Here is a 56751-nt window from a genome sequence, read left to right on the forward strand (position 1 = left end):
CGATGTCGGGTGGCAGGTTGCCCGGGTGGGCGGCGAGCTGCTCGATGGCGGTCAGGTGCAGCAGCAGCGTGGGCATACGCGGTAAGAGCTACCCAGCGCGACGCGTCAATGCAACGTTCACGTGAAGCCGAAGCTTTGAGACCAACAAGGGCGGCGCTACAGTCCGCGCCGTTTTTCCTACCCCCAGGAGTACATCCTCACCATGAACTTCAGCTTCGTCCCGGGTGACGCCGTGCGGGCAGGCGGCGCCATGCTCGTCATTCCCTTGCTCGATGGAGACCTCGGGGACTCCGCGCCCGCCGCGCTGGTGGACGCCGACAAGGCCCTGGACGGCAAGCTGCGCGCCGCCGCGACCCAGGAGGGCTTCAAGGGTAAGGCGGATCAGTCCCTGGTGCTCCACACGCTGGGTCGGCTGCAGGCCGAGCGGGTGATGCTGCTGGGCCTGGGCGCTCGCGCCAGGACGACGCCCGAGGTGCTGCGGCTGGCGGCCGGACGCGCCGCGAAGATGGCCCAGAAGCTCAAGCTGACCGAGCTCACCTTCGTCGTCCCGGAGACGGCTCCCGCTCCGGTGGCCGTGCGCGCCATCGTCGAGGGGCTGATGCTGGGCGTGTACAAGTTCGACCGGTACAAGACGACCGGCGGCAAGGAAGAGAAGAAGGCGCCGGGGCTGGGCGCGGTGCGGCTGGTGCTGCCCCAGGGCGCGAGCCAGGGCGCGGAGCTCGAGGAGGCGGTGGAGTTGGGCCGCGACGTGGCGCAGGCCACCAACTGGGCGCGAGACCTGGTGAACGAGCCGGCCAACGTGGTGCACCCGGACCGGCTGGCCCAGGCGGCCCAGGAGGTAGCGAAGGCGGCGGGCCTGAAGGCCACCATCGGCGGGCGCCGGGAGATCGAGCGGCTGCGGATGGGCATGTTCCTGGGCGTGGCGCAGGGCAGCGCCCACGAGCCGAAGCTGATCCACCTCTCCTACGTGCCGAAGAACCCCAAGGACGCCAGGCGCGCCCCGGTGGCGCTGGTGGGCAAGGCCATCACGTTCGACTCGGGCGGCCTGTCGCTCAAGCCGGCCGACTCGATGGTGGAGATGAAGACGGACATGGCGGGCTCGGCGGCGGTGCTGGCGGCCATGCGCGTCATCGGCGAGCTGCAGCCGCCCTTCCCCGTCCACGCCTTCATCGGCGCGTGCGAGAACATGCCCTCGGGCACCGCGTACCGGCCGGGCGACATCCTCACCTCGCGCCTGGGCAAGACGGTGGAGATCACCAACACGGACGCCGAGGGGCGGCTGGTGCTGGGCGACATCCTCACCTGGGCCGTCGAGCACAAGCCGGCGGCCATCATCGATCTGGCCACGCTGACGGGCGCCTGCGTGATTGCCCTGGGCAACTACATCGTCGGCGCGTTCGGCGATCACGACGCCACGGTGGAGCAGGTGCTGTCGGCGGCGAAGGCGGCGGGCGAGGAGCTGTGGCGCATGCCCGTCACGGAGCTGCAGAAGGACGCGCTGCGCTCGGAGGTGGCGGACATGAAGAACTCGGGCGAGCGCTGGGGCGGCGCCATCAACGCGGCCCTGTTCCTCAAGGAGTTCGTGGGCGACACGCCGTGGGTGCACCTGGACATCGCCGGCCCGTCCACCAGCCCCAAGGAGCGCGGCTACTTCAACAAGGGCGCCACGGGCGTCGGCGTGCGCACGCTCGTCGAGTTCGTGCGGCAGCGCGCGGCCTCGCCCGAGCAGGAGCCGGCGCGGGAGACTGCCGCTGCCGCCAGGCCCGCCAAGGGCAAGGCCCGGAGCAAGACGGCCCGCGCCTGAGAGCCGCTGTACGCCGGATGGGGTGAGGACCTCGCGCCTCACCCCTCCGTGCCAGACTAGCCGCGCTCCGGAATGGGACGCACGGCGCCGAAGAGGGCCTCCACGCTGCGCGTGACGTCCTCCGACGAGGACTCCGCCGGCCACGTGGCGAGCATCATGAAGACCCGGCCAGGGCTGCCCTCCGTCACCGCCACGCGGCCGTACACGTCCTCGCCCACCTGGAAGTTGAAGCCCACCGCGCTGTCGGACAGCGGGAGCGGCTCCGGATCCGAGGCGACGAAGCCCGGCTGCTCGCGCAGGCCCTGGTTCAGCCGCTCGGCGAACTGGGTGGGAGTGGCCACGGCGGGAGCCACCTGGAGCACCACCTGGGCGCCGCTGGTGCGGTGCTTGAGGACGACGGGGATGGCCATCCCCTCGGGAGAGTTCTGCTCCTCCGTCTCGTCGAGCTGCCACTCCGCGGTGGGCCGGACGATCTCGAAGCCCAGATCCTCATCCACGTAGCGGCGCGTCGAGGAGGCGTGGTCCTCCGCGGCCAGGGTGGCCTTCGCGGCCTGCGCCTCCTGAGCCACCCGCGGCCCCTTCACCGAGGAGCGCGAGGCCCCACACGCCGTGCACAGCGCCACCACGCCCAAGCCCAGCCAACCCAACCGACCCATGTCCCCACCCCCAACCCCAAGCCTGATCGCAAACGTGGGCACGGGCCGCGTGTGCGGCCAGTGGGGCTGTCGTGGGAGGTGGGCCTCCTGTCAGGCGGCGGAAACTTCGTCGGCGATCGCCCGGGCGGCGGCCACCGGATCCACCGCGGTGTGCACGGGTCGGCCGACCACGAGCAGATCCCCTCCGGCCCGGATCGCGAAGGCCGGCGTCTCCGCGCGGGCCTGGTCCCCCTTCTCCGCGCCCGCGGGCCGGATGCCCGGGGTGCACAGGAAGGGCGAGGGACCGAGCAGGCGACGCAGGCCCTCCGCCTCGCGAGGCGAGCACACCAGGCCATCCACCCCGGCGTCCACGGCGAGCCGCGCCAGCCGCTGGGCCGCCGCCTCCGGAGTGCCGGTGAGCCCCACCGCCGCCACGTCCTCGGCGGACAGCGAGGTGAGCACCGTCACCGCCAGCACCCTGGGAGGCGCGTGGCCCTGGGCCCTGGCGCCCTCGCGAGCGCCGCGCACCGCGGCCTCGAGCATGGCCTTGCCGCCCGCCGCATGGACGGTGAGCAGCGCCACTCCGAGCGCTCCGGCGCGAGCGGCCGCCAGCTCCACGGTGTTGGGGATGTCGTGCAGCTTCAGATCGAGGAACACCTTGGCGCCGAGCTTCTGGAACGCCGCCACGGCCGCCGGGCCATGCTCGACGAAGAGCGAGAGCCCCACCTTGGCGTAGCCCATGTGCGGCGCCACCCGCGAGTACAAGGAGAGGCCCTGCTCCAGCGGCAGATCCGCGGCGAGGGCGAGCCGCTCACGGGCGGCGGGAGAAGTGCTCACGTCAGTCCTTCCTGGAGGGCGCGGTAGGTCAGCGCCAGCTGGTCCGCGAGATCCTTCGGTAGCACGTTCTGCGCGGAGAAGAGCGCATAGGACACGAACGCGTCGAGCGCCTCCAAGGTCAGCGCGCGAGAGAGCGCCTCGTCTCCGCACGCCACGTTGCGGCGGATCTGCTCCACGTCCACGCGGCCCTCCGCGTCGAGCAGCACGCTGGCATACGCGTCCTCCAGCCCCGCGGGAGGCGACTTGAGGAAGCCCTGGAACATGCCCACGTCGCGGCCCATCTCCTGGACGGCGCGGAACACCAGCGAGAGCAGCAGGTTGTAGCGCTCCTCGGGGCCGAGCATCTCCGAGGCCATCATGTCCATCGTGGCCGAGGGCTCGGCCTTCGGCTGGGGTGGCGGCGCCTCGGGCTCGACGACGAGCGAGCCCCCGCGCACGCGCTCCTCCACCCAGGTGAAGAAGGCGTGGAGGCTGCCCTCGTACGCGGCGCGCAGCTCCTTCAACGTCACGCCCGGCCGGGCCTTGGCGGCCAGCGCCTCCTCTCCCGGCGCGAAGCCGCCCTTGCCCACCCGCAGCCGCAGGTCATCCGGGAACTGGCGGCGCAGCCGGTTGGTCGCCTCGCCGCGCTTGATGCCCTGGATGACGAGATCCTTGGTGCGCTCGGGCAGCTTGACGACGTCGCTCACCGGCGCCTGGGCCTCCAGGAAGAGGAAGCTGCCCTCCATCATCTCGAAGAGGTTCAGCACCACCTCGCGCACCAGGAACGTCATGGCGTTGTAGAGGTTGGCCTCGGAGACCATCTCCTCGGTGGTGAGCACCTGGCCGATGCGCCGCGTGGGCGTCACCAGGCTCACCGCGCGGGTGAGCTGATCCGAGGTGAGCAGCCCGAGCTGCACGAGCGCGGCGCCCAGCCGCTCGTAGCGCTCGGTGGAGGTGGCGAACACCACCTGCCCGTCCCGGAACGTCACCGTGCGGCGCAGCGGCCCGTGCTGGACGATGAGCTGTCCGCTGCGGATGCCCGACAGGACGTAGGAGAAGACATCCTCCATGAAGAGCGAGCCCAGATTGCCGGCGAAGAAGCCGATCAGATCCGGTGGCTCTCTGAGGAGGATCATCCCTTCGGGCGAGTGAAAATGCGCCGCGTAGGGACGGGTCGGCGACATGCCGACGGTGAGCGGCCGCTCGAGCTCGAGAGCGGCCGACTCACCGGTGATGCGAGGAGTGGCTTTGGGGCGTGGAGGTGCCACGCTTCCAGTCTACTTCTTCTTCTTCAGCTCGGAATCGATGATGGTCTTGAATTCCTCGGCGGGCACCGCGCCCGACAGGACGATGCCGTTGATGAAGAAGGCTGGGGTCCCGCTGACCCCCACCTTCTCGCCATCGGCCATGTCCTTCTTGACCAGCTCGGCCTTCTTGCCGGAGTCCAGGCACTCGTTGAAGCGAGCGGTGTCCAGGCCGAGGTCCGCGGCGTGCTTCTTCAGGTCATCCACCGTGAGCGCCTGCTGATTGGCGAACAGCTTGTCGTGGTACTCCCAGAACTTGTTCTGGTCCGCGGCGCACGCGGAGGCCTCGGCGGCCTTGGGCGCCTCCTTGTGGAAGCTCAGCGGGAAGTGGCGGAACACCAGGCGGACCTGGTCGCCGTAGCTCTTCACCACCTCGTCCACGGTGTTCTTGGCGCGGCTGCAGAACGGGCACTGGAAGTCGCTGAACTCCACGATGGTGACCGGAGCGTTCTCCGGGCCCTTCGACGGACCGGTGGCCGCCACCTGCACGCGCTTCTCGGGCAGGGAGATCTGCACGTCCGCCTTGCTCTTCAGGTCGGTGAACAGGGCCTGCGCCTTCTCGCGCCGGGTCTGCTCGGTGAGCATCTTGACGATCTCGGGCTTGACCTGCTCCACCGTCACCTCGGGGGGCAGCTGGCCGGAGGCCTTGGCCTGCTCGAAGATCTTCTTGATCTCGTCGTCGCCCGGCTGGGCGACCTTGTCCTCCACCTCGGCCTTGAGCAGCGCGTCCTCGTTGGCCAGGCCGCGCTTCTTGGCCTCCGCCTGCACGAGCTTCTCGATCACGTAGCCCTCGAGGCCGCGCTTGATCATCTCCTGCTTGCGCTTCTCGAGGTCCATCAGCTGCGGCCCGATGCGGCCAGCGAGCTCACCGTAGGTGACCTTCTGCTCGGCGCCATCCACCTTGTAGGTGGCGACGACCTGCTCCGGAGGCAGATCGCACTGAGCCCCGGAGGCGCCAGCGGCGGTGGTGGTGGGATTGGCCGCGGGCGTCGTCTGCTTGTTGCAGCCGGCGGCGAAAGAGGCCGCCAGGAGCGCGGCAAGGACAATTCGGGAGGGACGCATGGACATGGGTCCGGCGTCTTAATCGAGGTGTCCAGTGCCTCGCAAAAGAAACTTCCGATCAGGCGACCAGCGGCTCCAGGTCCCGTCCGCTCGCCAGCTCGGGCAGGCGCACCTCTGCTCGCTCCACGTCCGCCGGCCGGCCCTGGACGAGCTCGTAGCAGCTCGGGTCCGACAGCACCTTCTGCACCAGCTTGTGGTTGAGCGCGTGCCCCGTCTTGAACACCTTCAGGTGGCCGATGACGGGCCGCCCGAAGAGGGACACGTCCCCGATGGCGTCGAGGATCTTGTGCCGCACGAACTCGTCCGGGAAGCGCAGCCCGTCCGGGTTGAGGATGGAGGACTCGTCCACGACGATGGCGTTGTCCAGCGAGCCGCCGCGCGCCAGCCCCAGCTTCTTGAGCATCTCCACGTCCCGCAGGAAGCCGAAGGTGCGCGCGCGGGAGATCTCCCCGGAGAAGCAGCGGTCGCTCAGCTCGAGCTCGAAGGACTGGCTGGAGATGAGCGGGTGCTTGAAGTCGATGGTGCAGCTGACGCCGAAGCGGCGGGCGGGGACCAGCGAGGCCTCCTTGTCGCCCTCCGTCACGGTGACGGGCTTCTTGATGACCAGGTAGCTGCGCCGCCCCTCCAGCTCGCGCACGCCCACGCTCGTCACCATCTGCACGAAGTGCTCGGCGCTGCCGTCCATGACGGGCACCTCGGGGCCATCCAGCTCCACGCGCACGTTGTCGATGCCCAGCCCCGCCAGCGCCGACAGCAGGTGCTCCACCGTGCCCACCTTCACGCCGTCCTTGCCCAGGGTGGTGGCCAGCGCGGTGTCCACCACGAACTCGGAGCGCGCCGGGATGGCGACCTGCCCCGCCAGGTCCGTGCGGACGAAGACGATGCCGTGATCGGCCGGAGCCGGCCACAGCGTGAGGTTCACCGGAACGCCCGAGTGGAGCCCTACGCCCTTGCAGGAGACGGGCTCTGAGATGGTGCGCTGGTAGTCGGGGAACAAAGGCATTGCGGTGTCGCCTCTCTCACGCTGCTCGCTACGGCCTGTCTTACCGCCCGGGCCCTGGCTACGGGCCCGAAACGTTCACTTCTGGATCTGAAACGCCGCACTGACGAGAGCAAGCCCCATGCCACCCTGCCTGTAACCCCACCCATTCCAACGTGCCGCAGGGATTCCACTCAAACCCCTGAAACTCCAGGGATTTCTCCCATCCTGGCGCAGCGACTGCGTGCTGCGCGCGGCCTTCCCCCTCAACTCACTGGGTCCCTCCGCCCCCGACCGTGACATCCGTGTCCGGAAATCCTCGCCCAGACACCCCGGACTTGTGACCTGGTGGACACCTGCCCGTGATGCAATGCGGCGGGTCCATAGCGCAAGGGACCGGTTGGAGGCAATCGCTCCTCCAGTTGGGAGCCCCAGCACTGGGAGTGATTCGCGAGGGAAGCGCTCAGCGGCTGGCGGGCGCCAGGAAGCGATCCCGGAGGGCCTCGGCTTCTTTGCGATCAAAGGATCGGCCCTGGAGGGCGACGCGGCGGCTGACCGAGGTGAAGGTGTGCTCCAGCGTCGGCGTGAACTGGCGAAGGTCCTCGGCGAGCCGCTGGCGGATGCTGGGGCCCTCGGGCGGCCAGGGCAGCTCCACGAGGAGCGCGGCGAAGCGGTCGAAGGCCTCGTAGTCCGAGTAGCGCAGCAGCTGGTAGCTCACGTCCTGGAAGTAGCTCAGGAAGGACTTGAAGGCCGAGAGGGCCGCCTCCGCGGCGGCCACATCCTCCGAGCGCAGCGCCAGCTCGGTGCCGCGGCACAGCTGGCCGAAGACCCACAGATCCTTGCGCAGGCGCCAGGCCATGGACTCCTGGGCCACCAGCTGCTGGAAGGCCTCCTCGCCGGTGGCGGCTCCGGGCTCGAGCGCCTCCACCAGGGCCACCACCTGGGCGCGGAAGAGCGCGGTGAAGGCGATGGCGGCCTTCATGGGCGCGTCCGGATGGGCCTCCAGATCGACGAGCACCTCGCGGGCGATGCGGTTGGTCTCCTTGGCGATGTCCCGCGCGGCGCGGAGGCTGGCGGCCTTCAGGCGCTTGGGGCCCACCTGGGTGGCCAGCTCGTTGCGAAGGAAGCCCATCAGGCTCACGGCCTCGCTGCGCACCAGGGCGAGCACCACGCGCGCGCGCCGGGGCGTGGAGTCGTCCCCCTCCCGGCCCACATAGGAGAGGTAGCGCAGCAGGCGGAAGAGGCCGAGGAAGGCGACGGTGAAGGGAGCGCGGATGTCCTGCGGCTGGCTGGCGAGCAGCTCGAGGACGCGCACCGAGCGGAGACGGTCGTACTCGATGCGGAACTCGAGCGGCCGGAAGGGGCGGAAGTAGCGGTTGAGGACGATCTCCCGCAGGGCCAGGTTGCCCACGTCGGTGAAGAGGGCCAGGCCGCACACGGGCAGCTTGAGCAGGTGATCGATGAGGTTGCGCAGGGACTCGAAGGCCTCGCGCAGGACGAAGAGGCTCTCCTGGGGGGTCTCCTGGTCGAGCTCCTCCTCGATGAAGGCGCGGCGGACGCGGTCATCGGCGAGCTGGGTCTCCACGTACTTGCGGAAGACGCGCTTGGAGTCCGAGTCCGGATCCAGCAGGCGGCGGCCGATGCGGATGGCGCGGTGGATGGCGTCGCGGACGTCCTCGAGCTCCTCGTGGAAGTCCCGGGTGACGAGGGGGCGCTCCTGGGAGTCCACCACCACGTTGTGGAGGTTGAAGTAGCGCTCCACGCCACGCAGGAGCATCTCGAACTCGAAGAGCTGCTCCTCGCGGCCCTCGATGCTGACGCCGCGCAGCCAGCGCTCGCGCTCGGCGAGGACGCCGACACGGGAGCCCTGCGAGGTGCGTACCAGATCCGCGTAGAAGTCCCGGGCGACGCGGGGCGTCGTCTGGGAAGGCTCCTTCGCGCGTACCTGGCTCATCGTGGGGAGATCCCTATCAGAAGAGGCTGCCCTGAGGTGAGGCGGGAGGGGGGGCCTTCTTGAAATAACCGTAGGCTCGGTGGGTGGCCATGCGGCCTCGGGGGGTGCGCTGGAGGAAGCCTTCTTGGAGCAGGAAGGGCTCGTACACGTCCTCGATGGTGTCGCGCTGCTCGCCCACGCTGGCGGCGATGGTCTCCACGCCCACCGGGCCGCCGCCGAACTTCTCGATGATGGTCAGCAGGATCTTCCGATCCATGGCGTCCAGGCCGCTGGCGTCCACCCCGAGCCGATCCAGCGAGCTACGGGCCAGCTCCTGGGTGATGCGGCCCTCGCCCTCCACCTGGGCGAAGTCTCGCAGCCGGCGCAGCAGGCGGTTGGCGATGCGGGGCGTGCCGCGCGAGCGGGTGGCCATCTCCTTGCTGGCGTCGCGGTCCAGGGGGATGCCGAGGATGCGCGCCGAGCGGTTGAGGATGAGCTCCAGGTGCCTGGGCTCGTAGTACTCCAGGCGCTCCTGGATCTGGAACCTGTCCCGGAGCGGTGAGGTGAGGAGGCCCGTGCGGGTGGTGGCGCCGATGAGGGTGAAGGGCGGCAGATCGATCTTCATCGCTCGGGCGGCGGGGCCCGTGTCGATGGTGATGTCCAGCCGGAAGTCCTCCATGGCGGGGTAGAGATACTCCTCGACGGCGGCGTTGAGGCGGTGGATCTCGTCGATGAAGAGGACGTCGCGCTCGTTGAGGTTGGTGAGCAGGCCGGCCAGGTCGCCCTTGCGCTCGAGCGCGGGGCCGCTGGTGACGTGGATGCCCACGCCGAGCTCGGAGGCGATGATGTGGGCCAGCGACGTCTTGCCCAGGCCGGGAGGCCCGGAGAACAGGCAGTGGTCGAGCGCGTCCTTCCGGTGGCCCGCGGCGCGCACGTAGACCTTGAGCTTCTCGACGACGGCGTCCTGCCCCACGTACTCCTCGAAGGTGCGGGGTCGGAGCGAGGCCTCCAGGCGGACGTCATCCCCCAGGGCCTCCTCGGACAGCGTCTCGGACTTGCGCTTCGTAGCCATTGCAGTGTTCACCCTACCAAGAACGGCGCGTGTGTCGTCGTCCATCTCCCGGGGATAGACTCGCGCGCCACACAGGCTGGCTGGCCAGGGAGCGCACGACGTGAAGGGTCTCGTCTTCGATCTGTCCATCCCCAAGTACGTGCTCGCCAAGGGGATCGGAGGGCTGTACCCGAAGGTGCACTACGGCGCGGGGAGCTGTCTGTCGCTGCGGGAGTTGCCCTCCCCCACTCCGCCGGGCCCCGAGTGGGTCCGCCTGCGGCCGCTGCTGGCGGGCCTGTGCGGCTCGGACATGTCGACCTTCTTCTTCAAGGCCAGTCCCCAGCTGGAGCCTTTCAATAGCTTCCCGGCGGTGCTGGGGCACGAGATCCTCGCCGAGGTGACGGCGCTGGGCCCCGAGACGCGAGTCGTGGAGGTGGGACAGCGCGTGGCGGTGAACCCGCTGCTGCCCTGTCGCCTGCGGGGCATCCAGCCGGCGTGCAAGCCGTGCGCATCGGGCCAGGAGAACGGGTGCGAGCGGACGGCGGACGGCTGCCTGGCGGCAGGGCAGATGCTCGGCTACCAGAAGGACCTGCCGGGAGGAATGGGCACGGAGATGGTGGCCCACCCGTCGCAGCTCCACGTGGTGCCGCAGGTGGTGTCGAACAAGGCCGGAGTGCTGGTGGAGCCGCTGGCGGTGAGCCTGCACGCGGTGCTCAAGGCCGGGCTGAAGGACGAGGACCGGGTGCTGGTGATTGGCGGCGGGCCGGTGGCGTTCGCGGCGCTGTGGGCCATCCGGGCGCTGGGGCACCGCAGCCACGTGACGCTGCTGGCGACGGAGGAGTACCAGCTGAAGCTCGCCCGGCAGCTCGGGGCGGATGAGGCGTTCCGGGTGCGGGATGACGAGACGGAGGCCCAGGAGGTGGCCCGGGTGACGGGGGCGCGGGTGTACAAGCCGGTCATCGGGCCGGTGGCGCTGACGGGGGGCTTCGAGGTGACGATCGACTGCATCGGGAGCGCGGCGTCGGTGCAGGACTCGCTGAGGTACACGCGGGCGCTGGGCCGGGTGGTGCTGGTGGGAGCGGCGGGCATCCTGGAGCGGGTGGACTGGACCACGGTGTGGCGTAATGAACTGACGCTGCTCGGTTCCTACGTGTACGGGCCAGAGAGCTTCCGGGGGGAGCGCAAGCACACGTTCGATCTGGTACTGGAGCTGCTGGCCCGCCGGGAGGGACCGGATCCATCCGTGCTCGTCACCCACACCTTCCCTCTCTCCCGATACCAGGAAGCGATCGAGGCAAACCTGGCTCGTGGGCGCTACCAGTCCGTGAAGACGGCTTTCGACCTGACGGTGACCGCATGACTTCGACCTTTCGACCCCTCCCCTCCCTCGCCGAGGCCCGTGCCGAGCGCGTGCCTGGACTCCGCCTGCAGCAGCTGCGCCGCGCGACGTTGGAAGCGCGCGAGGCCTTCGTGGCAGGCGGGCCAGTGGCCGCGGTGGCCACGTGCGACCTCATCACGTTCCCGTACCCGACGCAGTTCGCGTTCAGCGGGGCGGCGCTGTCTCCGGCGCCGTACGTGATGATGACGAACCGGATGCAGGTGGTTCAGTTCATGGAGGACGGGGAGCGGCGCACGCTGCTCTTCAACCCGAGCGACTACGAACGCGGGTACGCGGCGCCCTTCTACCGGAGCCTGCGCGAGCGCTACGGGAACTTCGTCTCGGACAAGGTGATGTCCACGCGGCACGGCTCGGTGCAGAGCCACCTGGCGGCGCTGGGGCTGACGCCGGAGGACGTGGACTACCTGGCCTTCGACCACCTGCACATCCAGGACGTGCGGGGGTGGCTTGGAGGCGATGGGACGTCGGCGTACTTCCCGAGGGCGAAGCTGCTGGTGCAGCGGGCCGAGTGGGAGGGCGCGAGGAACCTGCATCCGATGCAGGAGGTCTGGTACGTGCCGAACGGCACGGCGGGAGTGCCCGAGGACCGGGTGATTCTGCTGGATGGGGATGTGTGGCTGGGGCCGGGAGCGGCGATCCTGTCCACGCCGGGGCATACCTTGGGGAATATGTCCCTGGCGGTGGCGACGGACCGCGAGGTGTTCGTGGTGAGCGAGAACGGTGTGGCGACGGAGAGCTACACGCCGCTGCAGTCCGGCATCCCAGGCGTGCGGAGCTTCGCCGAGCACATGGGGCTGGAGGTGGTGCTCAACGGCAACACGCGCGAGCACTCGCTGGACCAGTACTCGTCGATGGTGGTGGAGAAGCTGTTCGCCGGGCCGTCGATGGTGGAGGGGGCGTACGTGAACTTCCACCCGTCCTCGCTACTGACGACGTCGATCCTGGCGCCGGGCCTGTCACCCACGGTGGTGCTGCCCGCGCCGAACTTCGGTGACGTGCGCCCGTCCGCTACGGCACGACGGGCTGCATGAGAAGACGAGTGGATACGCCGCTCCTTTGTGCGCCGCATCTCTTCGGTGCCTATGACGCAGACACTTCCCTCACCGCGCGGCCCCGATGACTTGAGCTACCCACTCGCGGCTTTCCTCGGTATTGAGCAACCGGTCGAACTGACCAGAGGACATCGCCGCAACCAGGGCTCGGTCACGGGCAACGACATCCAGAACACTCCTTGGGAATGGCAACCGGATGCGACCGTCCAAACTGAACTCAGGGGCCGCCACCGCTCGCTCCAAGTATGTTGAGAATACCGAGAGGAATGCATCCACGTTGGAGGCGACAGGCAATACTTCATCTCCCTCATAACCATTGATGAAGATGACGGGCTGAATGCCACTTGCATCCGCTAGAGGCGGAACAGTCGCCAGGTAGTATGCCAGGAGCGGAATCTGTCCAAACACGAGCGAGGACGCGTAGGGCTCGTCCCCAAGCATTCGCATCCCCTCGTTGATACGTCGAACCACATTGTCAATATCTCGAAATGGATAGATCTGAAAATCCCCAAGCATGGCTCCGCTCATTTCCGCATAGAGCCTAGACAAGAGGGGATCGAAGGGTTGTCCTAGGAATCCTTCGCCGGGCGCAGGCACGGTTCCTTCTGGAGGAAGAATCTCTACAGGAAGGCCATGCTGCTGGCAGACCGCCTTCAATCTCTCGAGACCGACCCATTCGAATTGCGGCTTCACGGAACCCTCACCAAACGACGAAGGGCCACCCCCCTCGGGCAGCCCCTCAAGACAGCATCGCTCCCGCCCCCTACTGCTGCGTCGAGTTCGCGGGCGGGTTGTAGGTGATCTGCAGCACCTCGCCCGTGCTCACGTTCTGGTCCCCCATGTACTTGACCATGTCCTCGGCGCTCACCTCGATGGGCTGGTTCGCCATCGGGTCCATCACGAGGAACTTGTCCGTCTCCGGGTTGTAGCCCACCACCGACACGAAGTGCCCCCCGTTGAAGACGTCATTGCCCCGGTACAGGGCGTCCATCCCCGCCTCGTCGCCCCACCCCGTGTCCGGGTTGCCCGCCACCACGAACGCCGTGTGGTTGTCCCCATTCATGAAGGCCAACCGCATCTTGTCCACGTCCGCCTCGCGCGAGCCGTTCCACTCGTTCTTCCACACCTCCACCTGTACGCCCGCCTCCTGCATCGCCTGCGTCGTCAGCGCCTTGTAGATGCCTCCCGGCGTCGAGTAGTCGGTGTCCGCCGTCCCCTTGGCCCCGGCCTCGCGCAGGCTCATCGTCGACGCGAACCCATCCGCCTCGCTCACGCCCTGCAGGCTCCAGCCCGGCACTCCCAGGTAGCTCAGCCCCATGTTCGCCGACGCGTAGCCGCAGTTCTGGTTCCCGTCCCCGTCCGTGTCCCCCCACATCTGGTTGATGAAGTGGTTGCCCGCCTCCGCCTGCGCCGCCGCGTAGTCCGGCGGCGTGAACATGTTCGTCCCCTGCTCGTTCAGGATGCGGATGCGGCCCTCCCGATCCATCACCAGGCTGCCGTTCTCGAAGTTCTGCACCGTCGAGCCGTCCAGCCGCATCATCGCCGCCGACGTGGGCAGCCCCAGCTGCTCCCCGTAGAAGCTGGCCGCCTCCGCGAACAGTGGCTGCTGGAGCGTCGCCGTGCCGTTCGGATCGAAGTGCCCGTCCGTCCGCGGCATGCCGTAGCCGGGCCGGGGATGCGGATGCGTCATCATCTCCAGCGTGGCGTTGTCCACGATGCCCGTCACCTCCAGCCCGTTGTCCCGCTGGAACTGCTCGACGGCCGCGCGCGTCTCGTCCCCGTAGAAGCCGTAGGACCGTCCATCCATCTCCATGTAGCCGAGCCGATCCAGGAACCGCTGGACCACCTCCACGCCGTGCGGCGCGCTGTTCTCCGGCCCCACCGGATCCTGCGTCTGCCCCTCCACCCCGATGTTGATGTCCGTCAGCGTCGAGGCCAGCGGCTCCCCCGCCGGTGCCCCGGGGTACGACTGGCCCGGGACTCCTCCTCCCTGCTGCGCTCGCACGTTCGCCGCGAAGGTGTCCGTCGCCTGCCGGACCGTGTTGACCGTGTCCTGCACTGCCTTCACGGGGTCTCCCCCACTGCGGGCCAGCGCGTTGACACCGAAGCCAATGAGCTTGGGAATGATGGTGTTCGACATGACGTCCCCCTGGGGGCACGAAGCGAGCCCCCGCGTAGTGGAACACATCATCCTCGAAATGTTTCAGGGTTCCACTGACCGTATGGGTCGTCCGTAACCGGGGTACCTCCCAGGCCATCACCCCCAGTCTCGGTTGACCGGGAGCCTCCAGGGGAGCCATCCAACCCCCGAGGGCTCACACAAGCCCCCCATCCGGGCCTCCCTGGTGCTATCTGTCCCGCCATGGCTCAGCCCCTCTTCGCCACGGTCCCCAACGAGATCGACTTCCCCGCCGACGAGCGCCGCATCCTTGCCTTCTGGAAGGAGCGCAAGATCTTCGAGCAGACGCTCCAGGGCCGGGACTCCGCCCCCGTCTTCGTCTTCTACGAGGGCCCGCCCACCGCCAACGGCCTGCCCCACAACGGCCACGTCCTCACCCGCGTCATCAAGGACCTGTTCCCCCGCTACAAGACCATGCGCGGGTTCCGCGTCCCCCGGAAGGCCGGCTGGGACACCCACGGCCTGCCCGTCGAGGTGGAAGTCGAGAAGGAGCTCCGCATCCACGGCAAGGCCGAGATCGAGCGCTACGGCGTCGAGCCCTTCACCCAGCGCTGCATCGAGTCCGTCTTCCGCTACACCAACGAGTGGGAGCGCCTCACCGAGCGCATCGGCTTCTGGGTCGACCTCCAGGAGGCCTACGTCACCTACCACCGCAGCTACGTGGAGAGCGTCTGGTGGGCGCTCGCCGAGCTGTTCCGCAAGGGCCTGCTCTACCAGGGCCACAAGATCGTCTGGTGGTGGCCCCAGGGCGGCACCGCGCTCAGCTCCGGCGAAGTCGGCATGGGCTACCGCACCGTCGATGACCCCAGCGCCTATGTCGCCTTCCCCCTGAGGGGCTCGCCCGACACCGCGCTCCTCATCTGGACCACCACGCCCTGGACGCTCCCGTCCAACATGTACGCCGCCGTCAACCCCAACGTCGACTACGTCACCGTCGACGCCGGCGAGCGCAAGCTCATCATCGCCGCCGCCCTGCGCGACGAGCTCGCCAAGAAGCTCAAGAAGGACCTGCCCATCCTCGAGACCCAGAAGGGCAGCCAGCTCGTCGGCCGCCGCTACTTCCCGCCCTTCGACGTCTACTTCCAGCGCGCCGGCTCCACCGAGCTGCCCCTCAAGGCTGGTGGCTCCGACTCGCCCGCCTGGCGCGTCATCGCCGCGGACTTCGTCACCCTCACCAGCGGCACCGGCATCGTCCACATCGCCCCCGCCTTCGGCGAGGACGACTACGAGGCCTTCCGCCACGAGCGCACCCGCTTCACCAGGCCCGACGCCCTGGAGATGTTCTGCGCCATCCGCACGGACGGCACCTTCTCCGAGGACTTCCCCGGCCTCACCGGCAAGTTCGTCAAGGACGCCGACAAGGACATCACCCGCACCCTCAAGGAGCGCGGCCTGATGGTGCTCGTGGAGCAGTACCGCCACGAGTACCCGTTCTGCTGGCGCGCCGATGACGACCCGCTCATCCAGTTCGCTCGCCCCGCCTGGTACATCCGCACCACGTCCGTGAAGGACCAGGCCATCGCCAACAACCGCGCCGTCAACTGGGTCCCCGACCACATCAAGGAGGGCCGCTTCGGCGACTTCCTCGCCAACAACGTGGACTGGGCCCTGTCTCGCGAGCGCTACTGGGGCACCGCCCTGCCCCTGTGGATCCACTCGGAGACCGGTGAGGTGGAGGCCATCCCCTCCCTCCAGGCCCTGCGCGAGAAGCCCGGCAACAACGTCGCCGCCGTCGAGGCCGAGCTCAAGGCCTTCATGGCCAACAAGCCCGGCGCCTCCAGCACCGAGCACCTCATCGTCCACAAGCCCTGGGTCGACAAGATCACCTACGAGAAGCCCGGCACCCCTGGCCGCTTCGCCCGCGTGCCCGAGGTCATCGATGTGTGGTTCGACTCGGGGTGCATGCCCTTCGCGCAGTGGGGCTACCCCCACGCCCCGGGCTCCAAGGAGAAGTTCACCCAGGCCTTCCCCGCCGACTTCATCTCCGAGGCCATCGACCAGACGCGCGGCTGGTTCTACTCGCTGCTGATGATCAGCACGCTCGTCTTCGACGAGGAGACCCAGAAGCGCCTGGGCATCACCCCGCCTCGCGGCTGGCCGCACCCGTACAAGAGCTGCATCGTGCTCGGCCACGTCGGTGACAAGGAGGGCAAGAAGGAGTCCAAGTCCAAGGGCAACTACACCCCGCCCGAGATCATCCTCGACGAGGTCCGCATGGACTTCGCCGTGCTCGATGACAAGGCCGCGGGCGTCCCTGGCGTCGCGGGCGAGGCGCTCATCGCTCGCGAGGACCTCGAGGGCCTGGACCTCCAGGAAGGCGCCAAGGTGCAGGTGTTCCGTCCCGACCAGCCCGCCACCGCCCTCACCCTCACCCTCAAGGTCCACAAGAAGCTCAAGCGGCGCGTGCTGCTGCTCGCGAAGAAGGACCTCGAGGCCCTGGGCGTGGCGCCCTCGGCCAAGGGGGCGGACGTGATGCCCGTGGAGGTGCCCCGGCTGGCGGCCTCCGAGCGCGTGTCGGTCAAGGACCCCGCCAGCAAGGCTCCCGGCGCGGACGCGTTCCGCTGGTTCTTCTTCGCCGCCAGCCCCACCTGGTCCAACACGCGCCACTCGCTCAGCAACGTGCGGCTCCTGCAGAAGGACTTCCAGGTCAAGCTGCGCAACGTCTACTCGTTCTTCACCATCTACGCGAACATCGACGGCTTCTCGCCCGCCAACGGCAACCCCGACTCCTCCGAGGTGCCGTGGCTCGCCATCCGCAAGAGCCAGGGCTGGCGCGATCCCAAGTCCCGCACCGTGCTCGACCGGTGGATCCTCTCCGAGGTCCAGCTCGCCCTGCGCGACGTCGCCCGCTCGCTCGACACCTACCAGGTGTATGAGGCCGCCCAGCGGCTGGTGGCGCTCGTGGATGCGCTCTCCAACTGGTACCTGCGCCGCTCGCGCGACCGCTTCTGGGCGCCCGGTCTGGAGCAGGACAAGCTCGACGCGTACTACACCCTGTACGACGCGCTCACGACGATTGCCGCCATGGCGGCGCCCTTCGTCCCCTTCTTCGCCGACGAGATGTGGATCAACCTCGTGCGCCGCCCCTGGCCGACGTCCCAGCCGGAGAGCGTGCACCTGGGCCGCTTCCCCGATCCCGACGAGCGCCTCATCGACGAGGGGCTCGCCGCGGAGATGGGCGCGGTGCGTGAGCTGGTCTCCCTGGGCCTCAAGGTCCGCACGGACAACCGCCTCAAGGTGCGCCAGCCCCTGTCCCGCGTGGACGTCATCCTCGCCCGCTCCGAGCTGAAGGAGCGCGTCGCCGTCTACAAGGACCTCATCGCCGACGAGCTCAACGTCCACGAGGTGAGCTTCCTCGAGGCCGGCCAGGAGACCGACGTCGTGCGCTACAAGGTCCGGCCCAACCTGCGCGCCGTCGGCGGGAGGCTCGGGCCCAAGCTGGCTCCCGTGCGCAAGGCGTTCGATGCCGCCGATGGCCGCATCCTCCAGCGCGAGCTGGCGCTCAAGGGCATGGTCTCCATCGCCGTCGGCGAGGAGCGGATGGTCTTCCCCACCGAGGACCTCGAGGTGCTCGTCGAGGCCAACCCCGGCTATGCCGCCGCTGGAGCCGGCGTGGGCGTGGTGGTGCTCTACACCGAGCTCACCGAGGCGCTGGTGGACGAGGGCCTGGTGCGCGAGCTGCTCGCCCGCGTGCAGGCGGCGCGCAAGGACATGGCGCTCGGCTACACCGACCGCATCCGCCTCTGGGTGGATGGCGACGCCCGGGTGGTCCGCGTCGCGCAGGAGGCCAAGGAGCTCATCTCCCGCGAGACGCTCGCCTCGGAGCTGAACGTCGGCCCCCAGGGCCTCACCGGCAAGGAGGAGGAGTTCAACCTCAACGGTCTGCCCGCGCGCCTGCGCGTGGAGCGTGCCTGAGCCCCTCCTCCCGCCTCAGGGTCTGTAGCGCAGGATGGCGCCGCCGAAGCCTCCAATCCGCGGCGCCGTCCCCATCCCCCAGAGGGCGTTGAAGTCCCCTCCGTAGGGGATGGGCACCGGCAGCCACGTGGAGCCGTTGTAGTGGAAGAGCGTCATCCCCTCTTCCCTCCGCTCCAGCACGTAGACGTCCGTGGGCCCCGTGCCCCAGATGTCCAGCAGGTCCCCCTCCGCGAAGGGGACCACCGGCGTCCAGCGCTGGCCGTCGTAGTGGCGCACCAGCCCCCGCGCCCCAACCACCCAGACGTCGTTCCTGCTCGAGCCCCACAGTCCATAGAGAGTCTGTGAGGTGGGCGGGTCCAGGGCCACGGCCTTCCAGCCCGTGCCGTCCTTGCGCAACAGCGTCCCGGCGTCGCCCACGGCCCAGGCAGACGCAGCGTCGGTGCCCCAGACCCGGTGCAGCGTGGCGGTGGTGGGGCTCGGGCTGACGCTCCAGTCCTGGCCGTCATAGTGGATGAGGCGGCCCACGTCTCCCACAGCCCACACGTCCGTTGGGCTGGAGCCCCAGACGCTCCGCAGCGTCTCCGGCGCGATGGGTTGCGGCCAGGGCGCGGCCGTCGTGCCATCGGACCGCACGATCGTCCCTCCGGCGCCCACGGCCCAGACCTCCTGGGAGCTGGCACCCCAGACCGAGTGCAGCACTTGCTCCGTATCGCTGGTGATGGTCGTCCAGCGGCCCTGGCTCCAGCGCAGCAGCGTGCCTCGGTCGCCGCAGGCCCAGGCCTCCGTCGCGCTCAGCGCCCGACCGCCCCACATCATGGTGCCGGCGCCTTCTCGCAGGGACTTCCACTGGCCGTCCTTCAGCCACACCGCCTGGCCTCGGCTCCCCACCGCCCAGAGCCCCCAGGCCGGAGTGCCCCAGACGTGCTCGAGATCCTCGGAGATCTCCAGCGAGCTCAGGTGCGCGCCTTCCGCGTCGATACGAAGGATCGTGCCATGCGCGCCCACCGCCACGGCCTCCCGCGCACTGAGCGCCACGAGGCTGTCGAGCGACTCGGTCCCCTCGTACACCACGCTCCAGGTGCCTGCTTCGTAGCGCCGTATCCGCCAGGTCGCGGGAACGCGATGGTGATCCAGCGCCCACAGCACCCCGTCCGCGCCGCTCAGGCTCAGGACCAGCTCCGTGTGGAACCTCGGCTGCTGCGACCAGGCCTGCCCGTCCCAGTGCAGCAGGGCGCCCTCCGCCGTGATGACCCAGGCGTCGTTGGGCGAGGTGCCCCACAGCCCCGTGAAGTAGTGCGGCGGAGTGCTCTCGGGCCGGCTCCACTCCGCGCCGTTCCAGTGCAGCAGCGCGCCGTCGAACCCTCCTACCCAGACGTCGTTGGGGCCGCTGCCCCACACGGCGACCAGGTGCTGCTTGAGCCCCGTGCCCACCGGCTGCCAGGCCTTCCCGTTCCAGCGCACCACCGCGCCCTGGCGACCCACGGCCCACACGTCATCCGAGCGCGTGCCCCAGATGGCCAGCAGCGTCTGCTCCGTCGCCGAGCGGTAGACCTTCCAGCCCTTGCCATCCCAATGTGTGGCGATGCCCGGAGCGCCCACCGCCCAGACATCGTCCGGAGCCGCCGCCCACACCGCCTCGTAGTAGCGCGCGTGCGGCGAGGGGTTCTCCCAGCACCAGTGCTCGTCGAAACAGCGGTTGACGAGCTCCGGGTCTCCTCCGTCCGGCTCTTCCGGGCCACCGTCGGGACCGCCGTCTGGGCCACCGTCCGGCCCGCCATCCGTCCCGCCGTCGTACCCGCCATCCGGGGGCGTCGATGGCTGCTCCTGCGGCATGGGACAGGAGTCCGCCTCGCGGACGCACATCTGCGTCACCGCGCAGCAGGTCCACCCCTCGCCACACGGGCAGGGACGCTCCTCCAGCGACACCGGCGCCACGCAGGCGCCGAGCAACACCCCGAGCACTGGCAGCCAGAGCCTCAAAACCGTCCCTCCAGTTGCAGGCCCGCCGAGTTCGGAGAGAGCGTCGGGTAGGCCTCCGCGGGCGCTCCCGGCCAGAGCAGCAGGCCGAGCCCCACCACTCCCGCGGCAGCCCCCGCCGCATACAACGCGGTGGAGCGTCGGTTGAGGCTCTGGATGCGCGCGTTGCGGCGCAGCGCCTCCTCATTGGACAGCCCGCTCGCGCCCTCCGAGCGCAGGCCACGCGCGGACAGCGTCGTCCAGGCCCCTCCGCCCAGCGTCATCCCCGCCACTCCGAGCGCGCTCCAGCCCGCCACGCGCCGCCATGGAGCGATCCCCGGCTCCAGCGGCTCCAGCGGCACGGGCGTGCGGAAGTCATAGGCCTCGACGGCCTGCCGGTCGTACGGCAGCGAGAAGATGAGGCTGAACGCCTCGTGCTCCGCGCCTCGGGCGATGGCCCTGGGGGCCTGGGGCGTGAGTGCGGCGAGCTGCACCACCTCGGGCATGGCGTCGATGCGGTACTCGCTGCCGTCCACCACGCGCCGCACGTACAGCGGGCCCGTTCCCACGGGCCTGGCCACATAGAGCCGCTGCCCAGAAGAGTTGTGGAAGTCCGCCAGGCGCACGCCCCGGCTGTCCTCGAGCTCCAGGTGCACGGACTCGCTGCCGTCCACCTCGATGCGGTGGGCCATCGCCTGCCCCAGCTCCACCAGCCACTGCCCATCCTTCGGCGGGCGCGCGTGGACCTCCGGGCGGAAGCGCTCGTTGGGGATGGCCGCGTTCGCCCGTTCCACGAAGGCGGCGATCTCCTTGTAGCTCACCCGGCCATCTCCATCCGCGTCCGCCGCTCCGTAGAGCCCCGAGCGCACCTCGTGGCTGAAGACACCGGACTGGAAGGCCTCCCACTCGTGGCTCTCGCGAGCGCTGGAGGTGGAGAGCAGCAAGCCCACGCGCCCGTCCTCCGACAGGTGCGCCACGTCACTGAAGCCGCTCAGCGGACGGCGCTGGCCTCCCGGCCCTCGGCCATAGGCCAGGAAGTACGAGGAGCACGCGTCCACGATGAGGTGCACCTGCTCCGCGTCCACCCGGGCAATCAAGGCATCCATCAGATCCTTGCCCGTGAGCTGGCGGTCCTCGAGCGTCACGTACCCCTGGCCGTTGCGCACGCTGCCATGGCCCGCGTAGACGAAGTAGAGCACCGTCCCCAGGTTGCGCTCCTTCGCCTGCGCCACGTCCTTCGCGAGCTGATCCACCAGACGGTCCCACTCGGCCTGCCGTGGCACGCTCGCCTCGGCCGCGGCCTGCGGGTGCAGCCGCTCCGTGTTCTGATCGAGCCGCGCCAGCAGGTACGTCCGGGCGCCCAGGAGCCGGAAGAGGTCCAGGTAGCGCGCGGCATCGTCATCCGCGTAGCGCAGCGGAGGCTCGTTCGGGTCCACGCTCCGGTTGACTCCGACGATGAAGGCGAAGGCGGCCCGCGGACGCTCCTCCGCCCACGCGGGCAGCGCCGCCAGGACGAGGACGAGCGCCAGTGTCCCGCCCGGGTATCTCACCGCTTCACCCTCACCGTGAACGAGCTCTGCTCCGCGCCCTTCAGCGACAGCGGCTGCTCCGGGCTCTGCCCCTTCATCAGCGCCTCGGCCTGCTGCACCGTCAGCCGCTCGTCCGACAGGACGCTGTGGAGCACCAGCCGCTGCCCATCGAAGTCATGCGAGATGGCCTCGGGCAGCTCGTGCAGCGCCGCTCCGCCGAAGGCCTGCACCGCGGCCGGATTCGAGTCCGGGTCGGACCAGCTCGGGTGGAACCAGTACACGTGCTGGTGCTCGTCCACCGCGTAGATCATCAGCCACTTGCGCCCGTTCGGGTTCTCGTACGCGAAGGCCAGCTCGTCCCCGGCGCGCAGCTCGCTGTCCACGGGCTCGGCCGCCAGGCCCGGGCGCACGCGGTAGGCGCGCAGGCTCTCGGGCTGGCTCACCGTGGGACCGCCGCGTGCCGTGAAGCCCTGCTCCTCCGCCGAGAGCGAGGAGGGCCTCGTCATCACCACCCCCACCACGAGCAGGGCCACCACCGCGAGCGCCGCCATTCCCTGTGTCACCGGCACGGGAGGCCGCACCAGCCCGAGCCCCTGTCCCAGGCGGGCCTGGTCATCCGCGGCTGCCTTCGGATCCAGGCGCCGCAGCAGCAGGTGCCGCTCATAGAGCGACTTGCAGGAGCGACAGCCCGGCAAGTGCTCTCGCAGCGCGTGCTCGCCGCCCGGCTTCAGCTTCCGGGCGAAGTGCTCATCGACACGGCCGCGCATGGGGCAGACCCCTGGGTTCATGGTGTACTCCCTTCGCGCAAGAGGAAGTGGCGCAGCAGCGAGCGGATACGCAGCTCCTGGTACGCCAGCGTGGTTCTGTGGATGCCCAGCTCCCGAGCCGCCTCCCGCTGTGGCAGCTGTCGCAGGAAGCGAGCCTCGAAGACGCCGTGCCATTTCTCGGGCAGGCACTCGCGCCGGAAGCGCTCTATGAGGATGCGGGCCTCGCACTCGGCGTCGGAGGCCTCCACCGCCTCGGCCTCGCCGACATCGAGCTCCCTCACCTGCGCCAGCGCGCCCTGCTCGCGCTGCTGGCGGCGCACGAACTCCAGCGCCTGGTGATAGGCCACCGTGCCGATCCAGGCCTTGAGCGAGCCGCCTCGGAAGCTCCGGCGCAGCTCCTCACGGGAGATCAATCGATAGAAGACCTCGTGGATGACGGTCTCCTGGTCCGCCCCGCTGAGCACCCGTCCCACGGCCCGCTGCACGGTGGGATACAGCTCGCGGTAGCACTGCTCCAGAACGGAGCGCCGCCCGGCATGAAAGTCCAGGAGCCAACGGTCCGCGCCGTCCTCGCCGAGCGCGGAGCAGAGCGCCTCCTCGATGTTCGCCTGCACGCCTGCCCCTCCCCGTCCTCGGCCTGCCCCAGAGGTGGATCTAGGTGCTCCGCCTCGCAAGGCAACCCGGGGGCTCTGTCAACTCACGGTGCTTGTTCAAGCCCCAACGGGCGAATTGAGGAAAATCGACCTCGAAAAGAGATTCGTCCATGAGCGGACCCCCACGCATTTCGAAGTTGAAAGCGACGAGATGCGGAATGGAGGGTGCGGCGATGCGAGCGGTGACGGTGATGGTGGGCGGGAACAGGGGCGAGAACGAGCGCTCCGTCCTCTGGATCGCGGTGGTGGGGACGGTGCTGCTGATGTTGCTGAATGGCTGCGGGAAGGAAGAGGCCTCGCGGCAGGAGCCGACGGGAGATCGGTTCACGTACCCCGCCCTGCAGACGGAGGTGCCGCTCTACGAGCTGCGGATCCCCGAACAGACGATGGCGCTGTTCGACAGGGAGCCGTACGCGGATGAGCAGCCGGCCACGCTCACCTTCGAGGGGCAGACTCACGAGGTGATGGTGCGGCTGCGCGGCTCGAGCTCGCGCTTCTTCCCGAAGAAGAGCTGGCGCATCGAGTTCCCCAAGGGCGTGGAGTTCGACGGCCGGCGCAAGCACAACCTCGTCGCCGAGTTCCAGGACCGGACGATGATGACCGAGAAGCTCGCCTACGACATGATGCTCGCCATGGGGCTGCCGGCTCCGCGCACCCGGTTCGTGCGGATCTCCATCAACGGCCAGTACCAGGGCGTCTTCCTCGACATCGAGCGCGTGGACAAGGACTTCGCCGAGGCCCACGGCTTCGCCGACCCGGACCCGACCATCTACCGCTGCGGCGCCAAGGACTGCGAGATGAAGCTGTGGCGCACCGACTACCAGCAGGACTGGCAGAAGGAGACCAACGAGGACGTGAAGAGCAAGGACGACGTGATGACGCTGATGAACGTCATCAACCGCGCCCCCGAGCCTCACCTGCCCGAGATGCTGGACGCGAACCTGGAGCTGGAGCACTACCTGCGCGCGATGGTGGCCGACACCCTCATCTCCAACGACATCCACGAGGACTCGCAGAGCTACCTCATCCACGACAAGACAACGGGCAAGTGGACGTACGTGCCCTGGGATCTCAACAACAATGACGCGCGCTGGTGGCCGACCTACAACCTGGGGATGAAGCCGGTCGTCGATCACCCGCTGTTCGGCTACAGCCTCTCGGATGCGTGGGTGGCGAAGATGTATGCCAAGCGCGCGACGCGCCCCGGCTTCCTGCCCGCCTTCTCCAACCTCAACACCCGCATCATCTACAACCCGGAGCTGCGCGAGCGGCTGCTCGCCCTGGTGGAGAAGGGCCTGGACGAGCTGCTCGCCCCGGAGGTCATCGACCCGCGGCTGGACGCGATGTACGCGCTGATCGCCCCGTACATGGACGCCGACCCGTACCTGCTGCTCGGCCCGGATGAGTCGATGCCGGTGGACCCCGACGGCATGGCGAAGTTCCACGAGGGGCTGCCCTTCCTCAAGGCCTACGCGCGGGGCCGCACCTCCTTCGTGCGCCAGCAGCTGGCGCGCTTCCGGGCGCCTCCGAGCACCCTGCAGCTGAGCGCCGTGAATCCGCGCGAGGGCTGGGTGGAGCTGCGCAACCCCACCGACCGAGAGCTCTCCACGGCGGGCCTGGTCGTCACGGTGGACCTGCGGCGCACGATTCCCTCGCTCCGCGTGCCCAGCACCAGCGCCGTGCTGAGCGGGCACATGATTCCGCCCCAGGGCACGCTGCGCCTGCCCCCCCAGGAGCTGGGCTTCACGCTCCCGCTGGAGGGCGAGCTGGGCCTCTTCAATGGAGAGACGGTGACGGGCGTGCTGGACGTGCTCTTCTACGGCGCGCTGCCCCCCGGCAGCGTCTACACCCGGGGCGAGGAGGCCGCCTCCGGCTGGGAGATCCGCTGAGCCGGCGGCTCAGGCCCCCGAGCGCAGCACCTTGAGGGCCTCGCGGAACAGCGCCTGGAAGGCGGCCTCGGCTCCGAGCCGCTCTCCAGCCACCTCCGCAGCCTTCTCCGCCTGCGGCGCCTTGTAGCCCAGGTTCAACAGCGCCGAGACGAGATCCGCCATCGGCCCCGCGGCCGGTGGCGGAGCCGTTGCCCCCTGAGCCACCGCCTCCAGGTGCAGCACCTTCACCTTGTCCTTGAGCTCCAGCACCAGCCGCTCGGCCGTCTTCTTGCCGATGCCCTTGATCTTCGTCAGCCGCGCCACCTCGCCTCGGCCCAGCGCCGCCACCAGCTCCGGCACCTCCATGCCCGACAGCACCGTGAGCGCAAGCCGCGGCCCCACCTGGGAGACGGAGTTGAGCAGCAGGAACATCTCCTCCTCGGTCCGCGTGAGGAAGCCGAACAGATCGAAGGCGTCCTCGCGCACCACCGTGCGCACGCGCACGTGCACCGGCTGCCCCTCCGCCGGCAGCTTGCCGATGGCCAGCGTGGACAGGGCGACGCGGTAGCTCACGCCCGCCACGTCGATGATGGCTTCCTCCAGGCTCTTCTCCACGAGGGTTCCGCGCAGTGCGGCGATCATCGCGCCTCCGGGCGCCGGTAGGACGGGCTCAGCCGGTCCGCGAGCAGCCCCGCCGCGCCCTTGCGGCTCTTGCCGCGAGCGCTCCGGGTGCTGCCCACGAGCAGCCCCGCCGCCCGTCCCTGGTTGAGGTGACAGAGCGCCACCGCGAGGGCATCGCTGGCGTCCGCTCGTTCAATCGCTTCGAGCTGCAGCAGAGAGCACACCATGCGGGCGACCGCATCCTTGCCGTCCGCGCCGCCCGCCCCCACCGAGCGCTTCACCCGTGCAGGGGGGTACTCGAACACGGGCAGCCCCGCCTGCGCCGCCGCCAGCAGGGCCACGCCGCGCGCGTGCCCCAGCACCAGGGCGCTGCGCGCGTTGCGGAAGGTGAAGACGCCTTCCACCGACACCGCCTGCGGACGGAACTGGCTCAGCCTGCCCGTCAGCTCGGCGTGCAGCACCATCAGCCGGTGGTGCAGCGGGGCCTCCGGGTCCACCTTGATGACGCCGTGGGCCACGTGCGTCAGCCGGCCGCGCCGCTCCTCCACCACGCCATACCCCATGAACCGGCTGCCAGGATCGACCCCAAGGACGCGCACGTGCCTCTCCCACTCCGACTCCGGCTCCGACAACGAGACGGGTGTTCAGCCTTGTAACGCGCGAGCCCGTCCCTGTCGATCCCCTGCCTGCCAGGCAGGCCTAGTGCAGCGACTCCATCAGCGCCTCGTCCATCTCGAAGTTCGCGTGCACGTTCTGGACGTCGTCGTTCTCCTCGAGCGCGTCCATCAGCTTGAGCATCTTCTTCGCGTTGTCGCCCTCGAGCTTGACGGTCGTCTGCGGGAAGAAGCTCCACTTCTGCTCGCCCAGCTTCAGCCCGGCGGCCTCCAGGCTCGTCGCCACGGTGTGCAGGTCCACCGGCGCGGTGCGCACCTCGAAGCCCTCGTCGCCGTGGTTGATGACGTCCTCGGCGCCCGCCTCGATGGCCTTCTCCATCACCTGGTCCTCGGTGGGGCCCGGCTTCACGGAGATGACGCCCTTCTTGTGGAACATCCAGCTGACCGCGCCCTCCGCGCCCAGGTTGCCGCCCCCCCTGCCGAAGGTGGCGCGGACCTCGCCGGAGGTGCGGTTGCGGTTGTCGGTGAGGCACTCGACGAGGACGGCCACCCCGCCCGGGCCATAGCCCTCGTACATCACCTCTTCGTAGTTCTCGCCCTCCAGCTCGCCGGTGCCCTTCTTCACCGCGCGCTGGATGGTGTCGTTGGGCATGTTGCCCTCACGAGCGGCCGTGATGGCCACTCGCAGCCGGGCGTTGCCCGCCGGATCGCCTCCGCCCAGCCGCGCGGCGACGGTGATTTCCTTGATGAGCTTGCTGTAGAGCTTGCCTTTGGAGGCGCCCATTGCGGCCTTCTGCCGCTTGATCTTCGACCAACGATTGTGACCAGACATGGCGGTGCCCGCGACTTGTCCCTAACCCGGACCAGAGAGTCAAACACTGTCCGAGCTCAGCGGACGCGTGCTGTCTTCTCTTCCCGACGGTGGCCCTTGGGCTTCGTGAAGCTCAGGATGACCGGAATGGGCGTCAGGGCGGCGACCTGCTCCGCGCTGGGCTCCGGCTCCACGACGATCTCCACGTCCAGCTCGGGCTCCACCGAAGCGGGCGACTCCGAGACACTGCTGGCCTCCTGGGCTGGCACGTCCGCCGGGGGCGGGGCCTCCACCTGGGGCTCCTCGGGCGGGAGCACCCGGGCCTCGTGCTCCTCGGCCGCGCGCTCCTCGGCGTCGCGGGCCTCCGTCTCCCGCGCCACCCTCGCCGCCTCGGCCTCCGGCTCGAAGAAGCGCGGCGCGTCCAGCAGCCGCTCCCGCGCCTCCATGTGGCAGGCGGGCACCAGCACCCCGAGCACGAACAGGTGCATCACGGTCTCGAACGCCACCACCTCCGTGAGGCGGCACTCCAGCAGCACCGTGCGCACCGTGCGGCGCCCATCGAACAGGCGCACCAGCGACACCACCTCGTCGGGCAGCGTGGAGAGGTGCTCGGACAGGTGCTGGAAGTCCACCGTCAGGCGCGCCGCCAGCGGCACTCCCACCTCGCGCAGCCGGGCGAAGCGCTCCAGGGCCGGCAGCACCTGCTGACGCAGGAACGGCAGGTCCATCAGCAGCGTGCCCCGGTGCAGCTCGGGGCCGAACGTGACGCCGTACACGCCGCTGGCAAAGCTCAGCAGGCGCCGGAACGCCAGCACCCCGCGCTCGCCCTGGAAGCCCGCGTCCACCACCTTCCCGTCACGGAAGGCGAAGAAGCCCTCCCCGTCCTTGAGCACCACCCGCCCCGAGCGCGTCCCGGCCAGCAGCGCGCGGGCAATCGCCGTCAGCGGCAGCCGCGCCGAGTGCGCCTCGTACTCCGGCTCCGACGTGCGCCGGCCCGCCTTGAGCCGCGCCAGCGCCACCACGTCCTCCACCATCACCGGCTTCGTCAGGTAGTCGTCCGCGCCCACGCTCGCGGCCAGCTCGGGGTGGAACACCTCGCGACGGCTGGCGATCAGGAACACCGGCAGCTCGGCCGTGCGCAGCTCTCCCCGGAGCTGGTTGCACAGGGAGAAGCCGTCCATGCCCGCAAGCTCCGTCTCCGCCATGACGAGGTGCGGCAGGTACGAGGCAGAGGCCAGCTCTTCCCGAGCGTCCTCGGCCGTCGCCACCACCATCACCTCGAAGCCCGCCTCCGCCAGCCCCGTCCCGAGCAACGAGCGGTACTGCTCGTCCGGCTCCACCAGCAGCACGCGCAGGCGCTTGCAGCGCCGGGCACGCGGGCTCAGCCCGGCGGCGGTGGAGACTGGCTCAATGATGGTCGCGCGAGGGGAGCGGGCAACCATGGGGAGGGCTCCTGGGGGAGGACGAATGTTCGGCAATCAACTCAAGTGGTAATAATCCGGAATAGCGGAACTGATGCCCATCCTGCCTCAACCTCAACTTGTAAGAAAGTCCCTGGAGCGCTTTTTTTTGACGAAGCTCGGGGATGTCTGGAATCGAGCGAAGCTCCTCCGAAAGATCGACGGCCCGTTCCAGGCGCGTAAGGTGGGCGCATGACGCGCCCCGTCTTGCTGCTCACGCTCGTAGTCGCCTTCCCGGTCTCCGTGGCCGCGCAGGAAGCAGCGGCTCCGTCGCGGGAGGAGTGGTCCTTCGGAACCGTGCTGTCACCGGCCGCCCTGCCCGAGGGCTCTAGCGCCTTGTATGGCTATGTAGGAGTGCCCGAGATGGGCGCGGGCTATCGCCAGGGCATCGCGGGCTTCGAGTTGGAGGGGCGGGCGCGGCTGGACTACTTCCGGCTGTCGGGCATCTTCGAGGCGGGCGCGCGCCGGGCGGTGCTGCGGGAGGGGGCGGCGACGATGGCGCCGACGCTGAGCCTGGGGCTGGTGCTCAACTCCGGCAGCGCGTACCTGGACGCGGACAACTTCGGCGGCGTGCTGCTGCGCGTCACTCCCGGCATGGTGGTGAGCTGGAAGGTGGGCGAGACGGTGGCCCTGGTGGGGTTGCTGAACGTGCCCATCGACATCGGCCTGGATCCCACGGGAGCGCGGCGCCTCCAGGCGCTCACGGGCGGCGGCGCGGAGGTGTACCTGGGCTCGGGCATCTCGCTGCTGGCCGCGGGACAGCTCGGCGTGGAGACCTTCAAGGCCCCACGCGAGAGCGCGGTGACGCGGCTGGGCTACCAGGTGCAGCTGGGCATCGGCACGCGGCTGTTCTGACGCCGCGCCGGACGCTCACGTCAGCCCGTAGCGCTCCAGCTTCTTGAGCAGCCCCTGCCGCGAGAGGCCGAGCGCCTCGGCGGTGTGCGTGCGGTTGCCGTTGAAGCGGCGCAGGGCCTCTTCGATCTCACGGCGCTCCAGCGCCTCCACCTTCTGCTGGAGCGTGGTGGCGCCGGGCGCGGGGGCACGGGGGCGCTCGCTGCCGGTGAAGGAGAGATCCTCCGGCTGCAGCTCGCGCCGGTCTCCCGCGAGCACGGAGGCGCGCTGCATCTCGTGGCGCAGCTCGCGCAGGTTGCCGGGCCAGGCATGCGCCTGGAGCGCCTCGATGGCCGCGTCCGAGAGCAGCTTCGCGCGGCCGTCCGGGCACAGGTGGGCGCACTGGTTGAGGAAGTGGCGGGCGAGCAGCGGCAGGTCCGCGGCGCGCTCGCGCAGGGGCGGCAGGTGCACCTGGACGCCCTTGATGCGCCAGTAGAGGTCCTCTCGGAAGGCGCCGGCCTGCTGCAGGGCCCCGAGGTCCTTGTTCGTGGCGGAGATGCAGCGCACGTCCACGTGCGAGGGCCGGTCGGCACCCACGGGGAGGATGTCGCCGGTCTCCAGCGTGCGCAGCACCTTCACCTGGAGCGAGGGCGTCATGTCGCCGATCTCGTCGAGGAAGAGCGTGCCGCCGTCGGCCTCGGCGAAGAGGCCCCGGTGATCGCGCGTGGCCCCGGTGAAGGAGCCCTTCACGTGGCCGAAGAGGGCGCTCTCCAGGAGGTTCTCGGGGAGGGCGCCGCAGTTGACGGGGATGAAGGGGCCGGCACGGCGGCGGCTCTTGAGGTGGATGGAGCGGGCCAGCAGCTCCTTGCCGGTGCCGTTCTCCCCGGTGACGAGCACGGGCAGATCGCTGGCGGCGATGCGCTCGGCGAGCGAGACGGAGGAGAGGAACGAGGCGCTCTGCCCCACCATCGCGGTGTCGCCCCCGGCGTGGGCGAGCGAGGACTGCAGCGCCTCCACCTGCCGCTCCAGGGCCACGCGGGCCATGGCGCGCTGGACGACGACCAGGAGCACGTCCGGGTCCACCGGCTTGGTGAGGAAGTCATAGGCGCCCAGGCGGATGGCCTCCAGCGAGTGGCGCGTGTCCCCGGCGCCGGAGACGACGATGACCTTGGTGCCCGGGCGGGCGGCGATCAGCGCTCCCAATTGCTCGAGCCCCGCGGACACGCTGCCGTCGGGAGGGAGCATCAGGTCGAGCAGCACGAGCGGAAACGCACGGGCCTCCACGGCGGCGCGGGCGGAGGGGCGATCGGCGGCCTCGAGGACCTCATAGCCCGCCTCCCGCAGCAGGCCTCCGTAGACCTTGCGAAAGGCGGCGTCGTCGTCGACGAGGAGGAGCGCGTGCGGTGTGGGGCTCATGAGGATGCTCAGCCAGGGACCCAGCCTGGATGGTGGCTCTGGCTCCTATCCGCGCACCATACCAGCAACCCGCACCTGGGACCGACCCGGGGAGTCGCTCCACGATCATGCTATACATATAAGGAGAGGTTCCCTCGTCGTCCGGAGAACCCGGCGCGTGCTGACAGCCTGGCTCCAACGTCGCCCCCTGCCCTACTGGCTGTCGACCCTGCTGCTGGCACTGGCTTACGTCCTCGCGGGGCGTGCCGGGCTGCTGCTGGCCATCCCTCCCGGCTATGCCACGGCGATCTTCCCCTCCTCCGGCGTGGCCCTGGCTGGCGCGTTGATGGGGGGCTATCGCCTGGTGCCAGCCGTCTGGCTGGGCTCCACCTCCATGAACCTCTGGATGTCTTGGGGGAAGCACAGCCAGTGGACGCTCGAGCTGGTGCTGGTCTCCGCGTGCATCGGCCTGGGCGCCGCGCTGCAGGCCGCGGCCGGGCTCTTCCTGGTCCGCCCCGTCGCGGGCCCCGAACCTCGGCTGCGGAAGCTGGGAGAGATCCTCAAGATCCTGCTGCTGGGAGGCCCCCTGGCCTGCCTGATCAGCGCCAGCGTCGGCACCGGGGTGCTGCTGCTGGTGGGCGCCATCTCCGCCGCTGAGTGGCCGGTGAGCTGGCTGGTGTGGTGGGTGGGCGATGGGCTGGGCGTGCTGGTGACGCTGCCGTTGACCCTGGCGGTCTGTAACTGGCCGGCAGGCGCCTGGGAGGGCCGCCGGCACACCGTGCTGTGGCCCCTGGTGGTGTGTCTGCTCATCACCGTGGCGGTCTTCATCCGCGTGAGCCAGTCCGAGCTCCATCGGACGCACATCGAGTTCGAGCGCAAGGCCGAGCGGGCCGCGCGCACCATCGAAGGCAACCTGCTGCGCTACCTGCAGTCCGCCCAGGCCATCCGCCGCTTCATGGAGGTGTCGGACCGCGAGAACGCCGAGGCCTTCCACCACTTCGTCAGCGGGGAGCTGGCGCGCCTGCCGGCCCTGCACGCCGTCGGGTGGGCGCCCCGGGTGAGCCTCGAGGAGGTGCCCACCTACGAGGCGCGACTGCGAGCCCGCTTCGGGCCCCAGGCCCACATGCTCGAGTGGGGCGAGGCGGGAGGACTGCGGCCCACCCGTCCGCGTGCCGAGTACTTCCCGCTCACCTTCATCGAGCCCGGAGAGAGCCGGACCCTGGGCATGGGGGCCGATCTGTCTTCCGAGCCGTCCCGACGAGCGGCGGTGCACTCCGCGCTGGCGCGCAACGAGCTGGCGCTCAGCGAGCGGCTGCACCTGCTGGGGGAGGCGTCCGGGGCCTGGTCCGTCATCGCGTTCCTGCCGGTCCAGGATGATTCCGGAGGCCGGGTCCTGGGCCTCGTCACCGCGGTGCTGCGGCTGGAGGACATCGTCCGCCAGTCCATCGACCCGGCCCATGCGTCCGAGCTCCGCTTCACCATCCGGGACACGACGGCGCCCCCCGAGCGGCAACGGCTGTATGGAGACGACACGCCCCAGGGCTGGGGCGAGGCGCGGGTGTTCTCGCTGCCGGTGCAGCTGGGCAACCGGCAATGGATGATCCATGCGAGCGAGACGCAGCAGGGCTTCGCCAACGCCACGCGCCGCTGGCAGACCTGGGCGGTGCTGGCCGGCGGCCTGCTGTTCACCGGGCTGCTCGCGGTGCTGCTGCTGGACCAGAGCGGCGAGAAGGCGCGAGTGGCGGCCCTGGTGGCCGAGCGCACACAGACCCTGCACCAGCGCGAGCAGTTCCTCAGCACGGTGCTGCAGTCGGCGCTGGACGGCCTGCTGACGCTGGATGACAGCGGGCGGGTACGCAGCGCCAACCCGGCGGCGGGCCGCCTGCTGGGGATGACCACCGCCGAGTGGGAGGGGCTGCCCCTGGCGCAGGTGCTGCCCACCCTGGAGTGGCCGCTGCTGCGCGCCGAGCTGGACCAGCTGCCCCCCGAGTCTCCAGGCCTCCGCCGGGAGACCCATGCCCGACGCCGGGACGGGACGGAGGTGCCGGTGGAGCTGGCGCTCAGCAATGCCTCCGCCAGTGGCGTGCGGACCTACGTGTGCCTGCTGCACGATGCCTCCGAGCGCATCCGCGTCAACCGCATGAAGGACGAGTTCGTCTCCACCGTCAGCCACGAGCTGCGCACCCCGCTGACGTCCGTCCTCGGAGCCCTCAGCCTCATCAACCGCGGCGGAGTGGCGACCCAGCCCGAGCTGCTCTCGCAGCTGCTCGGCATCGCGGAGAACAACGCCCAGCGCCTGCTGCAGCTCATCAACGATCTGCTCGACGTCGACAAGATGGAGGCCGGTCACCTCTCCCTGCAGTGTCAGCCGACAGAGCTGGCCCCCCTGCTGAGCCGCAGCCAGGAGGAGAACCGCGGCTACGCCGAGCGCTTCCAGGTGTCCCTGCTCTTGCAGCCCGAGGGCCTGGCCGGCGCCTGGGCCGAGGTGGATGAGACGCGCTTCGCGCAGATCATGAACAACCTGCTCTCCAACGCCATCAAGTTCTCCCCTCCCGGCGGCACGGTCGAGGTCGGCATGCTGCAGGAGCGGGACTGGCTGGAGATCTTCGTGCGAGACCACGGCGACGGCATCCCCGCCGACTTCCAGCCCCTGATCTTCCGCAAGTTCTCCCAGGCGGACAGCTCCGACACCCGCCGCCAGCGCGGCACCGGCCTGGGGCTGTACCTGACGCGCATGCTCGTGGAGCGGATGCGGGGAGGGATCCGCTTCGAGACCGCGAAGGGCCAGGGCACCACCTTCTTCGTCCGCCTGCCTCGCCACTCACCTCAGTCCGGAAGCGGGGCCTGACGCGGAGTGCCCAGCAGCTCCAGGGTCCGCACGGCGACCCTCACGAGCGTCTGCGCGCAGGGCTCGCAGCCTCCCCCACAGCACCGGGGCCAGCGGCCCTCGGGGTTGCGCACGAGCGGCCGGACCGAGGAGCGATAGTAGGAAGGCAGTCCGAGCTCGTCGCTGGCGCGGTTGAGGGCCAGCTCGAGCTCGCTCTCGGAGATCTCAGGCACGCCCTGCCCTCTCCATCACCGGGACTCCGAGCTCGCGCCGTCCCTCGAGCCCTCCCAGGCCGTCACCGCGACGCAGGCCTGGCTCTGGCTGCCCACGCGCAGCTCCGCCTCGAAGCGTGTGACTTCCAGGCGATCGCGCTCGATCCGCTCGCGAAGGTCCGGGTGCTGCGTGAGGTTGCTCAGCACCACCACCTGCCCTCCCTTCGCCTCCGCCTGGAGCCGCGCGGCCAGGTTCATCGTGGTGCCGAACAGATCCAGGCGCTGGTTGGCACGCACCGCGAGGCACGGCCCTTCGTGGATGCCGATCTTCGGCCGGAGCCCATGCTCTCCCAGGAGCCGCTCCGTCTCGCGCGACAGCTCCAGGGCCGCCGCGAACGCATCTCCGGCGCGCAGGAAGGTAGCCATCACCGAGTCTCCCATCGTCTTGAGCACCGAGCCGCTATGTCGCTCGGCGGCTTCCGAGACGATGCGGAAGTGCTGCTCGATGAGGGCGAAGGCCCGCGCGTCGCCGATCTTCTCGTAGAGCGCGGTGCTGCCCGTCAGGTCCGAGAACAGCACCACCATGGAGCCGGTGGTCAGCGCCATGCCCGCGGAGGGCGCCTCGGTGGAGAACAGCTCGTGGAAGTCCCGCACCGCGAGCACGTCCCTGCCGAGCGCGACCTCCGGCTCCCAGTCCGCGCGCTCGATCGAGAACTCCTCCTCGTGCGGCGTCGAGTTGACGAGCACGAGCGTCACCCGGGAGTCCCCGGCCTTGCTGTCCCCGGTCGTCACCTCCAGCGCGCGCGAGTCCAGCGTCACCTGCAGTGAGCCGCCCGACCGCACGGGGAGCCCGGTGCGCAAGCGCCGCATGGCGGTGCGCAGGGAGTACGCCCCCCTTGGCAGCTCCAGCGTCACCTCGCGGCGGCCATGCGGCGGGACGATGAAGTTCGCCAGGATGTGGGGCCGGAACCAGGGAGAGGCCACGCACCAGGTGCCCGCGTTCACGGCCCGGATGGCCGGGCTCACCTGGAAGCTCGCCTCCACGTTCGACGCGAAGTCCACCCCGAACGAGCGGTCGCAGTCGATGCAGTAGCCCTCGCGCGGCAGGCTCTCCAGGCTCGACACCTCCTGGGCGCCGCCTCGGCAGCCGGGGCACTCGAGCTGCCAGCGCAGCTCGTAGAGACCGGCCCTCGCCGCGTGCAGGAAGCCCCGGAGCACCTGGCGCCGGTCGAAGCCCCAGATGCGCGCCAGCTCGAACGGGCGGATCTGCCCCACCTCGTCATCGAAGCCGTCCCGAGCGAACCGGACGATCCGCTCCCGGAGCTCGGCGGACACGGGGGCGCTGGCGAAGCGCTGGGCGCGGTGCTGCAGCTCCTTCTCCTGGAACTGGCTGCGGAGGCCGAAGACGATGCCGTCGGGCTCCAGCCGGCCCAGGAGGTGGCGCGCGAGGATGACCGCAGGCACGGGCCTCGGCTCCAGCCCGCCCTGGTCCCGAGCGCTCTTGAAGAGCCGCTCCAAGGAGTCGAGATAGTGCGTCAGCGCCTGATCGATGGACTGGAGGAGCCGGTGCTCGGACTGTCTGTCCAGGGGCTTGTCGCCCTTCATGTAGGCGGTGAGCGAGACCTGGACGCCTCCCTCCGAGGGCTGGAGCTCCGCGCGGAAGCCGCCGAGCCGCATCGGCCCGGACAGGTAGTGCCGCAGGCCATGGAGGCGCTGGCCCTCCACCCACTCCCCACGCTCGAGCCACTCGGCCTCGCCCCAGGACTGGGTGGCGTGGCCGACGCGGGCGCGCACCCGCTCGCCCTCGGCTTCGAGCTCGGTGTAGCGGTACTGGGTGGGCTTGAAGCCCGCCAGCCGGTCCCAGCGATTGGTGTCCGCGACGAACCCCCAGACGAGCTCGGGCGGCGCGGGAAGGTGACGCTCCTGAGTCCTCGAGTATTCGTGGGCCATGGGGGCAGCGTACCCTCGCGCCTCCCGGACGGCGAGAGCCTCCGCACGGCCGCGCGGTGACCACTGGAGGATGCTGTGCGTGAGGATGGCGTTCACAGTCCGCCGCTCGCCTCTATAGTCCGCGCCCGGTGCCTCCCCTCCTGGGAGGACCCTGGTTACGGGAGCGGATATGGACGTTCGTGCAGCGGTCGCGTTCGAGGCAGGCAAGCCCTTGCGCATCGAGACGGTGCAGCTCGAGGGCCCCAGGGCCGGTGAGGTGCTGGTCGAGCTGAAGGCCACCGGCGTCTGCCACACCGACGACTACACGCTGTCCGGCAAGGACCCGGAGGGGCTCTTCCCGGCGATCCTCGGCCACGAGGGCGCCGGGGTGGTGGTGGACGTGGGGCCGGGCGTCACCTCCGTGAAGAAGGGTGACCACGTCATCCCCCTCTACACGCCCGAGTGCCGGCACTGTGAGTACTGCCTGTCTCGCAAGACGAACCTCTGTCAGGCCATCCGGAGCACGCAGGGCCAGGGGCTGATGCCGGACGGCACCAGCCGGTTCCGGCTCGGCAAGGAGCGCATCCACCACTACATGGGCACGTCCACCTTCGCGCAGTTCACGGTGCTGCCGGAGATCGCCGTGGCGAAGATCCGCGAGGACGCTCCCTTCGAGAAGGTCTGCTACATCGGCTGCGGCGTGACGACGGGCATCGGCGCCGTGGTGTACACGGCGAAGGTGGAGCCCGGCAGCAAGGTGGTGGTGTTCGGCCTGGGCGGCATCGGGCTGAACGTGGTGCAGGGGGCGCGCATGGTGGGCGCGGACATGATCGTCGGGGTGGACATCAACCCGTCGCGCCGGGCCCTGGCCGAGAAGCTGGGCATGACGCACTTCGTGAACCCGCGCGAGGTGGGCACGGACCTGGTGAAGTACCTGGTGGACCTCACCAAGGGCGGAGCCGACTACAGCTTCGAGTGCATCGGCAACGTGGACGTCATGCGGCAGGCGCTGGAGTGCTGCCACAAGGGCTGGGGCGAGAGCATCATCATCGGCGTGGCGGCCGCGGGGCAGGAGATCCGCACGCGGCCCTTCCAGCTCGTCACCGGGCGCGTGTGGAAGGGCTCGGCGTTCGGCGGGGCTCGCGGACGCACGGACGTGCCGAAGATCGTCGACTGGTACATGGAGGGGAAGATCCAGATCGACCCGCTCATCACCCACGTGATGCCGCTGGAGGACATCTCCAAGTCCTTCGACTTGATGCACCAGGGCGAGTCCATCCGCAGCGTGGTGAAGTACTCATGACAGTGCCGCTGACGCTCGTGTCCGAGCACGGCTGCTTCGGCGGGAAGGTGGCCTTCTACCGTCACGCCTCGGAGGCCTGCGGCGGGGAGATGCGCTTCAGCGTCTACGTCCCGCCCCAGGCGGCGACGCGAAAGGTGCCAGTGCTCTACTACCTGGCGGGGCTCACCTGCACGGAGGAGACGTTCCAGGCCAAGGGCGGCGGGCAGCGGGTGGCCGCGGAGCTGGGGCTGATGCTGGTGGCCCCGGACACGAGCCCTCGCGGCGCGGGCTTCCCTGGCGAGGACGCGGCCTGGGACTTCGGCGTGGGGGCGGGCTTCTACGTGGACGCCACGCAGGCGCCCTGGTCCTCGCGCTACCGCATGTTCACCTATGTCACCCGGGAGCTGCCGGCGCTGGTGGCCGCGCACCTGCCCGCGCGCGCGGACCGGGAGGGCATCTTCGGCCACTCCATGGGAGGCCACGGGGCGCTCGTCTGCGCGCTGCGGCAGCCCGGGCGATACCGCTCCGTCTCCGCGTTCGCGCCCATCTCCGCGCCGATGCAGGTGCCCTGGGGACAGAAGGCCTTCGGCGGCTACCTGGGGCCGGATCAGCAGGCCTGGAAGGCCTGGGATGCCAGCGAGCTGGTGCGCACGTTGCGCGAGCCCCTGCCCCCGCTGCTCGTGGACCAGGGAACTCGGGACAAGTTCCTCACCGAGCAGCTCCGCCCGGAGGTGTTCCAGGATGCCTGCGCCGCCGCGGGCCAGCCCCTCACGCTGCGAAGGCAGGAGGGCTATGACCACGGCTACTACTTCGTCTCCACCTTCATGGAGGACCACCTGCGCCACCACGCCGCGGCGCTCAACGCCTGATCGTGGGCCCGAGCATGGAGAGCCCGTCACCCGAGCTCTCCATGTCCTCCAACGGCAGCGGACCTTCGTCACCTCAGCTCATCGGCAGGTCGCGTCCGGCTGGCACTGCGTGCCCGTGGGGCAGATGTGGCCCGGGTAGTTCGGGCCGCACCAGAGCCGGCAGACGCCCTGGACGCACGTCTCCGTCTGGGGACACGGGGACTGGGCGCTGCACGCGTACCCCGTGGGAATGCAGGTCCCATCGGAGCAGCCGTAGTTCGCGGGGCACGGGTTCTGCGCGGAGCAGCTCGCTGGACGGCAGATGCCGCTCTGCGAGTCGCAGGCGGTGCCCGTGGGGCACCCCGCGGTGCACGTCGCACGGCAGATGTAGTCGTCGCAGACGGTGCCCTGTCCGCAGACGTTGTTGGGATAGTTGCTGCCACATCCCGGGCGGCACAGGCCCACGTCACAGATCTCGGTGGCTGGATCGCAGTCGGAGAGGTCCGTGCACGACTTCAGCGTGCCCGCGTCTCCCTGCGGCCCCGGGTCGATGGGCCCGCCGCCGTCGTCCCGCTGGCCCGCGTCGTCCTGTAGCTGCGCTCGGAACACCTCGCCCACATCGTGCGTTGCGCCGCATGCCACGAACAGCGAGGCCACCAGGCACATCCCCAAGAGCTTGTTCGACATGATCGATTCTCCTTTGAGTGAGATGCCGTTCGCATCCCTGTCACTCTCAGGACGCCTGGCCCGAAAACCTTACGGAGCCGCTGACTCGAGGCGCTCACGAGCCTCCGCCGCGAACCGTCCCTCCGGGAAACGCCGGAGGTACGCGTCGAGATCCGCGCGCATCCCAGCCTCGTCCCCGGCGCGGGCGCGACACACCGCGCGGCCGAACAGCGCACGCTCCTCGAGCGCGGGCGATGGAGCTCGGTCGAGCACCTCGGAGAACGCGCGCGCGGCCTCCGGATCGCGCCGTGCCTCCGCCAGGAGCTCGGCCCGCTGCAGCGCGAGCTCGGCCGGGCGAGGCAGGCCCGCGAAGCCAGTGCCGTGGAGCCGCTCCAGATGGCGCAGGGCTTCGGACTTCCGCCCCTCCCGGAGCAGGGCTTCGACGCGGGTGACCTCCGCCTCGCCGATGAGCTCGCCTCGGGGGAAGCGCTTGAAGTAACGCTGAAGCGTCACGAGCGCGGCCTTCGGGTCCTGCTCCCGTCGAAGCTGTTCCACCGCCCTGCCGAGGAGCTTCGCCTCCTCGAGCAGCGCATTCTCCGGACGCGGTTCCCGGTGGGCAGGCGGCGGTGGCGGCGCGGGGGCCTCTTCGGGAGTCACAGGCGGCGCGGCCGAAGGCGCTCCAGGCGCCGGAACCTCTTCGGGCTCAGGGGGCGCTGGCACAGGCTCCGGTGCGGGCTCGACGGGGTGCTCCTCTTGCGCCGAGGGCGGAGATTCCACCGCGCCGTTCAGCCCGAAGTAGAGCGCCGACGCCACCACCAGCGCGCCGACTGTGAGCAGGGGCAGGCCCCGTGGCAGGCGTGTCCCGCTGGGAGGAGGCAGGGAGCCGAGCTTCTCGGCGATACGCGCGGTCGCCCCCGGAGTAAGTGCCTCGGCGGGCGGCATCTCCCGAGCGAGCCGACGCGCCTCGGCCTCCACGGGCTCCGACGGAGAGGGCTGATCCTTCCAGCGCTGGAGCGGAGCGTCCGACATCACTCGCCCTCCTCTTCCATGAGGCGCTTGAGCCTCTCCAGGAAGGTGGCCCGCGCGCGGTGGAGCCACACCCAGACGGTGGCCGTCTTCGCGTCCATCAGCGTCGCGATCTCCTCACCGGAGAGGCCCTCGAGCTCGAACAGGATCAGCGCGGCGCGGTAGCGCTCATTCATGCCCTCGAGCGCCCGGTAGAAGCGGGCCTGTGTCTGGTGTCCCGCCAGCTGCTCCTCGGCGGTCCGGGCCGGACTGGGGACATCCTGTCCAACCTCCGCGGCCGAGCCTCCGAGCCAGCGCCGCATGCGCTCCTTCCTGCGTCGGTGTCGGACCACGTTCTCGGTGATGCGGTACAGCCAGGTGGTCAGCTGCGCGCGATCCGACCGCCAGCCAGGGAGCAGTTGGTGGACCTTGAGGAAGACCTCCTGCACCACGTCCTCCAGCTCCAGCCCGGGCCCGCCCAGCCGCGAGGCCCAGCGCGCAACATCCCCCCCGTGGCGGCGGAACACCTCCGCTACCTCCAAAGTCTCCGCCTTCTCGGTCCGCGCCGCGGTCTTGGCCACACTCGTCAACGCCCTCTCAGCCCACTTCGGCCGGAAACCTTTCACCCGCCGCGCGGAAATCTCTCAGTCGCCCGGGAACGCGAACCCCACCACTGCCAGGACCTGGCCCCGAGGCAATTCCCGCGTGACGCTCTCCTCGGGCGAGGATGTCGTCGTAATCCGTACACGCGCCTGCTGTTCTCGCAGCCAGAACAGCCCGAGCGCCCCCACGAACGGGCGCCAGGAGCCCATCCTCCAGGAGGCCGTAGCCCCTGCCCAGGCGGCGGGATCGAGATCGGTGGCGGTGTCGTTCCGGGCGAAGCCCGTGCCGCGCAGGCGCAGCCACGCCACGGCTGCTCCGCCTTCGAGTTCGAGCCTCGGGCCCTCCTGGAGAAGGCGCCACCTTGCTCCCGCGCCCACCAGCGGACGGGACCACTGCACACCGCCTTCGCCCAGCGTCAGCTCGCGGGGTGTCTCGAGGAGGGCGAGCGCGACGACGGACCAGGACTCGCGACCGATCGAGCCCCTCGCCAGGGCGCCGAAGGCCCAGCGCGCCGAGAACCCCGCCACCGCGCCTACCTCGCCGCGAATGCGGAGCGGCTGTGCGGGCGGGGGCAGCTCTCCTGAGGGCTTGGTGAGCGTTCTCTCTGGAGCTGGAGCAGGAGGTGCCGGGACGGAAGGAGGCTCGGGCTCAACGGCCGGAGCGGCGGGCGGCGCAAGCTCAGCGGCGGGCGGAGGTAGCGTCGGAGGGGCAGGAGCAGGGGGAGGTGCTGCTCCGGGGAGTTCCAGCGTTCCCTCTCGGAAGCGAGCTTCCCACGCGGCGATGACCACGGCCGCTACCTGGGCGAGCTCGTCGCACTTCCCGCGACGTGGAAGCTCCTTTCGAGCCAGCGCGGCGCCCTCCTCCGTCTCGAGTGCGAGGACAAGCGTGCCGCCGACATCATCGACGCGCGCCACGTGTCTCGGACCGGGTGCATCCGGGAGCAGCAGCGCGAGCCTGGCCTCGACCACGTCCGGCGCGGGGCACGTCGCCGAGCCCTCCAGTCGGACGGAGGCGGAGAGCAGGGGCACGACGACTGCGATTGCGAGAGTTCCCGCCATGAAGGCGGGTCTACTCTGGCAGGCAGCGCACGAGCCAGGAGAACGAACGAGCCCGGAGAACGCGGCTCCTCACCGCGCGCCGCCGGGAGACTTCTTGGAGACGTAGCTGCCGGCGGTGGAGCGGAACGCGGTGCACAGGCGGTTCCACGAGTTGATGGCGGCGATGGCATACGTCAGGTCCACGAGGGCCTTGTCCTCGAAGTGCGGACGCACGGCCTCATAGACGGAGTCTGGCACGTGCCCCACGTGGAGTGCGTCACCGCCTCCGTCCAGGCGAGCGCCGCGCGCTCCCGAGGCGTGTAGTAGGGAGACTCCTCCCAGGCCGACAGTCCGTAGAGGCGCTGCTCGGACTCGCCCATCGCCCGAGCATCCTTGTGGGACACACAACGCGCGGGCACCACCTCTCGAGCAACCAGATGAAAAGAAGGATGCAAAACGTCCGGTGAATCTGGATCGATGCCTCGACTCGTGCGCGGCGGGAGGCCAGGTGCTCGTCCAGTTCTGCAACGACATCCCCGATTCGGCGATTCGTGCCGCTTGCTTTTCAAAGCTCACCGAGAGCGAGACGAGCTGCCGGAACTTCTGTTTCAACTACTTCGGAAAATGAAAGGCTACCGAATGCCTACGGAGACTCGCCTCCCGCGTGGTACCAGGCTCTCTGGACCAATCATGGCTGAACGCCGATTCGAGCTCGTAGGCAGCCCCGCTGAGCGCGCCTCGGTTCGAATCAGAAAGCCCGTCAAGGATCGGCGTACCGGCAATTACAGGTGCAGCGTGGAGTGGATCCGCCCTGAAGAGCGGGAGCTCTTTGAACTCTGGGGAATCGACTCGATGCAGGCACTGCAGCTTGCCATCGGGGCTGCCAGGGAGCTGAGCACGCTTTACGAGAACAACCTCCGTTGGGCTGGAGGGCAGGACGGCTACCTGGGTTTTCCGAAGACCTATCCAGAGCACCTTCCGAAAGCCCTCTCGAGAAAGCTTGAGCGCGTGATCGATCGCGAAATCTCCGCCCACACACGCAAAGTCGCGAGGGCACACAAGCGGAGACAGCGTCGAGGGCGCTGAGCCAGCTCCTACCCCTTCACCTCCACCTCGCGCACCTCGGGTGACACCTCGCGGGCGTCCACCTTCACGTCCAGGAAGTGCTTGAACGTCTCGAGCTGCGTCTCCGCGTGCCCGTCCAGCGGCAGCGTACGGAACGTACCTCCCTTCGCCAGGGCCAGCAGTAGCAGGAGCTGATCGCACAGGTGCTCGCCCACGGGCACCTCCGCGTCCAGGTAGCGCTTCGTCTCCTCCGCAACCCTCCCCGCCACCTCCTCCGCCCTCACGCCTCGCTCTCCGAAGGCCGTGAACACCTCCGACACGTGCTCGCTCTCCACCTCGAGCCACAGCACGTTCCCCGGTCCCTGCGAGCGCTTCAGCTCCTCCGTCCGCAGCTCGTACGGCTTCCACTTCAGCGCCTGCTCCACCGTGGCCAGCTCCCGCTTCGCCACGTCGAACGGAAGCTGCGCGATGAGCGCCGTCGCCATCCGCCGCTTCACCGCCCCTCGCTCCAGCAGCGTCAGCGGCTTCAGCGGCGCGGGCTCCACGTTCACCCGGAACTTCCCTCCTCCCGCTGGGAAGAAGCCGTGCCGCTCCAGCACCGCGTCCACCTTCGGACCCATGCGCCGCACCAGCGGAAAGTAGGCCTTCTCCAGGAAGTCGAACGGCGGCGCCAGCGGGTTGTGCGTCCCTCCCTCCAACATCAGCGTGGACGGCCCGCTCGCCAGCATCAGCGCCGGCAGCACCGTCTGCAGCACCAGCGTCGCGCTTCCCGCCGTACCCACCGCGAAGAAGTAGTTCCCCGCCGACAGCGCCTTCGGCTTGAACGTCAGCTCGCGCGAGCCCAGCTCCGCCCCCTCCATCTCCGCCGCGCCCACCTCCGCCGCCGCCTTCACCGCCGTCAGGTGCTGCCTCAAGAGCCCCGGCTTCTGCCGCCCCGCGCGGATGTTCACCATCCGGAACGGCGTGCCCGTCACCAGCGACAGCGCCAGTGACGTGCGCAGCACCTGGCCCCCTCCCTCTCCCTTCGAACCGTCGATATGCACCATTGGCAAATCCCTCTGCGACCAAAATAGCGGCGCCCGCTCCCCCAACCTAGCGACCGATTTCGCGGTCTCGGGGGGAGCGGGCGCCTCGAATATCGCTATCCCTTCACACACACCACCTGCCGAAGCGTGTGGACCACTTCCACCAGGTCCGCCTGCGCCGCCATCACCGCGTCGATGGGCTTGTACGCACCCGGCGTCTCGTCGATGACGTCTACGTCCTTGCGGCACTCGATACCCGCCGTCGCCTTCGCGTGGTCCTCGAGCGTGAACCGCTTCTTCGCCGCCTCACGCGACATCACCCGCCCCGCCCCGTGGCTGCACGAGTCGAACGCCTCCGGGTTCCCCTTCCCGCGGACGATGTACGAGCGCGCCCCCATGCTGCCGGGGATGATGCCGAGGTCCCCCTCGCGCGCTCGCACCGCGCCCTTGCGCGTCACGAAGCAGTTCTTCCCGTAGTGGTGCTCGCGCGCCACGTAGTTGTGGTGGCAGTTCACCGCCGCGTCCGTCAGCCCGAAGGCCGGCAGCAGCTGCGACGCCTTCAGGGCCTGCACCACCGAGTCCAGCATCAGCTGCCGGTTGGTGGCCGCGTAGTCCTGCGCCCACTCCACCGCCTTCACGTAGTCCTGGAAGTGCTCCGTCCCCTCCGGCAGGTACGCCAGGTCCGCGTCCGGCAGCTGGATGAAGAAGCGCCGCATGTCCTCCTTCGCCAGCTCGATGAAGTGGCTCCCGATGCGGTTACCCACCCCGCGCGAGCCGCTGTGCAGCATCACCCACACGTTCTGGGACTCGTCCAGGCACAGCTCGATGAAGTGGTTCCCCGTCCCCAGCGTCCCGAGGTGCCCCAGGTCCGGCCCACGGCCCAGCCGCGGGTGCTTCTCGACAATCGCGTCGTAGCCGGGCTTCAGCCGCGCCCACGCCTCACGGTGCATGGCCGGCGCGTCCTGCCAGGCACCACGATCGTTCCGGCCACCGTTGTCCGTCCGGCCGTGCGGCACGGCCTGCTCGATGACGGCACGCACCGGCGCCAGGTTGTCCGGGAGCTGGTCGGCACGCAGCGTGGTGCGCACCGCGATCATCCCGCAGCCGATGTCCACTCCCACCGCCGCCGGGATGATGGCGCCCACCGTGGGGACCACGGAGCCCACCGTCGCGCCGTACCCGCGGTGCACGTCCGGCATCGCGGCGATCCACTTGTGGATGAAGGGCAGGCCCGCGAGGTTCTTCAGCTGCTTCTTCGCCTCGTCCTCGAAGGGGACGCCGACCGTCCACGCCTTGATGGGGTTCTTCCCCGACTCGTCCGACAGCACCTCGTAGCTGCGATTCATGGCCTTGCCTTCCGTTCGTTCGCCCAGTCCATGTGCCGGGCACGCGAGGACGTAGAGCAGCCAGCGTGCCAGCCCGCTCTCCGAGGGAGGCGCTCCCCTGGCTGGCTGATTTCCTATCCTCCGGGATAAAGTCGTATCCGCATGGCGAAGGCACAAGCGCGCAAGACGGTGGTCATCGGGATGCTCGGCACCACGATCGACCAGGGGCAGGGGGTGAAGCGGTGGGAGAGGTGGCGGCCCACGGTGGCGCTGTGCCAGCAGGAGGACCTGCTGGTGGACCGGCTGGAGCTGCTCTACCCGCCCTCGGCGGCAGTGCTGGCGACGACCGTGACGGAGGACATCCAGCAGGTGTCCCCGGAGACGGAGGTGCGAGGGGCGGTGGTGGACATCCGCAACCCGTGGGACCTGGAGCAGGTATACGGGGCGCTGCTGGACTACGCGCGGAGCTACCCGTTCCAGCCCGAGCAGGAGGACTACCTCGTCCACATCACCACGGGGACGCACATCGCGCAGATCTGCATGTTCCTCTTGGTGGAGAGCCGGCACATCCCCGCCCGGCTGGTGCAGACCTCTCCGCCGTCTGGACGGGACAAAGGCCTGGGCGGCGCGGGGGCACACACCCTCATCGATCTGGATCTGTCGAAGTACGACAAGCTGGCGGCGCGGTTCCAGCAGGAGCAGCGCGAGGCCCTGTCCTTCCTCAAGGCGGGCATCGACACGCGCAACGCGGCGTTCAACCGCATCATCGAGCGCATCGAGCAGGTGGCCATCCAGTCTCGAGCGCCGCTGCTCATCACCGGGCCCACGGGAGCGGGCAAGTCGCAGCTCGCGCGACGAATCTACGCACTGAAGAAGGCCCGGCGGCAGGTGAGCGGGCCGTTCGTGGATCTCAACTGCGCCACGCTCCGTGGAGACGCTGCCATGTCCGCCCTATTCGGCCACGTGAAGGGCGCGTTCACGGGCGCGGTGAACGATCGGCCCGGGCTGCTGCGGCAGGCGAACGGGGGCGTGCTGTTCCTGGACGAGATTGGCGAGCTGGGCGCGGACGAGCAGGCCATGCTGCTGCGCGCGCTCGAGGACAAGCGCTTCCTGCCGGTGGGCTCGGACAAGGAGGTGGAGAGCGACTTCCAGCTCATCGCCGGGACGAACCGGGACCTCCAGGTCGAGGTGGAGCACGGGCGCTTCCGGGAGGATCTGCTGGCGCGCATCAACCTGTGGACTTTCCGGCTCCCAGCCCTGCGCGAGCGTCCCGAGGACATTCCTCCCAACCTGCTCTACGAGCTGGACCAGGCCTCCCAGGCGCTGGGCCTGCGAGTGACGATGAACAAGGAGGCACAGGAGCACTTCCTCCGGTTCGCCACGTCTCCCGAGGCTCGATGGAGCGGCAACTTCAGGGACTTGAACGCGGCGGTGCTACGCATGGCCACGCTGGCCTCTGGTGGACGCATTACCCGAGAGGACGTGGACGAGGAGCTCTCGCGGCTGCGCGCTCAGTGGACGAAGAGCACGGGTCCGGCCACGGCAGGCTCGGTGGACCTGGTGGCGGAGGTGCTCGGGGCCGAGCTGGCCGCGGAGCTGGACCGGTTCGATCGGGTCCAGCTCGCGGACGTGATCGCCGTGTGCAGGCAGTCACGCACGCTCTCGGAGGCCGGACGCGTGCTGTTTGCTCAATCACGCGCTCGGAAGCAGAGCACCAACGACGCGGATCGCCTGAAGAAGTACCTCACCCGCTTCGGGCTGGGCTGGGATGACGTCTCCAAGCGTGGCGCGAACGAGGCGGCCTGAATCCGTGCAGGTGCCGCGCTCCTCACGCTCCACCTCCTGCTCCCGCCACTCCGCGCGCATGGCGCGCAGGGCGGGCCCTCGTTCGCTCCACGCCCAGAACGTGCCGAGCACGGCGCTGTCCGGGACCTGCTCCGTGAACGCGACGCCTCGCTCCGTCTCGAGCGCCAGCGCTCCCGGACGTCCCTCCTGCTTCTTCTCCGCGGCTTCCGCGGTGCACGCGTTCATCAACGCGGCCAGCCCCCATATGAAGCGGTGACGCATGTTGCCTCCTCCGTCTTGCTCTCCAGAACAGTACGAACGAGGATGTTCGCGGTGGGTAACCCGAACGTAACGAGCCCCGTTGCCCCACCCCATCGCACCGCATGCGCCTCCTCTCCCTCCAGCCTGCACCCATGCACGAGTGGTCCTATATGAACGCCGCCTCGCGCGGCGGCTCGGAGGTCGCAACGCTTCCGCTGCTGCGCGCCACCGTCGACGCCCTGCCCTCGGACATCGAGGCGCTGATCGCCTTGTCGGACCTCCAGGGGGTGGCACCTCACGCGCTGCACGACGGTGCCGCCACGCTCCTCGGCGAGGTGCTGGCGGATGAGCTGGCCCTGATGGGAGAGACGGGAGACCTCCCCCACCCGAGCCACACCGGGATCCTTCTCATGGGGGATCTGTTCTCGGATCCTGGCGCGAACGTGCGCGGAGCCTCGGGGGATGTGCGGAGCGTCTGGAATGCCTTCGCCGCGCAGTTCCGCTGGGTGGCGGGCGTGGCGGGCAACCACGACACCTTCGGAAGCTCTCGCGAGCGGGAGCGCTTCCGCCAGCAAGCAGGCATCCACCTGCTGGATGGAGAGGTGCGAGAGCTGGATGGCCTCGTGCTGGGCGGAGTGAGTGGCATCATCGGCCGGACCGACAAGCCCGGTCGCCGCGACGAAGCGGACCAGCTGGAGCACATCCGCGGAGTCCTGCGCCAGGAGCCCGAGCTCCTCCTGCTGCACGAGGGCCCGGACTTCCCCCTGGAAGAGCGCCGAGGCAACGCCGCCATCCGCGAGGCCGTCCGTGCAAGGACCGGCATGCTCGTCGTCTGCGGGCACTCCCACTGGGAGTCACCGCTCGCGACGTTCGAGGGCGGCGCCCAGGTGCTCAACGTGGATGCTCGTGCCGTCCTGCTGACACGCGCTCCGGCGTGAAGCCTCCACCGAGCGGGACGGTTCCTGCCGCTGGCCGCCGGTATGCGGCTCGGGCCCCGTTGCAAAACGCCACGCACCACGCCTGACACGCGGCGAATTGCTCCCCGCCGAGAGGATCCGTGAGGCGCCCGCTCGAAGGAAGCGCGCTCCAACTCTGGCATCCGTGTTGCTCCACCATGAGGACATCCCTCCACGAGCCCGCACCGCGCCTCGTGGTTGCCTTCCTCGAGGAGCACTCCGTGAAAACCATCCTGGTGGTGACGGCTGATACCTCCGTCAAGGCAGCCGTGGCGTCGGCCTTCCGGATTCATTGCGATGAGTTCTCGGTGCTCACGGTGACGGAAGCGCCCAAGGCCCTGAGCGTCATGGAGACACGCAAGGTGGATCTGCTGCTCACCGCGCAGTCCATCCCGGTGCTGGATGACTTCCAGCTCCTGGTGTACCTGCTGAACCGGCGCCCCCGAGTACCGGTGATGGTGATGAGCTCGCGCAGGAGGCGGGGGCGAGCCTCCTCCAAGGTGCCATCGGAGATTCCCTATCTCCCGCTGTCCCTGGAGGGCGACGAGCTCGTCTCCCGGATCCGGACGTGCCTGGAGGAGAGGGTGCGCGCTCAGCTTCCGAGCGTCACGCTCCCCAGCCTGCTCCAGGTCCTCCACCAGGAGCACGCCACGTGCAGGCTGCTGGTGTGCAGGGAGAACCAGCGAGGCAAGCTCTATGTGCACTCGGGAGAGCTCGTCCATGCGCGATGCGGGAGGCTGGAGGGAGACAGGGCACTCCTCCAGATCCTGGGCTGGCAGTGGCCGCAGCTCCTCCTGCTCGGACAGCCACGAGACGTGCTCCAGAGCATCAGCGTGCGGACCAGCCAGCTGCTGGGGTTGTTCGCCTCCGACGGAGCCAGAGCCACTCCGGCGCAGTCCGCGCCCGCGCAGCGGAAGTCTCTCCCGCAGACGTACGAACCTCCACCGGGGCCCGACACCTTCGAGAGCGCGCGGCAGACTCGGCCCTGGACCGACCATGCGAACCGCCGTCTGAACTGGTGGGACAGGAAGCCCGGCACCCGGTGGATGTGGTGGGCAGTGCCCGACAAGACCCAGAGTGAGTGAGGCCCGCTTCGAGGCTCACGCGCCCGTCGCGGCGGCCATCACGGTCTGCGTCCTGGGCAGCTCCACCTCGAACCGGGCGCCTCCCAGCTCCGCCTTCCCCGCCGTGACGCGCCCGCCGTGCCGCTCCACGATTCCGCGAGCGATGGCCAGCCCCAGCCCCGTGCCCGGTCTCGGTCCTTCGCGCTTGCGCCCCGTGACGAAGGGCTGGAACAGGCGCGGCAACAGCTCCGGCGGAATCCCCGGCCCGTTGTCCTCCACCACCACGCGCACCCGCTCTGCTTCCTGGGTGCACATCACTCGCAGCCTCGGCGCCGGAACGTCCCTCAGCGCCAGCAGCGCGTTCTCGAACAGCACCACCAGCACCTGCGAGAGCTGCGCCTGATCCGCCTCCAGCTCCAGCATCTCTCCGTCCGGCTGCTCGAACGCCGTCTCGGGCGCCAGTGCCCCCAGGCCCTGCCGGGCCGTCGAGTACGCCAGCGCCACCGTCGCGCGCAGATCCACCCGCCGCAGCTCCAGCGGTCTCGGCCTGCCGTAGCGCAGCAGCTCGTCCACGAAGTGGCTTGCCCGGTCGATCTGTTCCCGCATCGCCGAGAGCGCCTCTGGATCCGCCCCCTTGCGCTCCAGCAGCTTCAGGTGCGCCGCGAGCACTCCCAGCGGGTTGCGCACCTCATGGGCCACCGCCGACGTGAACTGTCCCAGCTCCGCCAACCGAGCCGACTGGTCGGCGCGCTCCTCCTGCTTCACCAGCTCCTCGGCCAGCTCGCTCGCCGCCGCCCTGCCCTTCAGCAGCCGCCGCCCCAGCCACTCCTGGAACCCCTGCCGCACCGGCTCGAACGCCAGCGCCGCCAGCGCCAGCAGGAAGAACGCGCCCACCCGGTACTCCACCAGGAACGGCTGCCCGCTGCCGGCCATCAGCGTCAGCACCCCGAACAGGAAGCCCGCCGACAGCACCGCCGCCAGCGCCGAGTACAACAGGCTTCGCTCCAGCAGCCGGCGATCGCTCTCCGCCTGGTGCCCGCCAATCACCTGCGCCAGCACCAGCAGCCCGCCCAGCACCAGGTACATGCCGAACGGCAGCGCGTATCCGCTCGAGAGCAGCATCGCGTTGGAGACGCCGCCGGAGTACGTCATCACCCCGGCGATGCCCACCCCGCGCAGCAGCGGACGCCGCTCGGCCGGCGCCACCCGGTACGCGCGCAGCAGATGGACGAGCGGCACCGTCGCCGCCACCACCGCCAGCACCATCGCCGGCCAGAACAGCGGCCCCCGCGTCATCGCCAGTGGGCCATAGAGGACGTTGGGCTCCACCGCTCCCAGCACCGTCAGCCCCAGCGCCACGAGATAGGCGAACACCACCAGCCGGTACGAGCGCTGGCCCGTGACGTTGTAGGCCGCGTGCAGGAACCCCGCGGCCGTGAAGGTGCCGATCGACACGAGACGCTCTCCCAACCACATCGTCCGTGGCATGCACAGCATCAGCAGCGTGCCGCTCCACGCCGCCACCGTCAGACAGTAGAAGGCCAGCCCTCGCGCGTTCCGGGCACGGAGCGTGGCGGTGAAGCACAGCAGCAAGGCCACCGAGACGACGGGCACCAGGCTGTAGGCGAAGAGAGGCCCCATCCCGCGGACTTTGACAGAACCCGAGCCGCTCAGCCCGCCGCGAGCAGCCCTTCGGTCACTTCCTCCACGCTCGAGGCCACCGACTGGAGCAGCTCCACCAGCTCCGCGTCCGGCCTCCCCGCGAACTTGAGCAGTTGCAGCCGCGAGCCCATCTCCTCCAGCTGCAGCACCACCCGCTCCAGGTCCGCCGACGTCCGCTCGCGCATCGCCCCCAGCCGCTCCATGTTCTTCAGCCGGGCCTGCACGCTCTGCACCCGCGCGTCCTCCGGCGGCAGCCCGCGCCTGGACAGCGCCTCGAGCTGCCGGGACGCCGCGGCCCTGTCGAACTCGGGCGTCGCCAGCAGCGCGTCCATCTCCGCCACCCGCGCCTCCATCTTCCCCACTGCCTCCACCAGCCCGCGCAGCCGCGCCACCTCGGGCCGCAGCACGTCCGCCGCGAGCCCCTCCACCTGCCCCACCGCCGCCAGCAGCCGGGACTGCGCCGCTCGGGCGGGCTGAGCCACCGGCGCCGCCGGCCGCGCGGGCGCGAGCAGGAACGGCGCGAACACCGGCCAGAAGAAGACGCCGGCCACGAAGGTGACGACTCGCACGCCCGCGCCCTTGCCCTCGGCGCGCAGCACGAGCGCCACCGCCACCACACCGCCCAGCAACAGATACAGGATGCAGGTCTCCACGACGCCCATGGGCGTGCCCTCCTCGTTCTCGTCAGGGATTCAGCGACTGAAACCGGAGCAGTGGCTCACAGCCGGGCGCCGAGCACCTCGCCCAGCCGGTACAGGGCCACCGGCGCCACCACGCTGTAGACAGCGCCCCAGCACAGCACCAGCCGCTTCACGAACTGGCCCCGGCGCTTGTGGCTGACGGGCAGGTGCTCGGCCATGTCGCGGAAGCCGCGGTAGACGGCGCGGATGCCCAGCAGCCCCACCACGAAGGGCAGGCCCAGGCCCGCGAGCAGCGCGGTGCCCGGCGCGTCGAACACACCCACCACCGTCCCCAGCAGCCACGCCGCGTAGAACGGGAGCACTCCCAGCAGCAGCACGGACGTGGTCGCCTGCGCCCGAAGCGCCTGGGCCGTCACCAGCCGGAACGAGGCGTCCAGCCCCGACAGCTGCGTGTAGAAGTAGAAGGACGGCAGGCAGATGCACAGCGCCCCGAGCAGCGAGCCGATCAGCGCCAGCGGCATCCACACCACCGGGTGCCCCGCCTGGTACCAGGCCAGCGAAGGGCTCGGCGAGAACATCGAGGCGGCCAGACCCAGCACGCCCCCGTGGATGACGAGCCCCAGCACGGAGAGCGCCAGGAGCTTCTGGATCACCTCGGGCAGGCCCGCCTCGTCCCGCAGCAGGCGGTGGAGGCGCGCCTCGCCGCGCAGGATGAGATCGAACATCCCGGGCATGGGCCCCGGCACGGGCTCGGGAGTCGGCAGCGAAAGGGAATCGAGCGTCGAAGCAGCGTCCATGATGGCCTCCAATCAGGCGTCGAAGCGGAAGAGGGAGAACAGCCACATCAGCTCCGCGCCGATGACCTTCACCAGGACCAGCCAGAGCGCGGCGTAGGCGCGGCTGTGCCCGGGCTCCAGCGCCTTCATGGTCCGCAGGAAGACGTCCACCATGCACACCCCCACGCCCGCGAACACGATGAGGTTCACCGCCACGCGCACGAAGCCGTAGGGCAGCGCCAGCCCGAAGAACCAGGTGATGGGGATGCTCGCCAGCAGCGCCAGGGATCCGAAGCTGATGGTCGTGAGTGCCGCCAGCAGCGTGGTGGACGCATCCAGCTTCGAGCCCAGCGCCGAGTTCAGGATGTAGAGCGCCGGCAGCGCCAGCGTCCACGCCAGCCCCGCCGCCAGTGGGGCCTTCACCATCCCTTCCAGCATCCCGCCCCAGCCCTCGTGCAGCCTCATCACCAGGCCATAGGCCGCGATGCCCAGCGCCGCGTTGGCCAGCAGCACCGGGAAGATGATGGGCCGCGGGCCAGGCGCCAGCCCCCGGTCCCTCCAGCGCAGGGTGAACTCCTCGGGTCGGCGCAGCGCCACTCCCACCTCGTGGAGGGCGATGCGCAGCTCACTCGTCAGGCTCATGGGTGTTCCTCCTCCGCCCACCCACTGAGCACTCGCTGTGCCAGCGCTCCGCACCCGTCTTCTCGCGGGGTTGGCCACCCCACCGTCACCGGCGTTGACGGTCGCTGACGCCGCGCTTGACGCCTGGCCGCCCTGCCGCCGAGAGCCCTGCCCCGCACCTACACCGCAGTCCTGGTTCACATCCGCGCGCCGTGGCATACGCTGCGCGCCTTCGGGGCGGCCTGTCCCGAACCTTCAGGAGCTCACGTGCAGTACTTCGTCATGGTCGCGGCGGGGGCCACCCTCTGGGGCTTCTGGCCGCTCTTCCTGCGCCCCGCGGGGCTCACCGGCGTCCAGAACGCCCTGCTCGCGCTGCTCACCATGGCCCTGCCCGCCCCGTTCCTGCTGAGCAGGAAGGCGCTCGCGGATCGCCGCGCCACCGTGGCCCTCGTCATCATGGGCGTGGCCGATGCCGCCAACGTGGCCCTCTTCTTCGCCGCCGTGAACCGCGGGCCCGTCGCCGTCGCCGTGCTCACCCACTACCTGGCCCCGCTGCTGGTCGCTCTCGCCGCGCCGTGGGTCGCTCGGGAGCCACGCTCGCCCCGGGCACTCGTTGGGGCTCCACTGACTCTGCTGGGGCTGGCCCTGCTCATCTGGAAGCCCGGCGCGGACTTCTCGGGAGGCACGGCGCTGCTGGGCGGCGCCAGCGCCATCTTCTTCGCCATCACCGTGTTCTGCGCCAAGGAGGCCGCGCGCGCCTGGTCTCCCCTGGGCGTCACCTCCGTGCACTCCGCCGTCTCCGTCGTGACGCTGCTGCTCTTCTTCGGCCGAGGCGCCCTGCCGCCGCTCGAGCCGTCGGCGCTCTGGGTCGTCGCTGGCGGCGTGCTGTGCGCCCTGTCCGGCAACATCCTCTTCAACACCGGGTTGCGGCGCATCCCCACCTCCGCCACGGGCGCGCTCACCTATATGGAGCCGCTCACCGCCACCCTCGTCGGCTGGGGCGCATTCCACGAGGCACTCGGCCCCCTGGGCCTGCTCGGAGGCACCATCGTCCTGGCCCTCGGTGTCTGGGTTGCGACGGAGCCACGAGCCTCGGATTCGCCTTTACCATCAATTTCTGGTACTTCTTGAATAGCGCAAATGCCTGTTTGCTACTATTAGAAGTCTTGTTCTAGGAGACCCTCTCTCAGCGCCGTGCCGTATGGAACCCCCTTCCGACAGCCGCGACTACCGAGTCCTGTTCTTCTGCCCCGCTTCGACGGCGCGCCTGGAGCGCATCGACGCGCCCGTCCGGCGGCTGTTGTCTCGCATCCAGGCTCCTCCCGCGGAGCTGGCTCCCATCGATGAGGCGGGGACGCTGACGGAGGCCGGCTGGAAGGTCTTCATGGTGCGCTCGCTCACCGAGCGCTCCGCCGCCCACGCCCTGGCCGCGTACGTCAGTGAGCTCACCTGCACGCTCGCCGCGGAGCTGGATGGAGAGGTGCTCGGGCTCTACATCGACGTGACGGGAGACTCGGCGCGCATCTGCCGCTGTGGCCCGGAGGATGGCCCGGAGACGTTCGCGGGCCGTCGCCCGGTAGCGCTGGGCCGCACCGCGGAGTGGCTCGAGGTGTCGCCCGCGGGCCTGTCGGCGCTCTTCCAGGTGGACATGCCGGACGACTACGAGCCGGACGCGGAGGATCGCTTCGTCGAGCAGAAGCTGCGCGAGGCCCGCGAGTTCATGGAGCAGTACCGGCGTACCAACAAGATCAGCACATGAGGTCTCGCACCCCGGTGGACCTCGCGGGCCGCTGCCCGAGGTGCTACCTGCCCACGCGCCTGTGCCTGTGCGCGGAGGTGCCGCGCCTGGACACGCGCACCGAGTTCCTCGTCATCCGCCACAACAAGGAGAAGGAGAAGTCCACCAACACGGCGCGGATGGCGGCGCTCGCCCTGCCCCGCTGCCGGGTGCTCACGTATGGCGCTCCGGGCGAGCGCTTCGATGGCTCGGTGCTGGAGGAGCCGGACACGTGGATCCTCTTTCCGAACACGCAGCCGCCCGCTCCGGACGCTCCGCCGCCTCGACGGCTGATCGTGCTGGACGGGAGCTGGGGCCAGGCACGCAGGATGGTGCAGCGGCTCCCCGCGCTGCGCAGGCTGCCGGGGCTGTCGCTGCCGCCGCCGCCGCCGAATACCCGAAGGCTCCGCCGTCCGCCCAACCCCGAGGGCATGTCCACGCTGGAGGCCATGGCGGGCGCCGTGGCGCTCCTCGAGGGTGAGGAGCTGGCCCGGCAGCTCTACGCGCTGCACGAGCTGATGATCGATCGGGTGCTGGAGAGCCGGGGCCGGCTCGGGGGCATGTGGGAGTGAGCGCGGTGGAGGCGTGGAGGGTCAGCGGACCTTCTTGAGCTCCTCGGTGAACGGCTTGGGCTCCAGGAAGCCGGTGACGCGCGGGGCCTTCAGAATCTCTCCGCCCGAGGAGATGAAGGCCACGGTGGGCAGGCCCTCCACGCCGAAGCGCTCCATCAGCGCATCGAGCGCGTCCTCGCTGTTGGTGGCGTCAATCTTGATGTTGAGGAAGCGCCCGGACTCGGAGATGACCTCGGGAGCCGGATACGTCTCGCGGTCCAGCTCCTTGCAGGCCGCGCACCAGTCCGCGAAGAAGTCGATCATCACCGGCTTGCCCTCGCTGCGGGCGCGGGCGAGCACCTGGTCGAACTCCTCGGTAGAGAAGGTGGCCTGCTTGGCGGGCATCACGTGGTGCCACTGGAACGTCGGCGCCTGGGGCGGCTGCGCCCAGCCGAGCTTCACCCAGAGCTGTCCGGTGGGGGCCGCGTCCATGGCGCCCACGCGGATGACGATGGCGACCACCACGAGCGCCACGCCCACGGCCTTGATGGCGAACTCACGCGCCCCGGCCTTGAACGAGAGGTGCACGGCACCGAGGACCACGCCCACCGCCGTGAGCGCCCCGGTGATGAAGGCGCCCGGCACGCGGCCCACCTGCGAGGACACGGCCTTCACCGTGTCGCGAGCCCAGGGGAACGCATCCCTCAGGTACGAGATGGCGAGCGCCACGAGGATGATGCCCAGCACGCTCTTCACCCACTCCATCCACTCGCCGCCGCGAGGCAGCCGCACGGTGAAGACGCCGATGAGGAAGAAGGGCACACCGATGCCGAGCGCGTAGATGAACAGCAGCCCCGCGCCCAGCGTGGTGTTCGCCGACTTGGCCACGAAGGCCAGCAGTCCGGTGAGCACCGGCCCGGTGCACGGCGCGGCGAGGAACCCGGACACGCTGCCCATGAGGAACGCGCCGGCCAGGCCCGCGCCGCCCACCGAGTTCAGCCGCTGCTGCAGGCCGTAGGGCAGCGCCAGCTCGAACGCGCCGAACATGGAGGTGGCCAGCACCAGGAGGAACACCGCCAGGCCCGTCACCACCCCGGGGTGGCCCAGCATCGCGCCGAAGGCCTGCCCCGTCTTGGCCGCCAGCACTCCGAGCGCGCTGAACACCACCCCCATGCCGATGATGTACGAGGAGGTGAGCACCAGCGCCTTGCCTCGCCCCTCCGCCTTGCGAGCTCCGAAGACGGACACGGTGATGGGGATGAGGGGGTAGACGCAGGGCGTCAGGGAGGTGAGGAGGCCGCCCGCGAACACGACGGCGGCCCCCAGGAACAGGCTCCCCGAGGCGAGGAACTGGGAGGCATCCAGCCCGGCGGTGGGGCCGGTGGGCATGAGCCAGGGAACAACCGCCACGGCGATGCCGCACACCGCGGCGAGAATTCCGACCTTCTTCAAGGCTGACGACCTCCTGTGCTCCCTCGCCCTCCTTATATACGCCGAACCGGGAGCCGGTTACTGCGGCTGCTGGGTGGGGCTGGGAACCTTCAGGCCGGCAGAACGCGCGAGCCCCATCACCCCTTCCACGGCGGCGGCGATGTACCCGAAGGGATTGGCCCCATCCACGGAGGTGACGTGGACCTCGCCCATCTTCTGTTGGAAAGCGGCCGCCACCTGGGGGAGCTGCTGCGCCAGCGTCATCTGGATGGCCTCCTGGCTGAGCGTGTTCTCGATGTCGCGCATGGCGCGGGCGCGGCTGAGCTCCAGCTCCTGCACGGTGTTGAGCTTCCGGGACTCCAGCTCGGCGATGGCCAGCTCCGCCTCGGCGATGGCGCGGCGCGCCTGGGCCACCTGCACCTGGGCCTTGAGCCGTGCCACCTCCTGCATGGTGGACGCCAGCTCGCCCTCGTGGCGGGCAGCCGCGGCTTCCTGCTCGTGGCGGATGCGCTCCAGCTCGGCCTGGGCGCGGGCGGCGGCCAGGTTGCGCTCGTGGGTGAGCTGGGCCTCGGCCATGGCGCGCTCGTGCGAGAGGCGGGCCTCGGACAGCCGGGCCTCGGAGGCCAGCTGCCCCAGCTTCCCGGACTCCTCCGCCTCCTGCTTGCGCTGGCGCAGCTCCAGCTCGGCGTTGAGCTTGCTGAGGGCCAGCTCGCGCTCGGCGGCGGCCTGGCCCTGCTTGAGGGAGCGCTCCTGGGCGAGCTTCGTCTC

Annotated in this window: 50 protein-coding genes (2 of these 50 only partly in view); 16 read left to right on the forward strand and 34 right to left on the reverse strand. The window is 69.8% G+C overall.

What is annotated here, in order from left to right; all coding sequences use genetic code 11:
• Positions 1 to 76, reverse strand: partial view of a zinc dependent phospholipase C family protein gene (locus tag KY572_RS29570; protein WP_224246346.1) — the 5' portion only. 818 nt of this gene lie to the left of the window's left edge; only the first 76 of its 894 coding nucleotides appear in the window; it begins with the start codon at positions 74 to 76; its stop codon lies off the left edge, out of view.
• A 126-nt stretch (positions 77 to 202) separates the two neighbouring features.
• Between KY572_RS29570 and KY572_RS29575 the strand changes: the two genes are divergently transcribed.
• A complete protein-coding gene (locus KY572_RS29575; protein WP_224246347.1) occupies positions 203 to 1804 on the forward strand; it encodes a leucyl aminopeptidase in 1602 nt (533 codons plus the stop codon).
• 56 nt (positions 1805 to 1860) lie between these two features.
• On the opposite strand, the gene KY572_RS29580 is transcribed toward KY572_RS29575, so the two are convergent.
• The 7 genes from KY572_RS29580 to ruvB all read right to left on the reverse strand — a co-directional run bounded on the left by KY572_RS29580 (position 1861) and on the right by ruvB (position 9605).
• On the reverse strand, positions 1861 to 2460 hold the full coding sequence (locus KY572_RS29580; RefSeq protein ID WP_224246348.1) for a hypothetical protein: 600 nt from the start codon (positions 2458 to 2460) through the stop codon (positions 1861 to 1863).
• A gap of 90 nt (positions 2461 to 2550) precedes the next feature.
• On the reverse strand, positions 2551 to 3276 hold the full coding sequence (gene pyrF, locus KY572_RS29585) for an orotidine-5'-phosphate decarboxylase (protein WP_224246349.1): 726 nt from the start codon (positions 3274 to 3276) through the stop codon (positions 2551 to 2553).
• Positions 3273 to 4523 (reverse strand): DUF4388 domain-containing protein, encoded by a 1251-nt coding sequence (locus KY572_RS29590; protein ID WP_224246350.1) that lies wholly within the window; start codon positions 4521 to 4523, stop codon positions 3273 to 3275. Before KY572_RS29590 ends, pyrF begins: the two co-directional genes overlap by 4 nt.
• A gap of 9 nt (positions 4524 to 4532) precedes the next feature.
• Positions 4533 to 5621 carry a DsbA family protein gene (locus KY572_RS29595; RefSeq protein WP_317987917.1) on the reverse strand — a complete coding sequence of 363 codons (1089 nt, stop codon included), beginning with the start codon at positions 5619 to 5621 and terminating at the stop codon, positions 4533 to 4535.
• 58 nt (positions 5622 to 5679) lie between these two features.
• A complete protein-coding gene (gene lpxC, locus KY572_RS29600) occupies positions 5680 to 6624 on the reverse strand; it encodes a UDP-3-O-acyl-N-acetylglucosamine deacetylase (protein WP_224246352.1) in 945 nt (314 codons plus the stop codon).
• Positions 6625 to 7063: 439 nt separating this feature from the next.
• Positions 7064 to 8554, reverse strand: coding sequence for a hypothetical protein (locus KY572_RS29605; protein ID WP_224246353.1), 1491 nt, complete (start codon positions 8552 to 8554; stop codon positions 7064 to 7066).
• Positions 8555 to 8570: 16 nt separating this feature from the next.
• On the reverse strand, positions 8571 to 9605 hold the full coding sequence (gene ruvB / locus KY572_RS29610; RefSeq protein WP_224246354.1) for a Holliday junction branch migration DNA helicase RuvB: 1035 nt from the start codon (positions 9603 to 9605) through the stop codon (positions 8571 to 8573).
• A 100-nt stretch (positions 9606 to 9705) separates the two neighbouring features.
• Here ruvB and KY572_RS29615 point away from each other — a divergent pair, with 100 nt between their 5' ends.
• Complete coding sequence (locus KY572_RS29615) at positions 9706 to 10944, forward strand: zinc-dependent alcohol dehydrogenase (RefSeq protein WP_224246355.1); 1239 nt, start codon at positions 9706 to 9708, stop codon at positions 10942 to 10944.
• Complete coding sequence (locus tag KY572_RS29620; RefSeq protein WP_224246356.1) at positions 10941 to 12014, forward strand: MBL fold metallo-hydrolase; 1074 nt, start codon at positions 10941 to 10943, stop codon at positions 12012 to 12014. The genes KY572_RS29615 and KY572_RS29620 overlap by 4 nt, the downstream gene beginning before the upstream one ends.
• Positions 12015 to 12083: 69 nt before the next feature.
• On the opposite strand, the gene KY572_RS29625 is transcribed toward KY572_RS29620, so the two are convergent.
• On the reverse strand, positions 12084 to 12728 hold the full coding sequence (locus tag KY572_RS29625; RefSeq protein WP_224246357.1) for a hypothetical protein: 645 nt from the start codon (positions 12726 to 12728) through the stop codon (positions 12084 to 12086).
• A 70-nt stretch (positions 12729 to 12798) separates the two neighbouring features.
• Positions 12799 to 14175 (reverse strand): peptidoglycan-binding protein, encoded by a 1377-nt coding sequence (locus KY572_RS29630; protein ID WP_224246358.1) that lies wholly within the window; start codon positions 14173 to 14175, stop codon positions 12799 to 12801.
• A 222-nt stretch (positions 14176 to 14397) separates the two neighbouring features.
• Here KY572_RS29630 and ileS point away from each other — a divergent pair, with 222 nt between their 5' ends.
• Positions 14398 to 18129 carry an isoleucine--tRNA ligase gene (gene ileS, locus KY572_RS29635; RefSeq protein WP_224246359.1) on the forward strand — a complete coding sequence of 1244 codons (3732 nt, stop codon included), beginning with the start codon at positions 14398 to 14400 and terminating at the stop codon, positions 18127 to 18129.
• 15 nt (positions 18130 to 18144) lie between these two features.
• On the opposite strand, the gene KY572_RS29640 is transcribed toward ileS, so the two are convergent.
• From KY572_RS29640 to KY572_RS29655, 4 genes are read right to left on the reverse strand one after another with little or no spacing between them, the layout of a single operon-like run.
• Positions 18145 to 20109 (reverse strand): WD40/YVTN/BNR-like repeat-containing protein, encoded by a 1965-nt coding sequence (locus KY572_RS29640; protein ID WP_224246360.1) that lies wholly within the window; start codon positions 20107 to 20109, stop codon positions 18145 to 18147.
• Positions 20106 to 21635, reverse strand: coding sequence for a caspase family protein (locus tag KY572_RS29645; RefSeq protein WP_224246361.1), 1530 nt, complete (start codon positions 21633 to 21635; stop codon positions 20106 to 20108). The genes KY572_RS29640 and KY572_RS29645 overlap by 4 nt, the downstream gene beginning before the upstream one ends.
• A complete protein-coding gene (locus KY572_RS29650) occupies positions 21632 to 22402 on the reverse strand; it encodes a hypothetical protein (protein ID WP_224246362.1) in 771 nt (256 codons plus the stop codon). Before KY572_RS29650 ends, KY572_RS29645 begins: the two co-directional genes overlap by 4 nt.
• On the reverse strand, positions 22399 to 22995 hold the full coding sequence (locus tag KY572_RS29655) for an RNA polymerase sigma factor (RefSeq protein ID WP_224246363.1): 597 nt from the start codon (positions 22993 to 22995) through the stop codon (positions 22399 to 22401). The genes KY572_RS29650 and KY572_RS29655 overlap by 4 nt, the downstream gene beginning before the upstream one ends.
• Positions 22996 to 23207: 212 nt before the next feature.
• On the opposite strand from KY572_RS29655, the gene KY572_RS29660 reads away from it, so the two are divergent.
• A complete protein-coding gene (locus KY572_RS29660; protein ID WP_224246364.1) occupies positions 23208 to 24923 on the forward strand; it encodes a CotH kinase family protein in 1716 nt (571 codons plus the stop codon).
• 9 nt (positions 24924 to 24932) lie between these two features.
• On the opposite strand, the gene ruvA is transcribed toward KY572_RS29660, so the two are convergent.
• From ruvA to KY572_RS29680, 4 genes are all read right to left on the reverse strand, one after another.
• Positions 24933 to 25544 carry a Holliday junction branch migration protein RuvA gene (gene ruvA, locus KY572_RS29665; protein ID WP_224246365.1) on the reverse strand — a complete coding sequence of 204 codons (612 nt, stop codon included), beginning with the start codon at positions 25542 to 25544 and terminating at the stop codon, positions 24933 to 24935.
• Positions 25541 to 26122: a crossover junction endodeoxyribonuclease RuvC gene (ruvC, locus tag KY572_RS29670; RefSeq protein WP_224246366.1), complete on the reverse strand. Its 582-nt coding sequence runs from the start codon at positions 26120 to 26122 to the stop codon at positions 25541 to 25543. The genes ruvA and ruvC overlap by 4 nt, the downstream gene beginning before the upstream one ends.
• A gap of 100 nt (positions 26123 to 26222) precedes the next feature.
• Positions 26223 to 26969: a YebC/PmpR family DNA-binding transcriptional regulator gene (locus KY572_RS29675; RefSeq protein ID WP_224246367.1), complete on the reverse strand. Its 747-nt coding sequence runs from the start codon at positions 26967 to 26969 to the stop codon at positions 26223 to 26225.
• Between the two features lie 56 nt (positions 26970 to 27025).
• The gene (locus KY572_RS29680; protein ID WP_224246368.1) at positions 27026 to 28390 is read right to left on the reverse strand and encodes a response regulator; all 1365 of its coding nucleotides are present in this window, start codon (positions 28388 to 28390) and stop codon (positions 27026 to 27028) included.
• Positions 28391 to 28600: 210 nt separating this feature from the next.
• Here KY572_RS29680 and KY572_RS29685 point away from each other — a divergent pair, with 210 nt between their 5' ends.
• Positions 28601 to 29263, forward strand: coding sequence for a hypothetical protein (locus KY572_RS29685; protein ID WP_224246369.1), 663 nt, complete (start codon positions 28601 to 28603; stop codon positions 29261 to 29263).
• Positions 29264 to 29278: 15 nt separating this feature from the next.
• On the opposite strand, the gene KY572_RS29690 is transcribed toward KY572_RS29685, so the two are convergent.
• On the reverse strand, positions 29279 to 30655 hold the full coding sequence (locus tag KY572_RS29690) for a sigma-54-dependent transcriptional regulator (protein WP_224246370.1): 1377 nt from the start codon (positions 30653 to 30655) through the stop codon (positions 29279 to 29281).
• Between the two features lie 157 nt (positions 30656 to 30812).
• Here KY572_RS29690 and KY572_RS29695 point away from each other — a divergent pair, with 157 nt between their 5' ends.
• Complete coding sequence (locus KY572_RS29695; RefSeq protein ID WP_224246371.1) at positions 30813 to 33482, forward strand: CHASE domain-containing protein; 2670 nt, start codon at positions 30813 to 30815, stop codon at positions 33480 to 33482.
• On the opposite strand, the gene KY572_RS29700 is transcribed toward KY572_RS29695, so the two are convergent.
• Together KY572_RS29700 and KY572_RS29705 are read right to left on the reverse strand one after the other, a co-directional pair.
• Positions 33461 to 33694: a hypothetical protein gene (locus KY572_RS29700; protein WP_224246372.1), complete on the reverse strand. Its 234-nt coding sequence runs from the start codon at positions 33692 to 33694 to the stop codon at positions 33461 to 33463. The genes KY572_RS29695 and KY572_RS29700 overlap by 22 nt on opposite strands.
• Before the next feature lie 15 nt (positions 33695 to 33709).
• Positions 33710 to 35623: a DUF5939 domain-containing protein gene (locus tag KY572_RS29705; RefSeq protein WP_224246373.1), complete on the reverse strand. Its 1914-nt coding sequence runs from the start codon at positions 35621 to 35623 to the stop codon at positions 33710 to 33712.
• 169 nt (positions 35624 to 35792) lie between these two features.
• Here KY572_RS29705 and KY572_RS29710 point away from each other — a divergent pair, with 169 nt between their 5' ends.
• Positions 35793 to 36905, forward strand: a complete 1113-nt coding sequence (locus tag KY572_RS29710) for an S-(hydroxymethyl)glutathione dehydrogenase/class III alcohol dehydrogenase (RefSeq protein WP_224246374.1) — start codon at positions 35793 to 35795, stop codon at positions 36903 to 36905.
• A complete protein-coding gene (gene fghA, locus KY572_RS29715; RefSeq protein WP_224246375.1) occupies positions 36902 to 37753 on the forward strand; it encodes an S-formylglutathione hydrolase in 852 nt (283 codons plus the stop codon). Before KY572_RS29710 ends, fghA begins: the two co-directional genes overlap by 4 nt.
• 78 nt (positions 37754 to 37831) lie before the next feature.
• Here the strand turns inward: fghA and KY572_RS29720 are convergent, their stop codons facing one another.
• From KY572_RS29720 to KY572_RS29740, 5 genes are all read right to left on the reverse strand, one after another.
• Positions 37832 to 38419, reverse strand: coding sequence for a hypothetical protein (locus KY572_RS29720; RefSeq protein ID WP_224246376.1), 588 nt, complete (start codon positions 38417 to 38419; stop codon positions 37832 to 37834).
• Between the two features lie 69 nt (positions 38420 to 38488).
• Entirely contained in the window at positions 38489 to 39427 is a 939-nt protein-coding gene (locus KY572_RS29725; protein WP_224246377.1) for a tetratricopeptide repeat protein, read from the reverse strand.
• Positions 39427 to 39984 carry an RNA polymerase sigma factor gene (locus tag KY572_RS29730; RefSeq protein ID WP_224246378.1) on the reverse strand — a complete coding sequence of 186 codons (558 nt, stop codon included), beginning with the start codon at positions 39982 to 39984 and terminating at the stop codon, positions 39427 to 39429. The genes KY572_RS29725 and KY572_RS29730 overlap by 1 nt, the downstream gene beginning before the upstream one ends.
• A gap of 63 nt (positions 39985 to 40047) precedes the next feature.
• Positions 40048 to 41064 (reverse strand): hypothetical protein, encoded by a 1017-nt coding sequence (locus tag KY572_RS29735; RefSeq protein ID WP_224246379.1) that lies wholly within the window; start codon positions 41062 to 41064, stop codon positions 40048 to 40050.
• Between the two features lie 69 nt (positions 41065 to 41133).
• The gene (locus KY572_RS29740) at positions 41134 to 41301 is read right to left on the reverse strand and encodes a carboxymuconolactone decarboxylase family protein (RefSeq protein WP_224246380.1); all 168 of its coding nucleotides are present in this window, start codon (positions 41299 to 41301) and stop codon (positions 41134 to 41136) included.
• A gap of 432 nt (positions 41302 to 41733) precedes the next feature.
• On the opposite strand from KY572_RS29740, the gene KY572_RS29745 reads away from it, so the two are divergent.
• Positions 41734 to 42129, forward strand: coding sequence for a DUF6968 family protein (locus KY572_RS29745; RefSeq protein WP_224246381.1), 396 nt, complete (start codon positions 41734 to 41736; stop codon positions 42127 to 42129).
• A gap of 8 nt (positions 42130 to 42137) precedes the next feature.
• On the opposite strand, the gene rtcA is transcribed toward KY572_RS29745, so the two are convergent.
• Together rtcA and KY572_RS29755 are read right to left on the reverse strand one after the other, a co-directional pair.
• Positions 42138 to 43154: an RNA 3'-terminal phosphate cyclase gene (rtcA, locus tag KY572_RS29750; RefSeq protein WP_224246382.1), complete on the reverse strand. Its 1017-nt coding sequence runs from the start codon at positions 43152 to 43154 to the stop codon at positions 42138 to 42140.
• 95 nt (positions 43155 to 43249) lie between these two features.
• The gene (locus KY572_RS29755) at positions 43250 to 44479 is read right to left on the reverse strand and encodes an RtcB family protein (protein ID WP_224246383.1); all 1230 of its coding nucleotides are present in this window, start codon (positions 44477 to 44479) and stop codon (positions 43250 to 43252) included.
• Between the two features lie 141 nt (positions 44480 to 44620).
• Here KY572_RS29755 and rtcR point away from each other — a divergent pair, with 141 nt between their 5' ends.
• The 3 genes from rtcR to KY572_RS29770 all read left to right on the forward strand — a co-directional run bounded on the left by rtcR (position 44621) and on the right by KY572_RS29770 (position 48545).
• Positions 44621 to 46264, forward strand: a complete 1644-nt coding sequence (gene rtcR, locus KY572_RS29760; RefSeq protein ID WP_224246384.1) for an RNA repair transcriptional activator RtcR — start codon at positions 44621 to 44623, stop codon at positions 46262 to 46264.
• 410 nt (positions 46265 to 46674) lie between these two features.
• Positions 46675 to 47442, forward strand: coding sequence for a metallophosphoesterase family protein (locus KY572_RS29765; RefSeq protein ID WP_224246385.1), 768 nt, complete (start codon positions 46675 to 46677; stop codon positions 47440 to 47442).
• Between the two features lie 239 nt (positions 47443 to 47681).
• The gene (locus KY572_RS29770) at positions 47682 to 48545 is read left to right on the forward strand and encodes a DUF4388 domain-containing protein (RefSeq protein ID WP_224246386.1); all 864 of its coding nucleotides are present in this window, start codon (positions 47682 to 47684) and stop codon (positions 48543 to 48545) included.
• A gap of 15 nt (positions 48546 to 48560) precedes the next feature.
• Here KY572_RS29770 and KY572_RS47435 read toward each other — a convergent pair whose 3' ends face one another.
• Genes KY572_RS47435 through KY572_RS29795 form a run of 4 tightly spaced genes read right to left on the reverse strand, consistent with a single transcriptional unit; the run spans position 48561 to position 52245 of the window.
• Positions 48561 to 50165 (reverse strand): sensor histidine kinase, encoded by a 1605-nt coding sequence (locus tag KY572_RS47435; protein ID WP_263452094.1) that lies wholly within the window; start codon positions 50163 to 50165, stop codon positions 48561 to 48563.
• A gap of 29 nt (positions 50166 to 50194) precedes the next feature.
• A complete protein-coding gene (locus KY572_RS29785) occupies positions 50195 to 50848 on the reverse strand; it encodes a hypothetical protein (protein WP_224246387.1) in 654 nt (217 codons plus the stop codon).
• A gap of 56 nt (positions 50849 to 50904) precedes the next feature.
• Positions 50905 to 51624 (reverse strand): hypothetical protein, encoded by a 720-nt coding sequence (locus tag KY572_RS29790; protein WP_224246388.1) that lies wholly within the window; start codon positions 51622 to 51624, stop codon positions 50905 to 50907.
• Between the two features lie 12 nt (positions 51625 to 51636).
• Positions 51637 to 52245 (reverse strand): hypothetical protein, encoded by a 609-nt coding sequence (locus tag KY572_RS29795; RefSeq protein ID WP_224246389.1) that lies wholly within the window; start codon positions 52243 to 52245, stop codon positions 51637 to 51639.
• A 246-nt stretch (positions 52246 to 52491) separates the two neighbouring features.
• Here KY572_RS29795 and KY572_RS29800 point away from each other — a divergent pair, with 246 nt between their 5' ends.
• From KY572_RS29800 to KY572_RS29810, 3 genes are all read left to right on the forward strand, one after another.
• Positions 52492 to 53355 carry an EamA family transporter gene (locus KY572_RS29800; RefSeq protein WP_224246390.1) on the forward strand — a complete coding sequence of 288 codons (864 nt, stop codon included), beginning with the start codon at positions 52492 to 52494 and terminating at the stop codon, positions 53353 to 53355.
• A gap of 70 nt (positions 53356 to 53425) precedes the next feature.
• Positions 53426 to 53983, forward strand: coding sequence for a hypothetical protein (locus KY572_RS29805; RefSeq protein WP_224246391.1), 558 nt, complete (start codon positions 53426 to 53428; stop codon positions 53981 to 53983).
• Entirely contained in the window at positions 53980 to 54573 is a 594-nt protein-coding gene (locus KY572_RS29810) for a tRNA-uridine aminocarboxypropyltransferase (protein WP_224246392.1), read from the forward strand. Before KY572_RS29805 ends, KY572_RS29810 begins: the two co-directional genes overlap by 4 nt.
• Before the next feature lie 21 nt (positions 54574 to 54594).
• Here KY572_RS29810 and KY572_RS29815 read toward each other — a convergent pair whose 3' ends face one another.
• Positions 54595 to 56004 (reverse strand): protein-disulfide reductase DsbD family protein, encoded by a 1410-nt coding sequence (locus KY572_RS29815; RefSeq protein ID WP_407660016.1) that lies wholly within the window; start codon positions 56002 to 56004, stop codon positions 54595 to 54597.
• A gap of 57 nt (positions 56005 to 56061) precedes the next feature.
• Positions 56062 to 56751: the 3' portion of an SPFH domain-containing protein gene (locus tag KY572_RS29820; RefSeq protein WP_224246394.1), read on the reverse strand. It continues 1071 nt past the right edge of the window; only the last 690 of its 1761 coding nucleotides appear in the window; the start codon falls outside the window, past its right edge; the stop codon is at positions 56062 to 56064.

Origin of the sequence: Hyalangium gracile (assembly GCF_020103725.1) — a bacterium.
Lineage (GTDB): Bacteria > Myxococcota > Myxococcia > Myxococcales > Myxococcaceae > Hyalangium > Hyalangium gracile.

Excerpts from the sequence above, each read along its gene's own strand:
- KY572_RS29755 (WP_224246383.1), bottom strand. The coding sequence starts at position 44,479 with ATGAATCGCAGCTACGAGGTGCTGTCGGACGAGTCGGGGAAGAACCCC.
- ileS (WP_224246359.1), top strand. The coding sequence starts at position 14,398 with ATGGCTCAGCCCCTCTTCGCCACGGTCCCCAACGAGATCGACTTCCCC.
- KY572_RS29575 (WP_224246347.1), top strand. The coding sequence starts at position 203 with ATGAACTTCAGCTTCGTCCCGGGTGACGCCGTGCGGGCAGGCGGCGCC.
- KY572_RS29725 (WP_224246377.1), bottom strand. The coding sequence starts at position 39,427 with ATGTCGGACGCTCCGCTCCAGCGCTGGAAGGATCAGCCCTCTCCGTCG.
- KY572_RS29720 (WP_224246376.1), bottom strand. The coding sequence starts at position 38,419 with ATGTCGAACAAGCTCTTGGGGATGTGCCTGGTGGCCTCGCTGTTCGTG.
- KY572_RS29675 (WP_224246367.1), bottom strand. The coding sequence starts at position 26,969 with ATGTCTGGTCACAATCGTTGGTCGAAGATCAAGCGGCAGAAGGCCGCA.
- KY572_RS29805 (WP_224246391.1), top strand. The coding sequence starts at position 53,426 with ATGGAACCCCCTTCCGACAGCCGCGACTACCGAGTCCTGTTCTTCTGC.
- KY572_RS29650 (WP_224246362.1), bottom strand. The coding sequence starts at position 22,402 with ATGAACCCAGGGGTCTGCCCCATGCGCGGCCGTGTCGATGAGCACTTC.
- lpxC (WP_224246352.1), bottom strand. The coding sequence starts at position 6,624 with ATGCCTTTGTTCCCCGACTACCAGCGCACCATCTCAGAGCCCGTCTCC.
- KY572_RS29710 (WP_224246374.1), top strand. The coding sequence starts at position 35,793 with ATGGACGTTCGTGCAGCGGTCGCGTTCGAGGCAGGCAAGCCCTTGCGC.
- KY572_RS29685 (WP_224246369.1), top strand. The coding sequence starts at position 28,601 with ATGACGCGCCCCGTCTTGCTGCTCACGCTCGTAGTCGCCTTCCCGGTC.
- KY572_RS29785 (WP_224246387.1), bottom strand. The coding sequence starts at position 50,848 with ATGGGCGTCGTGGAGACCTGCATCCTGTATCTGTTGCTGGGCGGTGTG.
- KY572_RS29795 (WP_224246389.1), bottom strand. The coding sequence starts at position 52,245 with ATGAGCCTGACGAGTGAGCTGCGCATCGCCCTCCACGAGGTGGGAGTG.
- KY572_RS29810 (WP_224246392.1), top strand. The coding sequence starts at position 53,980 with ATGAGGTCTCGCACCCCGGTGGACCTCGCGGGCCGCTGCCCGAGGTGC.
- KY572_RS29620 (WP_224246356.1), top strand. The coding sequence starts at position 10,941 with ATGACTTCGACCTTTCGACCCCTCCCCTCCCTCGCCGAGGCCCGTGCC.
- KY572_RS29735 (WP_224246379.1), bottom strand. The coding sequence starts at position 41,064 with ATGGCGGGAACTCTCGCAATCGCAGTCGTCGTGCCCCTGCTCTCCGCC.
- KY572_RS29595 (WP_317987917.1), bottom strand. The coding sequence starts at position 5,621 with ATGCGTCCCTCCCGAATTGTCCTTGCCGCGCTCCTGGCGGCCTCTTTC.
- KY572_RS29580 (WP_224246348.1), bottom strand. The coding sequence starts at position 2,460 with ATGGGTCGGTTGGGTTGGCTGGGCTTGGGCGTGGTGGCGCTGTGCACG.
- KY572_RS29605 (WP_224246353.1), bottom strand. The coding sequence starts at position 8,554 with ATGAGCCAGGTACGCGCGAAGGAGCCTTCCCAGACGACGCCCCGCGTC.
- ruvB (WP_224246354.1), bottom strand. The coding sequence starts at position 9,605 with ATGGCTACGAAGCGCAAGTCCGAGACGCTGTCCGAGGAGGCCCTGGGG.
- KY572_RS29630 (WP_224246358.1), bottom strand. The coding sequence starts at position 14,175 with ATGTCGAACACCATCATTCCCAAGCTCATTGGCTTCGGTGTCAACGCG.
- ruvA (WP_224246365.1), bottom strand. The coding sequence starts at position 25,544 with ATGATCGCCGCACTGCGCGGAACCCTCGTGGAGAAGAGCCTGGAGGAA.
- fghA (WP_224246375.1), top strand. The coding sequence starts at position 36,902 with ATGACAGTGCCGCTGACGCTCGTGTCCGAGCACGGCTGCTTCGGCGGG.
- KY572_RS47435 (WP_263452094.1), bottom strand. The coding sequence starts at position 50,165 with ATGGGGCCTCTCTTCGCCTACAGCCTGGTGCCCGTCGTCTCGGTGGCC.
- KY572_RS29790 (WP_224246388.1), bottom strand. The coding sequence starts at position 51,624 with ATGGACGCTGCTTCGACGCTCGATTCCCTTTCGCTGCCGACTCCCGAG.
- KY572_RS29690 (WP_224246370.1), bottom strand. The coding sequence starts at position 30,655 with ATGAGCCCCACACCGCACGCGCTCCTCCTCGTCGACGACGACGCCGCC.
- KY572_RS29680 (WP_224246368.1), bottom strand. The coding sequence starts at position 28,390 with ATGGTTGCCCGCTCCCCTCGCGCGACCATCATTGAGCCAGTCTCCACC.
- rtcR (WP_224246384.1), top strand. The coding sequence starts at position 44,621 with ATGGCGAAGGCACAAGCGCGCAAGACGGTGGTCATCGGGATGCTCGGC.
- KY572_RS29660 (WP_224246364.1), top strand. The coding sequence starts at position 23,208 with ATGCGAGCGGTGACGGTGATGGTGGGCGGGAACAGGGGCGAGAACGAG.
- KY572_RS29705 (WP_224246373.1), bottom strand. The coding sequence starts at position 35,623 with ATGGCCCACGAATACTCGAGGACTCAGGAGCGTCACCTTCCCGCGCCG.
- KY572_RS29745 (WP_224246381.1), top strand. The coding sequence starts at position 41,734 with ATGGCTGAACGCCGATTCGAGCTCGTAGGCAGCCCCGCTGAGCGCGCC.
- KY572_RS29765 (WP_224246385.1), top strand. The coding sequence starts at position 46,675 with ATGAACGCCGCCTCGCGCGGCGGCTCGGAGGTCGCAACGCTTCCGCTG.
- rtcA (WP_224246382.1), bottom strand. The coding sequence starts at position 43,154 with ATGGTGCATATCGACGGTTCGAAGGGAGAGGGAGGGGGCCAGGTGCTG.